Below are 49,363 nucleotides of genomic sequence, written 5' to 3'. Positions count from 1 at the left end.
GGCGGTCCCCCCCCCCCCCCCCCCCGCGCTCGCCCCCGCCCCCCCCGCCCACAACCCCCCCACCCCCCCCACGTCGCTACAGGAAGCTGACGTTCTGCGCCAGGGTCAGGCCCCCCGAGTAGTTCACCGTGTTGGTCGCCCGGCGCATGTACGCCCGCCAGGCGTCGGAGCCGGATTCGCGGCCACCGCCGGTTTCCTTCTCCCCGCCGAACGCCCCGCCGATCTCCGCGCCCGAGGTCCCGATGTTGACGTTCGCGATGCCGCAGTCGGAACCGTCCGAGGCGAGGAAACGCTCGGCCTCCTGCTGGTCCCGGGTGAAGATCGACGACGACAACCCCTGTGGGACGTCGTTGTGGAGCGCGATCGCCTCTTCGAACGTGTCGTAGGTCAGGACATACAGGATCGGCGCGAAGGTCTCCTCGCGGACGACGCTGGTCTGGCCGGGCACCCGCACGATCGCCGGTTCGACGTAGGCGGCGTCCGGCGCGACGTCCGCGAGCCGCCGCTTGCCTCCGGCGAGAACCTCGCCGTTTTCGGCCTGCGCCCGCGAAAGCGCGTCACGCATTTTCTCGTGCGCCTGGACGGAGATCAGCGGGCCGACGAGCGTGGTGTCGTCGAACGGGTTGCCGATGGGCAGCTTTTCGTACGCCGTGGCCAGCCGGGACACCAGCTCTTCGGCGACGTCGTGATGGACGATCAGCCGGCGCAGCGTGGTACACCGCTGTCCGGCGGTGCCCGCGGCGGCGAAGACGACACCGTGGGTCACGAGGTCGAGATCGGCCGATGGCGCGACGATCGTGGCGTTGTTCCCGCCGAGTTCCAGCAGCGACCGCCCGAACCGGGCCGCGACCCGCGGCCCGACCTCCCGGCCCATCCGCGTCGAACCGGTGGCGCTGACCAAGGCGACACGGGAATCGTCGACGAGACGCTCGCCGAGAGCGCGGTCGCCGAGCAGCAGCCGGTGCACGTCCCGCGGCGCACCGGTGTCCTCGGCGGCCCGCTCCAGCAGCCGGGACGACGCCAGCGAGATCAACGGGGTCAGCTCGGACGGCTTCCACACCACGGTGTCCCCGCACACCAGGGCGATCGCGGTGTTCCACGACCACACCGCCGCCGGGAAGTTGAACGCCGAGATCACGCCGACGACGCCCAGCGGATGCCACGTCTCGGTGAGCCGGTGTCCTGGCCGCTCCGACGCGATCGTGCGGCCGTAGAGCTGACGGGACAGGCCGAGCGCGAAGTCGCAGATGTCGATCATCTCCTGGACCTCGCCGAGCGCTTCGGACCGGATCTTGCCCGCCTCGATCGTGATCAGGTCGGCCAATTCTCTCTTGTGCTCGCGCAGCAGGTCACCCAGCCGCCGGACCAGCTCGCCGCGCGCCGGCGCGGGAGTGGTCCGCCAGGTCCGGAACGCCTCGGCCGCCGCGGCGACGGCGTCGTCGGTCTCCTCGGCGGTAGTCGCCTTCAGCCCGAACAGGTCCTCGCCGGTGATCGGCGTCCGCGCGGCGAAGCCGTCCCCTTCGACGAGAGTGACACCGACCCGCTCCAGTGCGGCGCGTGCCCGGTCCCGCAGTTCGGCGGTGCTCGGCAAAGTGGTGGCAGGCATGGGTTTCCCTTCCGGAGCGACGCTCCTCGTTCAGACGATATGGGCTTCGGGCCGGGTCCGCGCGCCCCCGGCGAAGCGGGACGCGCTCAGCGGGCCGACGTCCAGGAACGGCTCCCTGCCGAGGCACAGGTCGCGCAGCACCTCGCCGACAGCGGGTGCCTGGAGGAAGCCGTGCCCGGAAAACCCGGTGGCGTAAAGGAAGTTCGACGGGCTCGCGGCCCGGCCGATGAGCGCGTTGTGATCGGGGGTGACCTCGTACAGCCCTGCCCAGCCCGGCCGCAGCCCGACGTCGGCCAGCGCGGGCGCGCGGCGCGCCATGGCCGCGCCGAACCGCGGCAGCCAGTCGTCGGAGTAGCCGAGCCGGAACCCGGGCTCCTCTTCCGGATCGGACATCCCGAGCAGCAGACCGCGCCCCTCGCGGTGGAAGTAGAACGAGGACGCGAAGTCGATGGTAAACGGGACCGCTTCGGGCAGCTCCGGCATCGGCTCGCTGAACAGCACCTGCCGCCGTACCGGGGTCACCGGCAGTGCGACGCCCGCCAGTTCGCCGATCGCGGCCGACCACGCGCCCGCCGCGCAGATCACCGTGCCCGCCCGGATCCGCCCGCAGTCGGTGACCACCGTTCTCGCCTCGTCGCCCTCGGTTTCGATGTCGAGCACCGACGTCCCGGTCAGCAGTGTCGCGCCGAGCCGCCGCGCCGCCGTCGCGTACCCGAGTACCACCGACTCCGGCGTGCAGTGCCCGTCGTCCGGGGAGAACGCGGCGCCGAGCAGGCCGCCGGTGTCGATCAGCGGCGAGAGCCGCCGCGCCTCCTCGACGTCGATCATCCGGCTGGTGACGCCGAGTTCGTTCTGCAGCGCGACATCCCGTTCGAAGGCCGCGACATCGTCCGAAGTGGACAGAAGGAACAGATAGCCGACGCGGTGCAGGTCGATCTCCTGCCCCGGCCGCTGCCCGAACCTCGTGAAGGCCTCCAGGCTGCGGGCGCCGAGCTGGATGTTGAGCTCGTCGGAGAACTGCGCGCGCACCCCGCCGGCGGCCTTGCACGTCGAGCCCGAGCCCAGCTCGGCGCGTTCGAGGAGGACGACGTCGCCGGCTCCGGCTTCGGCGAGGTGGAAAGCGATGCTGGTGCCGATCACGCCCCCGCCGATGATCACGACGGAGGCGCTCGGCGGAACGGCTGGAACCGGCAACGGCGTCCCCCTTCCGATCGCGCTGTGGCCGATCGTGCCCGCCATCGACCGTTGACGTCTACTCACAGTTTCTGCGCTCGATCTATTAGCTTCGCTATATGGAGTGGACGAGTGTGCAGATGCGCTCGCTGGTGGAGCTGGCCCGCCGGGGCACCGTCACCGCGGTCGCGCAGGCACTCGGCTACACACCCGGTGGCGTGTCCCAGCAGCTCAGCGCGCTGGAGCGGGCGGCGGGCGTGCCGTTGCTGCGCCGGGTCGGCCGCCGGGTCGAGCTGACCGACGCCGGGGCCGCGTTCGCCGGGCACGCCGAACGCCTGCTCGCGGTCGAGGCCGAGGCCGTCGCGGCACTCGAACAGACCAGGGGCGTGATCGCCGGGGAACTGGAGATCGGCCTGTTCGCCACGGCGGCCGCGGAGATCCTGCCGGTCGCGCTGGCCGGGGTCGCCCGGCGCCATCCCGCGCTGACCGTGCGAAGCCGGGACATGGACGTGGACGAGGTCTACGACGCGGTCGCCTCCGGCGGCGTCGACCTCGCGCTCGGGCTCGACTACCCGGACACGCCGATCCCGCGTGATCCGGTGCTGCGCCTGGATCGCCTTTACCGCGAACGGTTTTCCCTCGCGGTCCCGCAAGGCACGCTCGCCGGGCGGGAGCGGATCGGTCTCGCCGACACCGGGTCACTGAGCTGGATCCTGCCCGGCGCGCACAGCCACTACGGCCGCGCGATCCGCACGGTCTGCCGCCGCGCCGGGGTGGAACCCGCGGTGCACCACGAGGTCACCGACACCGCCGCCTCCCTCGCACTGGTCGTGGCCGGGGTCGGGGTCTGCCCGGTCACCGAGCTGATGCTGCGGCTGCGGCCCTCCCGGATCGACGTCGTGCCGCTGACCGAGACGTTCGAGCGGCACATCGTGGTGATCGTGCGGGCCTCCGCGCAAAGCCGTCCCACGGTGGCCTCGCTGGTCGGAGTACTGCGCGAGCTGGCCGGCGGATCACCCTGACCGAGTGCGCACCCACCAAGCAAGCCGGCCCGCAGCGGCAGCGCTCAGGACAGCCGGCCGTCGTAGTCGGGCAGCTTGAACCCGCGCTCGTAGTTCTTGTACTCCAGGTCTCCCGGCCGGTTGCCGACATTCGCGATCAGCGTGTAGCCCTCGGAGACGAACTCCTTGCGGCACCGGATCTTCACGTCCACGGCGTGGCTTTCGTCCTGCTTCAGGCAGATTTCCGTGATGGCCGGGTACCCGGCCTTCTTCAGCTCGGAAAGGGCACCCGATTTGCCGCTTTCCTTGCGGGCGGTGGCGATCAGCACCGACACGCCCTTGTCCGCGGCGGCCTTGGCGAAGGCGAGCACCGGCTTGTTCGGCGCGCCCCGGTGGTATTCGGTCTCCAGCGACGTGTTGTCGATGTCCAGCACGATCGCGAGTTTCTTCCCGCCCTGGGCGACGCGGTCGTTCAGGTACGGGATCGCCGGGTCCATCACCTTCCGCACGTCCGCCTGCCACTGTTCGTAGCTCGGCAGCCCGCTTTCCCACGCCGCCGCCTCGTGCTCCCCCGCCACGGCCGTCGGTGCCGCGGCCAGCACACCGGACAACGCCATTCCCGCACCCACGACCCCGGACACGACCCTCTGGGAATTCATTTCCACACCTTTCACGAGCACCGGCGGCGAAATCGCCGCGAATACCGGCCGGCCCGGCAAGCGGTCTCTTTCCCCCGGACAAGATCCACGGTGCGCACCCTACGACTCCCCCGCCGCCCCTCGGAACCCTACGAACGACGGGAGGAGCCGATCCTCTTCAGAGCGTCACCGGCAGTGCCCCCAGCCGCCAGGTCCCCGGGTCCGGCGTACGGTGCGGCTCTCCCTCCGGTGCCAGCTTCGGAAAGCGCCGGAACAGCCCGGTGAGCGCCACCTCGGCCTGCACCCTGGCCAGCGCCGCGGCGAGACAGAAGTGCGGCCCGTACGCGAAGCCGAGGTGCGCAGCCGCGCCCGCCCTGGTGATGTCCAGCCGGTCGGGATCGGCGAACACCCGCGGATCCCGGTTCGCGGACACGATGGCCGCGGTCACCGCCGTGCCACGGGGAATCACCGTCCCGCCGAACTCGACGTCCTCGGCGGGAAACCGCGGCGTGGTCAGCAGTTGCGGGCCGCACCAGCGCATCAGTTCGTCGACCGCACCCGGCGCTAGGCCGTCGTCGGCCCGCAGCGCGGCGAGCTGCTCCGGGTGCTCGAAGAGCGCCACGACGCCGTTGGCGATGAGGTTCGCCGGGGTCTGTCCCGCGAGGACAAGGTGCCAGACCAGGGTGACCAGCTCGACGTCACTCAACCGGTCCCCATCCTCGGCCTGGACCCCGATCAGCTCCGACACCAGGTCGTCGGCCGGTTCCCTCCGCCGCTCCGCCACGACGGCCTTGGCGCCTGCCATGATCGCGGGGATCGCCTCGACGAATCCCTTGCCGAAGCCCGAGGCGACCATCGAACCGTATTCTCTCCACTGTGGACGGTCGGCGGCCGGGACGCCGACCAGCTCGCAGATCACGTCCATCGGCAACGGCTTCGCGAAGTCCCGCAGCAGATCCACCGGTCCGCTCACCGGCAGGGTGTCGAGCAGGGCCTCGACGATCCGCTCCATCTTCGGCCGGAAGGCGAGGGCACGGCGAGCCGTGAACGCCGGCGCCACCAGCCCGCGCAGCCGGGTGTGCTCCGGTCCGTCCTTCTCCTGCATCGTCCGCAGGTAGGCCTTGCAGTCCTCCGGGATGCCGGGCGGGGTCAGGTAGCTGCCGGAGTTCAGCTCGAACCGCGCGTCGCCGAGCATCGCCCTGGCCTCCTCGTGGCGGGTGACCGCCCACATCTCGCCCATGCCGGGGACCAGCAGCCGCGCCAGCGGCGCGCGTTCCCTGGCCTCCCGGTACGCGGCGAACGGGTCGAGCAGCACTTGCGCGTCGGACACGTCGATCTCGGGCAGCGCGGCGCCGGTCATGGCTCCTCCAGTTCGGATGTTCTCATCAGATGTTCCTAGCATCTCGATGGTCAAGGTATCTTGCTTCGGGACGGACGGCAAACGGCCCCGATCGAGGAGGACGATGAACCGGCTCAGCAGGGCGGAGCTGCAGGAGCGCAACCGCGCCAAGGTGCTCGCCGCGGCGCGCGACGAGTTCGCCGAACGCGGCTTCCGCGAGGCCAAGGTCGACCGCATCGCCGAACGAGCCGGGTTCACCCGCGGCGTCGTCTACTCCAACTTCCCCGGCAAGCGCGCGCTGTACTTCGCCGTCCTGGCCGAGGACGCCGAGCGGTCACCCGAACAGCCGCACGCCGAACGCGGCCGGACAGCCCACGACGCGCTCGGCGCGTTCGCACGGGCCTGGGTCGCCCGGCTGCCGCTCGCCGAGGCCCCGACGGCCCGCCTCGATGTCGACGTGCTCCCCGAGGTGCTCGCCGACGAGCAGACCCGGCGGCCGTTCACCCAGCTGATGAAGCTCGACGCGCTGCTGCTCAGCCTCGCGCTCGAACGCGTCCGCCCGCCGGAAGTGCCGCCCGGCGCCCCGCCCGCGCGTCTGGTGCGGGTCGCCGAGATGGTGCTGACGACGTTGCAGGGCGCGAGCCAGCTGTCCGCCGCCGCACCCGGATTTCTCGAACCCTTCGACGTGGTCAGCGCCTGCGAGCAGCTGGCGAACCTCGAACTGAGCGACTGGTGGGCTCCCCCGCCCGTCGTCCCCCCGGCGCAGCCGGCGAACGGCCCGTGGAGCCCGCCGTCCACTGTGGACGCCGTGCGCGGCGAGAGCGTCTCGCTCACCGACGACGGTGTGGTGGCGATTCTCGGGCTGCACCGGCTTTCCGCCGTCGAAGCGGCCGTGCGCGCCGCCCCGCCGGGGGCCGAGGTCACCGCGGTGCTGGTCTCCGGCGAGCCCGCCGAGCTGATGCCACTGGCCCGGCTCGCCCTCGCCGAACTGGTCGGCTGCCTGCGTCAGGCCTTCCTGCCCGCGCACTGGCCGCGGTTGCGCGTCGTGTACGACCCCACCGGCGCCATCGCCGCGGCGGCCGGAGTGCCCGCGGTCAGCGACGCGACCGAAGCCGCCGTCCGTGTCGAAGACGGCAGGATCGTCGCGCGGGCTGAAGGCCTCGGCGCCTGCCACGCCGCCGCGAGCACCGGGAAAACGCACGGAAAGGCCGCGCCGCGTACGCCGCGAATTTCGTGAAACGACGTCGTCCGCCTATTTGTCCATTTCGGCTTCCCGTTGCCCGGGTGCTGTATTCCTCACAGGCAACGGCATTCTTACCCGGCCGTATTTATCGTGGATTCCGTGATGCGTCGCCGGAGTACCGTGACTCTAGCCGGTTTGTGCGCTTTGGCCGGAGTGCTCGTCGCCGGCCTGCTGGCGCCCGTCGCGCTCGGCGCCGGGCTGCTGTCCAATCAGGTCAGTGACTCGGTCAGCGCGATTTCCGCGGATCTCGCCACCGGCAGCCCGCCGCTGACGACCACGGTGACCGACCGGGAGGGCACCCCGATCGCCACGCTCTACGACCAGTACCGGCTTCCGGTGACCGCGGCGGGGATCGCGGACACCATGAAGGCCGCGATCGTGGCCGTCGAGGATCGCCGGTTCTACACCGAGGGCGGCGTCGATCCGCAGGGCATGCTGCGAGCGGCCCTGCACGACAGCGCGGGCGGGAACCTCCAGGGCGCGTCGACGATCACCCAGCAGTACGTCAAGAACTACCTGATCAACGTCGTCGACCGCAACGACAAGGCGGCGCAGCTGGCCGATCAGGAGGATTCGATCGCCCGGAAACTGCGCGAGGCGAAAATCGCGGTCGAGCTGAGCCAGAAGATGTCGAAGGACGACATTCTCGCGGGCTACCTCAACGTCGTCGAATTCAGCGGCACCGTTTACGGCGTCGGCGCCGCCGCGAAAGCGTATTTCGGGACCACTCCGGACAAACTGACCGTTTCCCAGGCCGCGCTGCTGGCCGGGATGGTGAACAACCCGGGCATGTTCAACCCGTACACCCACCCCGCGGAGGCGACCCAGCGCCGCGATCTGGTCATCGACGACATGGTGTCCGGCGGCCTGCTGCCCGCGAACTACGGCGCCTCGGCGAAGAACGAGCCGCTCGGAGTGCTGCCGAACGGGCCGGTGACCCCGCCCGGCAGCTGCATGGGTGCCGCGCCGGACGCCGGATTCTTCTGCGCCTACGCCGAAAGCTATCTGGAGCAGGCCGGGTTCACCGCGGATCAGCTGGCCACCGGCGGCTATGTCATCAAGACCACGATGGACCCGAAGGTCAGCCGGGCGACGAAGGACGCGGTCGACGCGAACGTGCCCACCACACAGGACGGTGTCGCGAACACCTTCGCCGTCGTTCAACCGGGACAGAACGGGCACCAGGTGCTCGCGATGGTGGCGAACCGCGACTACGGCAACGATCCGGACAAGGGGCAGCGCTCGACGAACATCGTCGCCGACGCCGCCAACAAATTCGGCGCGGGTTCGTCGTTCAAGATCTTCACCGCGGCCGCGGCGATGGTCGCGGGCAAGGCCGGGCTGAACACCCCGCTGCCGAACCCGGCCAACGGCTGCTTCACCCCACCGGACGCGAACCGGTACACCGCCTGCTACCCGGTGAGCAACGACGGCACGAACTACCCGAACCCGATCTCCCTGGCCGACGGGCTCGCGACTTCCCCGAACGTGGCGTTCGTGGGCCTGGAGTCGCAGGTCGGCATGCCCGCGGTGCTCGACATGGCCCGCAAGCTCGGGCTGCGGACCACGTTGACCACCAACGACGCCGGGAACCCGCCGGTCACCGACCCGGCGAACCCCCTGTCGAAGAATCCGCAGTACAACCAGCCGCAGTCGCGGTATTTCCAGAACCTGCTCTCGTTCACCCTCGGCAACAGCCCGGTGAGCCCGCTGGAAATGGCCAACGTCTCCGCGACGATCATGAGCGGCGGCGTGTGGTGCCCGCCGGACCCGATCCTCTCGGTGACCGACCGGGCGGGCAAACCCGTGCCGGTCCGGCGCCAGCCGTGCGAACAGGTCATCCCCGCCGGCGTCGCGCACACGCTCATGGCGGGCCTGAGCCAGGACACCAAGCACGGCACCTCGGCGCTCGCCGCGCACGAGGCGGGCTGGACGCGGCCCGACATCGGCAAGACCGGGACCACCGAGCAGAGCGAGTCGGTCGCGTTCGTCGGCGGGGTGAACGACTACGCGGTCTCGTCCATGGTCTTCGCCGACGGTTCGCGTCCCCAGGAGATCTGCCCCGGCAACCCGGTCCACCTCGGCGACTGCGGTGCCGGTGCGTTCGGCGGCACGGTCGCGGCACCGCCGTACTTCCACGCGATGAACCAGTTGCTCGCCGGGCAGCCGGACAAACCCCTGCCCGAGCCCGACCCCGCCTACCTCGGCACCCACAGCTGACCGGCCGCGCGCATCCACCGATCGACGGACCCCGGATCCACTCCTGGACCGATCGACGTCCCCTCGCGCGCCTGGCACGGTGAAGAGGTCCTGGAATCGTCCAGCACCATCGGGGGGCTTGTCGTGATCTCCTTTTCCCGTGCCCGAAAACGCGTCCCGCTCGCCGTGGCCGCCGCTGTGGTCCTGTTCTCCGGCCTCACGAGCGGAGTGGCCGTCGCGAACCAGGAAACCGCGACGGGCGGCCGGTCCGGCGACTGGTCCACCTGGCAGAAGGACCCGCGCGGAACGCGGCACAACTCTGCCGAACGGGCCATCACCCCACGGACCGCCGGCAACCTGAAACTCAAGTGGGCGTTCGCCTATCCGCCGTCGCCCGGCCTGCCGACGCGCAGTGAGCCCGCGGTCGTCGGCGACACGATCTACTTCGGCGGCCCCGACGGCAAGTTCTACGCCCGTGATGCCCGCACCGGCGCCGAGAAGTGGACCTTCGACCTGAAGACCGTCGACCCTGGCGTCCCCCGTGCGGTCACCTGGGACGGCCCGGCGGTGTCGGGTGGAAAGGTCTACTTCGGCGACCTGCGCGGGTACTTCTACGCGCTCGACCAGCGCACCGGAGCCCTGCGCTGGGCGAAACGGATCGACGCGCACGTCGCGGCGACAGTCACGAGTTCGCCGATCGTCTCGGGCGGCCGCGTCTACGTCGGCGTGTCCAGCGCCGAGAACACGCTGCCGAGGGATTATCCGTGCTGCACCTTCCGCGGGCACCTCGACTCGCTCGACGCCGACACCGGCGAACTGGCCTGGCGCTACTACACCGTCCCCGAGCCGAAACAGAACGGGACCTGGCCGAACGGCGCCGCGAAGTTCGAACCGTCCGGCGCCGGGGTGTGGAGTTCGCCGGTCATCGATCCGGCCAGCGGCACGCTCTACGTCGGCACCGGCCAGAACTACACCGGGCACGGCGGTGACTTCGACACCCTGCTCGCCCTCGACGCCCGGTCCGGCGCGGTGCGATGGAAGAACCAGGTGACGAAGGCCGATACCTGGCGCAAGGCGTGCAACGATCCGGACCCCGAGGGCTACTGCCCCGGGCTGAAGGACGGTTCGGCACTCGACTACGACATCGGCGCCACCCCGAACATCTTCCGCGCGGACGGGCGCACGCTCGTCGGCGTCGGCCAGAAACTCGGCGTGTACCACGCGTTCGACGCACGCACCGGTGAGGTCGTCTGGCGCCGCCAGCTCGGCGTCCCGCTGCCCAGCGGCGGGATCTCCGGAATCCAGTGGGGCTCGAGCTTCGACGGCGAAAAACTTTACATCGCAACGTACTTCGCCGGCCCCGGCACCCTGTTCGCCGTCGACCCGGCCACCGGCAAGGTGCTGTGGAAGACCCCGAACCCCGCCGACGGCTGCACCACCGGCGGAGCCGCGCGATACCCGAAGATCTGTACCCTGGCCCACGGCCCGGCGGTGACCAGCAGCCCCGGCGTCGTCTACGAGGGCAGCAACGACGGCAAGCTGCGCGCGTACTCCGCCGCCGACGGCAAGATTCTGTGGACCTACGACACCATTCGCGATTTCACCGGCGTCAACGGTCTCGCCGGGCACGGAAGCTCGATCTCCGGCACCGGCGGCGGCGCCGTCGTTTCCCACGGAATGGTATACGTGCAATCCGGTTACGACCCGCAGTACCCCGGCACCGGCGGCAACGTCCTCCTCGCCTTCGGGTTGTAGGTACAGCAACGGCGAACTCGCGTACCCAGACGGTCGGTTGACGTACCTGGAGGGTCGGTTGATGAGCCGACTCCCTGGGTACGCCGTCCGACTGTCCAGGTACGCGAGCCGACGTTCTGAGTACGCGACGGCTACGGGAGCAGGCCGGTTTTGCGGGCTTCGGCGGTGAGGCGGTCCCGGTGCTCGGGGTGGGCGATGGCGATGAGCGACTCCGCGCGGCGCGCCAGGCTCTTGCCGCGTAGTTCCGCGACGCCGTATTCGGTGACGACGTGGTCGATGGTGTTCTTCAACGTCGTGACCGCGCTGCCCGGCGTCAGCTGCGCGTTGATGCGGCTCTTCCCGTCATGGGTGGCCGAGTGCAGTACCAGGAAAGCCTGCCCGCCCGGCGAGTACATCGCCCCGCGCGCGAAGTCGGCTTGCCCGCCGGAGGACGACCAGTACCGGCCCGCGATGGTTTCGCTCGCCGCCTGCCCCATCAGGTCGACCTCGCTGGTCGCGTTGATGGACACGAAGTGCGGCTCGCGGGCCACCACACGCGGGTCGTTCACCCAGTCGACCGGTTCCATCGTGACCGCGGTGTTGTTGTGCAGCCAGTCGAACAGCCGCTTCGTCCCCACCGCGAACGTCGCGACGTGCTTGTTGCGCTCCTGGTGTTTCCGCGTCCCGTCCAGCGCGCCCGAGGACACGAGATCCAGCACGCCGTCCGAGATCGCCTCGGTGTGCAGGCCGAGGTGCCGGTGCCCGCGCAACGACGACAGCAGCGCGTTCGGGATCCGGCCGACGCCGACCTGCAGGCAGGCGCCGTCCGGGATCCGGTCCGCGATGAATCCCGCGATCCGGTGGTCGCGCTCGTCGGGCCGGGCGGGCGGGGACTCGTGCAGCGGGCGGTCGGCGCGGCACCAGCCCGCGACCTGGCTGATGTGCACCTGGTTGTGCCCGAACGTCCTCGGCATGTGCTCGTTCACTTCGAGGAAGAACGGGACCTCGCCGATGAACGCCGCCGTGTAGTCGGCGTTGGTACCGAGGCTGAAGTAGCCGTGTTCGTCGGGCGGGCTGGCGGCGGCGAGCACGATGCTCAGCTTCGTCGACTTCCGCAGCAGCAGCGGCATTTCGCTGAAGTGGTTCGGCACGAGGTCACAGGTGCCCGCCCAGAACGCCTCCCGCGAGCCGGCACCGAGGAAGTAGTCGACATGCTCCAGCCTGCCCGGGAACGCGCCCTCGATGTAGCGGCGCTTCAGGTACGGGTCCATCCGGTGGATGTGCACGCCGGTAAGGGAATCCGCGTGCGCTTCGAGCGTGTCGAGCAGGGTGATCGGCTCGCCCAGCTGGATCGGCACGATCACGTCCGCGCCGGGCGGGATGTGCGCGAGCACGTCCTCCGGAGCGTTCGGGTGGTCCAGTGTGGCCTCGGTCATTGTCCGTTCTCTCCCAGCAGCCTGCGCGCCAGTTCCAGCCGCGGCTTGTCGATCATCTGCCCGTCCACCCGCACCGCCGCCCCACCGGACGCACCGGCGGCCTCGACGACCCGGCGCGCCCAGCGCAGCTCTGTCTCATCAGGACTGAACGCCGTGTTCACCGGTTCGACCTGCCTCGGGTGCAGGCAAAGTTTTCCACCGAAACCGAGGTCACGTCCCCGTCGCGCGGCGGCGCGGGTGAGGTCCGGATCGTCCAAAGTGGTCGTCACCCCGTCGACCGGTGCAGCGAGCCCGGCGGCCCGCGACGCGACCACCAGCCGGGAGCGAGCGTAGAGCAGCTCGCGCTCTTCCTCGTCCGACACCGTGATTCCCGCGTCCAGTCCGAAGTCGACGTTCCCGAACACGAGCCGCGTCACGCCGGGAACCTCGGCGAGCCGGTCGGCGTCCCGGATCCCCCTCGCGCTTTCCACCAACGCGTACAGCTCGACGCCTTCGTCCAAACGCGACACCGTGGCCCGCAGCGCGTCGACGTCCTCGGCCTTGGGCAGTACCACCGCGCGCAACCCGGACACCTCGCCCAACGCGGCCAGATCGTCCTCGTACCACGGGGTGCCGGCCGCGTTGATCCGCACCGCGGCGTGGTTCTGGCCCGCCCACGCGGCCACTTCGGCCCGTGCGCCGTCCTTGTCCTCCGGCGCGACGGCGTCCTCCAGATCGCACAACACCAGATCCGTCCCGCTCGCCGCCGCCTTGGGGAAGCGATCGGACCGGTTTCCCGGCACGAACAACAGCGAACGCGCGGTCATTTCGGCTCCTCGATCCCCGCCGCGCGGCGGGACCGCTCGTCCCACACCGGTTCGACGTCGGCGAAGCCGGGCCCGTGGCCGCGCCGGTACACCAGCAGCGTCCGTTCGAAGGTGATCACGATGACACCGTCCTGGTTGTACCCGATCGTGCGAACCCGAACGACGCCGACGTCGGGTCGGGACTTCGACTCGCGGGTGCTGAGCACCTCGGACTGCGAGTAGATCGTGTCGCCCTCGAACACCGGGTTCGGCAGCCGGACGCGGTCCCAGCCCAGGTTCGCCATCACGTGCTGGGAGACGTCGGTGACGCTCTGGCCGGTGACCAGTGCGAGGGTGAACGTCGAGTCGACCAGCGGCTTGCCCCACTGCGTCTGTCCCGCGTAGTGCCGGTCGAAGTGCAGGGGCGCGGTGTTCTGCGTCAGCAGCGTCAGCCAGGAGTTGTCCGTCTCGGTCACCGTGCGGCCGAGCGGGTGGCGATACACGTCGCCCACCACGAAATCCTCGAAATACCTGCCCTGCCAACCCATCTCGTCCTCCTTGCCGTTCTCTCACCCCCCACTCTGCCCTTCGACGGCCCCTACGTGAAATGACCAGTTTGCGCCTGGTTCATACCCGGGAGGCATGATCGACCGGCCAGGACCGGACGAACTCGTGGAAGCGGGCGATCGCGGGCGCCTGATGCCGCCCGCCCAGCGCGGCGACGCCGACCGTGCGCTGTGCCTGGAGATCGGACAGCCGCAGCCGGACCGGCGCGTCCGGGCTCGGTTCCCCGCGCGGCGTCGGCATGATCGCCACCCCCAGCCCGGCCGCGACCAGGCCCTGGATCGTGGCGAGCTCGGTACTCTCGAACGTGATCCGCGGGGTGAACCCGGCCCGGCGGCACAGCTGGTCGGTGATCTGCCGCAGGCCGAATTCCGGCTGCAGGGCGATGAAGTCCTCCTCGGCGAACTCGGCCAGCGAAACCTTCTTGCGCCGCGCGAGCCGATGTCCGGCGGGCACCGCGACGCAGAGCCGCTCGACACCGATCGGCGTCCAGTCCACATCGGACCCCGTGGGCTCCGGGCTGGTGACGATGAGATCGACGTGGCCGCGCCGCAGGTCCGCGAGGATCGAATCCGCCGCGTCGCCCCGCAGCAGGAAATGCGCCCTCGGGACGCTCTCGCGGTAGGTGCTGATCAGCTCCGGGATCAGCCAGGTGCCGAAGGAGTGCAGGAACGCGAGCGAGACCGTGCCCTGCTCCGGGTCGATGAGCGTGGCGATGCGGTGTTCGGCGGCGGACAGCTCGCCGAGCGCCTTGAGCGCGTGAGCGCGGAAGACCTGCCCGTACTGGTTGAGCCGCAGCCGGTGCCCGGTCCGGTCGAACAGCGGCGTGCCGAGACGGCGCTCCAGCCGCGCGACCGCACGGGACAACGTCGGCTGCGCGATGTTCAGCGCGGCCGCGGCGTCGGTCACGTGCTCGGTCTCGGCCAGGGTGGTGAACCAGGTCAGCTCGCGGACGTCCATCCCCGGATTATGCCGGTTACGCATGAGCCCGCCCGAGAACGGTAATTTCCGGTATCGCCGCCGGACGCTCATGCTGGAGCGGAACGCACGAGCAAGGAGGACCTCACATGCCGGGACCGTTGGCCGGGGTAGTGGTCGTTTCGCTGGAACAGGCGGTGGCGGCGCCGTTCGCGACCCGTCAGCTCGCCGACCTCGGCGCGCGGGTGATCAAGGTCGAACGGCCGGACACCGGGGATTTCGCCCGAGGCTACGACCGCACCGTGCACGGGCTGTCCAGTCATTTCGTCTGGCTGAACCGCGGCAAGGAGAGTGTCGTACTGGACGTCAAGAGCGAGGACGGCCTGCGGGTGCTGAGGCAGCTCATCGACCGGGCGGACGTGTTCGTGCAGAACCTCGCCCCCGGTGCCGCCGATCGCCTCGGGATCGGCTCGAAGGCGCTGGCGGAGAGCCACCCCGCGCTGATCACCTGCGACATCTCCGGCTACGGCAGCACCGGTGCGTATCGTGATCGCAAGGCCTACGACCTGCTGATCCAGTGCGAGGCGGGGCTGGTGTCGATCACCGGCACGCCCGATTCGCCCGCGAAGACCGGAGTGTCCACAGCGGACATCGCGGCGGGGATGTACGCCTACACCGGCATCCTCACCGCGCTCTACGAACGTCGCGACACCGGACGCGGGACGAACCTCGAGGTCTCGATGCTCGAAGCGCTCGGCGAGTGGATGGGCTATCCGTACTACTACACGACCTACGGCGGCGAATCGCCCGCGCGGACCGGGGTGAACCACGCGACGATCGCCCCGTACGGCGCGTTCACCGCGGGCGACGGCACCACGGTCCAGCTGGGCATCCAGAACGAGCGCGAATGGCGGGCGTTCTGCGAGTCGGTGCTGCGGCTCCCGGAAACGGCGGGCGATCCGCGGTTCACGTCCAACGCGGACCGGGTCGCGCATCGTCCCGAGCTGGCCGACGTCATCGGCAAGGTGTTCGCCGGGCTGACCGGCGATCAGCTGATCGAACGGCTCGACACCGCGCGGATCGCGTTCGCCCGGCAGCGGTCCATGGCCGAGTTCGCCACCCACCCGCAGCTCGCGGAACGCGACCGCTGGCGGCGGGTCGCGACACCGGCGGGCGAGGTCGACGCGCTCGTCCCGCCGGTGACCGTGCCCGGCCGCGAGCCGGCGATGGGGCCGGTGCCCGCGCTCGGCGAGCACACCGGCGACGTCCTGCGGTGGCTGGCCGAGGGCTGAACCGGTGTCAGCGGGGACCGGGCCGCAGCGGGTGCTCGGCGAAGAACCGCTCGATCACCGGTGTCGCGTCCATCGCGGTGGGTTTGTCGGAATCGAGATTCGGTTTCGTGCTCGGCCAGACGTGCCCCAGCCCTTCGAGCCGGTAGTGCTCGACCTTCGCGCCCCGTGCACAGCCCGGCCACGTGCTGACGCTGACGCCCTTGCCCAGATCGCGCACCACCGGGGTGGCCGCGCAGCCGTCGCGCCGGGCCCACGCGGCCATCCAGTCCGGAATGGACGGTAGCTTCCGCTCGGCGTTCCCGGCGTACGGGATGGTCTGGTCGGCGGTGCCGTGGAAGTCGAGAATCGGTGCCGGGCGCGTCGGGGAGCACCCGGCACCGACGTCGTAGAACGCCCCCGAGACCGGGGCGAAGGAGGCGATCCGGCCGCTCATGCGGCAGGCGAGGACGCCGGTGAACCCGCCGCCGTTCGACTTGCCCGCGGCGTGGATCCGCGCGGGGTCGACACACAGCTGCTGCTGCAGCTGGTTCAGCAGATCGCTGACGAACAGGACGTCGTCGGCGCGGTTCGAATACGGCGCGCCGGTCCACGCCGTCTCGCCGTCGGTGCCGGCGAGCCCCTGGGGGTACACCGCGATGCTGTCGCCGGAATCGAAGCCGGACAACGACTCCTGGTAGGCCGAGGTCCGTTTGTGGCCGTGGAAGGACAGGATCAGCGACGTCGGCCGGTGCGGCTGATAGCCCTGCGGGACGTGTAGCAGATAGGTCCGTTCGATCCCGCCGGAGACGACCTTGCCGGGCACGGTGGCCCCGGGCGTGACGGCGGGCGGCCGGAGGCAGCCCGCCGAAGGCAGGGCGAAATCGAGCACCCGATCCGGCGGTGAGGCCGTCGCGGCACTCGAACACGCCGCCAGCAGCCCGGCCGCCATCGCGGCGGCCACCGCCAGCCGTCCCACCACGCGTCGGCGTCCCGGCACCATCGCCATCACGGCCTCCCATCGGACCACGCGCCACCACAGCGCGCGACCTGCACACCTTCGGCAGCCACGTGACCGCTGTCACGGTTGTGTTCATTGAGTTCACCACGCCACCGCCCGGCGCGCAGCCCGGCCTTGAGCGATCGCTCAATGTCGCCTACCCTCCTGTTGAGCAGTCGCTCAAACAACGTCTTGGGGGACGTCATGACCGAAGAAGAGGCGGGCCGTTGATGCCCGACTGGACCTATCACCCGCTCCGTGGGTTCGCCGCCGCCGTCTTCGGCGAACGCCGCTCCCAGCGCGCCGCCCTGCGCGCGCTGGCCACCGTCGGATCCCTGCCCGGCGGCGGCCGCCTCATCGCCCGCGTACTCGGCCACCAAGCCCCCGCGCCGCGGCTGGCCGGTTCCGCCGCCGGGGTAGCCGTGCCGGTCCGGCTGGGCGCGCTGGTCCCGCCCGCCGTCGCACGGGACGCGATCCGCGCGCTCGCCCCGCTCGGCGCCGGGTTCGTCGTCGTGTCACCGGTGCGTCCCCAGGACGTCGGCACGGTTCGCGAAGCCGCCACCGGACGGCGGATCCCCTTGCTGGTGCACGTCCCAGGACCGGACGCGGCCGCAGTGGCCGAAGCACTCGACGTCGACGCGGCAGTGTCCGACCTGCACGGGTTCGCAGTGCCGGACTCCCCGTCGATCACCGAGGCGGCCGACGCGCTCGCCGATCCGGCCACTCCCGTGCTCGCCACTCCCCCGCTACTGGTGGCCGCGGGCCCCGGTTGGTTCGCCCGCGTCGTCGAGGCCGCCGACATCCCGGCGCCCTCGACGCCCGATCCACGCCGCCCGTCCGCGTGGTGGTGGGGACTGCTGGTCGGGCTCGGCATGATCGGCGCGGGACTCGGCGCGGCGGCGATCACGCTCGGCCCGGTCCTGCTCCCCTACGATCGCGCGTTCCTCGGCACCGGCGTCGACGGCCTGCACGCCGTCAACCACCATCTCGTGCACTTCCTCCAGCACGACCGGATCACCATGGCCGGGACGATGCTGGCCATCGGCGTGCTGTACACCGGGCTCGCGGCGGGCGGGATGCGACGGGGCGCGCCCGCGGCGCGAGAGGTCTACCTCGTCTCCGGCTGGGTGGGCTTCCCGACGGTGTTCTACCTGCTGGGCTTCGGTTTCCTCGAACCACTGCACATCGCGGTCACGCTGGTACTGCTCCCCCTGTTCCTCGCCGCGACACGCCGCTCGCACCGGCCACAGTGGACAGTCCGGCCCGAGGGGCCCGAACGGGAGCGCCGCCGCGCGCTGACCGGCCAGTTGCTGCTGGTGCTCACCGGGGTGGGTCTCGCACTCGGCGGAGTGGTGATCTCGGTCGTCGGCCTCACCGGCGTCTTCGTGCCCAGCGATCTGGACTTCCTGCACACGACCCCGGACGCGCTCACCGCGGCCCGTCCCCGGCTGCTGTCGTTCATCGCGCACGACCGAGCGGGTTTCGGCGGGACGCTGATGTCCGCGGGGACGGGGATCGCCTCGCTCAGCGCGTGGTGCTGGCGCCGCGGCGAATCGTGGGTGTGGTGGTCGACCACGTCGGCCGCGGCCTGCGGTTTCCTGCCCGCCGTCGCGGTGCACGGCTCGATCTCCTACACCGACTTCCTCCATCTCGCCCCGCTGTACGCGGGGATGGTCGTCACGGCCGTCGCGCTGGTGCTCGCCCGGCCGTACCTGTGCGCCCGGCCGGGAGCGTGCGAAACCGTCACATTTCGTCGCGATGCCGTCATCCGGCGGCGGACGACGTCGCACAGTCCCCGCCGAGAGTGGACGTCATGACCGAGACCGGTGCCCTGCCCGACCGCGCCCGTGACCGGGTGTTCCAGGCGATCACCCGATTCCTGGCCGTGCTCCTGCTGCCCGTGGCGTTTCTCCGCACACCTCGCCACGCCCGCCACCTCGCCTGCCAATGGGCGCTGGCGGTGCGTTTCCCGGCGGAGGACCTCACCGGGCTCACGCCGGCGACCTCGGAGGCGTTCACCACCGCGCGGACCGAGGCGTTCTGGCGGGACGGCACGCTCATCGGGCTGACCTCCGGCCATCGCGACGCCGCCGAGCAGCACCGGCTCTTCACCGAGGAGGTGCGCCGGACCGGCTCGGCCGCGGCGGCGCGGCGGAACGTGTTGCCGCCGCACGAGTCCCGGCACGTCGCCGGGACCGCGCTCGACGTGCGTCCCGTCGAAGGGGCGCGCTGGCTGGAACGCCACGGCGCCCGCTACGGCCTTTACCGCGTGTACGACAACGAGTGGTGGCATTTCGAACACCACGACCACGCGGTCGCCCGGATGCCCCATCCGGGCGCGACGATCACCAGCCGTTCGGCGTAGCCGGTGGTATACCGTTTCCCGTCACCCGCTCATGATCAGCGAGGAGGTCCCCTGGTGCCCCGGCTCCTGCTCGTCGAGGACGACGCCGTGCTCGCGGAGACGCTTTCCCGCGCGCTGCGTGGGCTCGGCCACGAGGTCGAGGTCGCCCCGACCGGCGAACAGGCTCTCGACACCCTCGCCGAGCGCCGCGCGTCCCTCGACCTCGTGCTGCTCGACGTGATGTTGCCCGGCATCGACGGCTTCGAGGTGTGCCGCCGGATCCGCGCCGGCGACACGATCCCGGTGGTCCTGCTGACCGCGCGCGGCGATCCGGTCGACATGGTGGTCGGCCTGGAAGGCGGCGCAGACGACTACGTGGTCAAGCCCGCCGAGCCGCGGGTGCTCGACGCGCGCATCAAGACCATCCTGCGCCGCGCGACCCCTGTCCCCGCGCCGACGTCGACTGTGCACGTCTTCGGCGATCTGGCGATCGACAGCGAAGCCATGCTGGTCACGAAGGGCGGCACCGAACTGCATCTGACGTCCACGGAGCTGCGGCTGCTGCTGGAGTTCGCCGAGCACGCGGGCCAGGTGCTCAGCCGGCAGACGCTGCTCAAACGGGTCTGGGACTACGGTTTCGCCGGCGACTCGCGGCTGGTGGACGCCGCGGTCGCGCGGCTGCGCTCGAAGATCGAGCCCGACACCGGCAATCCGACGCTGTTGCGTACCGTTCGCGGCCTCGGATACCGCCTGGTCAAGCCGTGAAGTGGCGGCCGGGGCTACGGGAGAGCATCGCGTTCACGGTCGTCCTGATGACGGTCGCCGCCACGGTCGCGATGGGTTTCGTCGCCTACGAGATCCAGGCCGGATCGGCGCGGCACCGGTTCGTGGAATCCGCGAGGGCGGGCATCCTCGCGGACGCCCAGCAGGCGTACGACCGGACCCGTGACTCCCGCGACCCCGCGTCGTCCAAAGTGGACGAAGTGGCGAAGTTCATGACGGGCCGGATCGGGCTCACCTGGGCCGTGGTCAACCTGCACGGGACCGCGGGCCCGGTCTCGCCCGCCGAGGGCGGCCAGTACGTCGCCGTCGCGAGCACGAACAGCCGCGCGTTCGGCCAGGATCTTCCGGTGGCCGTGATCGACAGCGTCCGGGGCACCCAGGCCGTGATCACCTACACCCCGGACACGCCGGACAGCCCGCAACTCGCGGTCGTCCGGGAGATCTCCACGGATCTCGTGCTGGCCGAGTTCTACGATTTGCGCCCGCTCGAAGACGAACTCTCCTTGCTGCGCAAGCGGCTCGCGCTGGTCGGCACCGGCGTCGCCGCGGTCGCGGCGTTGCTCGGCGTCCTCGCCGCCCGCGGCATCCAGCGTCCGGTGCGGGCCGCCGCCGACGCCGCCCAGCGGTTCGGCGCCGGCGAGCTCGGCACGCGGGTTCCGGTGCGGGGCAACGACGAACTCGCCGGCCTCGCGGGCGCGTTCAACGCCATGGCGCAGCGGCTCGGCGAGTCGATCGACCAGCTGCGGATGAAGGAACAGCAGCAGCGCCGGTTCGTTGCCGACGTCGCGCACGACCTGCGCACCCCGCTGGCCTCGATGATCGCGGCCACGGAAAGCCTGCACAGCACCGACGCCGGGGACCGCGAGCGTTCCGCCGAGCTGCTGGGCACCCAGGTCCGGCGGCTGAGCAGGCTCGTCGAGGATCTGCTGGAGATGTCCCGGTTCGACGCGGGCGCGGCGGACTTCCGGCCGGAGACCGTCGACCTCGAAGCGCTCGCCCACGACGCGATCGCGCTCAGCGCGCCGGACCTGGAGATCCCGGTGCGGGTTTCCGGCGACGCCGTGATCACCGGCGATCCCCGCCGCCTGCACACCATCGTGCGGAACCTGGTGACCAACGCGGTGCGGCACGGCGCACCACCCGTCGTCGTCACCGTCGACGGCACCGCACCCGGCCACGCGAGGGTGCTGGTGGCCGATTCCGGGCCGGGCCTGCCGCCCGACCTCGCGCCGTTCGTCTTCGACCGCTTCGTCAGGGGCGACCGTGCCCGAGGCGAGACCGAGGGCAGCGGGCTGGGACTGGCCATCGCCCACGAGAACGCCGTCCTGCACGGCGGTCGGCTCGAGGTCACCGGCCCGCCGGGCACCGTGTTCGTGCTCACCGTCCCGCGAGGAACGCCACCGGACGAGGTATGAGGTCGTCCGGTGTCGCGTGGCACCCCGACACCGTGTGACGGCAGGTTATGGTGGCCGGTTATGGCGCTGTTCGTCAGCGCCGGAGAGCAGTGCTACGGCGGAGTTTTCCTTAGCCCGGCCGCGTCGCCGAGTCGTTGTCAAGGGCGCCTTCGAGGTTTTCTGGGTGTTGTGGACGGTTACCTTGCGGTACGAATACCGGAGTGAACCGGTTGCCATATGTGGTCCATCCGCCGCGTCGGCGGGAGTTCCGGGCCGCCGATCGGACCACGAATAACCGACCACTGGCCTCTTGTTAATCTTCTGATAACCGCTGGAGACTGGTCGTTAACCTTAGGTTTACCAGAAACCGTGTGAGGGCGGCGGCGCGATGAAGGCTTGCTTCCTCGTTGAGGATCGCTATCGAAACGAACGAATGCCGCTCGCCGTGGCGAGGAAGCTGACCACCTGGGGGCACGAGGTCGATATCGTGGAACCGGGGAGAACGGTCTCGCGGGTCACGGAATTGTTGCGTGATGGCGGGCACGACGCGTGGGTCCTCAAGACCGTTTCGGGCGGCCCGGGACTGAGCCTGCTGGAAGCGGCCGCGGCGGCCGGTGTGATGACGATCAACGACGCTCGCGCGATCCGGCCGGTGCGGGACAAAGCGGTGGCCGCCGCGGTGGCCCGGAAACACGGTATTCCCTTTCCCGTGACGTATTTCGCGGCGGTTCCGGATTTGCTGCGCGATATTCCGGACGAGCTGTATCCGGTGGTCGTCAAACCGGCCACCGGCAGTTCTTGCCGTTCGGTTCATCTGGTACGCAGACCCGATGATCTGATCGACCTGCGGGACAGGCTGATCGGCGAGGGTTTTCTGCTTGCGCAGCCTTATGTGGTGAACCCGGGTGCCGATGTGAAGGTGTATTGCGTCGGCGACGAACTGTACGCCACGGAGCAGCCGTCGCCGTTGCACCCGCGGCAGGCCGTCGAGGGCCGGGCGATTCCGCTCGCGGCCGAGCTGGCGGCCCTGGTTTCCGGGGTCGGCGCGGTCTTCGGGCTGAGCCTTTACGGGGTGGACGTGCTCGAGGGGCCGGACGGCTGGGTGGTCGTGGACGTCAACGACTTTCCCAGCTACCACTGGGTTCCGGACGCCGTCACCAAGGTCGCGCGAGGCATCGTGCGGATGGTGGCCGGCGAGTTGCCCCGCCCGGGAGCGCTGGGGCGGGCGAGCTGAGTGAAGGTCTGCCTGCTGACCGACCGGCCGGGGCATCCCACCCTGTCCCGGTTCGCCGAACTGATGGATCCGGTCCACACCGTGGCGATGTTCGACCCGGACACGGAGGGCGCGTCGAGCGTGGGACCCGCGGATGTGTATCTGCTCAAGTCACATTCGCCCCGGTCGCTCGCGCTGGCGTCGACACTGCGCGGACGCGGTGAGCGCGTGGTCAACGACCCGGCCGCGGCCGCGCTCTGCCGGGACCGGGTCGCGATGGCGAGGCTGGCCCGCCGGCACGGGCTTCCGTTCGTGGACACGGCGAGCTTCGGCAGATTGTCGGGCCTGCTGGCTCATCTCGCTCATCTGTCCACGACGGTCGGTGTCCGGTTCCCGGTGGTGGTCAAGAGCCGCTACAGCCGCCGGGGCGATGTGGTGACCTCGGTCGGGGATCTGGCACGGCTGCGGGAGCTGACCGCGGGCTGGGCCCACGAGCCGGTGGTGCTGCAGCCGTTCGTCTCCCACGACGGCTGGGATCACAAGCTGTGGGTCATCGGCGGGCGGGCCTTCGCGACACGACGGGGAAGCCGGCTGGGCACCGCCCCCTCGCCGGGCGCGGGGCTCGTGCCGCACGGATGGCGAGGACTCGCCGTCGAAGTCGGCCGCGTGTTCGGCCTGCAGGTGTACGGCGTCGACGTACTCGCCACCAACCGAGGGCCGGTGATCGTCGACATCAACGCGTTCCCGGGCTTCCGTGACGTCCCGGCGGCGCCGGGGGCACTCGCGGCACTGGTCGAGGGGATGACCGCGGCGCCGGGGCCGGAGCGCACGGTGGCCGATGCGTTGCGCGCGGTCGTGCGCGAACTGGTCGCCGACAAGGATTCCCGCCGCCCCGATGACCGGCTCGGTGCGGTCTCGGCGCGTGAGCGCTATCTCCGCCGCAAGCCCGGAACCGGGTTGGTGGCGAGCTACCGTGTCCTGCGGGAGCCACGGGACCGGAGCCATGATCCGGGGATCGGCGGCCTGGTGACGGCACGCCTGACCGAAAAGGTGCTGACCGAGCCGTCCCGGCTGCCCGACCAGCTCGGTTCCCTCACCGCGGCAGACCTCGACGGCACCTGGCCCGGGGTGCTGCATTGCCGGCGGTTCGGCCTGACGGTGCAGCGTTTTCCCCTCGACGAGTACCTGCCCTCGCTCCCCACCGCGCTGTCGCCGCACGCAGGCGGCCAGCTCGCCAGGGAACTGCGGTCGGGCTTCCGGTTGCTCACCGGCAGGCCCGCACCGGGCATCGTCGCGGTGTACGCGACGCCGGTGCGCTACAAGCCGGGGGCACGTTGCGTGATCCGGTACCGGATCATCGAGGCCCCGGGCCCCGGGCCGCACCCGACGGTGTACGGCAAGATCTACCGGGAACCCGGCGACGCCGTGACAGCGCATCGGCTGCTCGAACAGCTCTGGCGGATAGGCCCCGGCGAACACGCCTTCGTGCCACGGCCGATCGCGCTCGTCGGCGGGCTGAACCTGGTACTGACAGCGGCCGCCGGTACCCCGGCCGTGGCCCGGATCGGCGAAACCGCCCTCACCGCTTCCGCAAGGGCACTGGCGTGGCTGCACACCCGTGGTGTCCACAGTGGACTTTCCGGGTCCACGTCCGGCGCGGCATACGCGAACCACGTCGCGGAGTGGACCACCGCGCTGACCACGGCCGCACCACTATCCACAATGGACCTGGGCGCGACCGTCCGCGGGCTGCCCTGCGCGTTGCGGGACACCGTGCCGGAGTCGCCCGGTCTGGTGCACGGCGCGTTCAAGCCCGCCCAGCTCGTCTTCCCCGCTCCCGATCGCCCGGTGATCACCGATTTCGACAAGGCCCGCATCGGGGACCCGGCACTCGACGTCGGCTACTTCCTCGCCTACCTGCGTCCGCCCGAGCTGTGGCGGGGCTGTCCCGAGGGGCATGACTGGTTCGCCGCGGCCGCCCGCCCGTTTCTCCGCGGCTACGCCGATGCCCGGCGCGCTCACGGCATGCCGCGCGCGGACGTCGAGAACCTGGTGCGACGCAGCAGCCTGTACGAAGCCGCGGCACTATTGAAGATCGTCTCGCGTCCCGTCCGGCGGCTGGGCACGCCGGGTGCCGCCGAGCTGGCCACCGCCGTCGCCGAAATCGGCCGGTGCGCACGGCGCTACGGCACGGGGAAGGACCGCTGGACGTGATCCGTTTCCTGTACCGGCACCTGGAAGGCAGGCGCCTGCTGGTCGCGGCGGCGATCGGGCTGACGTTCGTCACCGTGGCGAGCAACGTGTTCATGGCGTTCCCGCTCAAGTTCATCCTCGACAAGATCGTGCATCACCGGGATCCGGGACTCCCGGTCTTCGACCCGCTGATCGCCCGCCTCGACCGGCTGGGTGACCGGGCCGGGCTCGGCACCGCCGAAACCCACACCCAGCTCGGCGTGATCCTCTTCGCCGGCGGGCTGCTGCTCGCCCTCGGCCTGACCGACGCGGTGGTGTCGTACGCGCAGCTGTCCATCAGCACCTTCATCGGCCAGGACCTCGGTGCGCGGCTGCGCAACCGGGTGTTCGTACACCTCGAGCACGTCCCCCTGGCCTGGCACGGTCGCCAGCGGATCGGCGAGGTCGTCCAGCGGCTCAGCGGCAACGTCTCCGAAATCGAAAAGCTGGTCACCGACGGACTGGTGAACCTGCTGTCGGGGATCCTCACCCTGTTCGGGATCCTCGGCGTGCTGCTGCTGACCAACTGGCAGTTCACGCTGCTGTCGATGTGCGTCGTCCCACCGCTGTTCCTGATCGTCGCCTGCTACACCCGCTGGATCAAACGCGCCTCGCGGGAGACCGCGCGCGCCGCGGGCCAGGTCGCCGAGGTCGCGGCCGAGAACCTCAACGCCATCGCCGAGATCAAGGTGTTCACCGTGCAGGCCTGGGCGGCGGCCACCTTCGCCGGCCGGGTCGGCGACCAGCGGCGTTCGGGCCTGCGTGCCGGACGACGTCAGGCCGAGTTCGGCCCGATCGTCATCGTGCTCATCGCCGTGAGCACCGCGGTGATCATCATGCTCGGCGCGTGGATCGCCGCCGGGCACGCGGGGTTCGGCCTCGGCGTGCTCACCGTCCCGGCCGGCAGCGTCACCGTCGGGACCCTGACCGTGTTCCTGGCCTATTCCAAGCTGCTCTACCAGCCGATGCGGGACCTGTCCAAGCTCATGCTCCTGTCCTCCGCCGGAGCGGCGGCCACCCAGCGCATCCAGGATCTGCTGGACCAGCCTTGGGAGGAGCCGGAGCCCGCGGAGCACACCGAGCCGATCCGGGTACGCGGCGAGCTGGCCCTGCGCGATGTCGTGTTCGGCTACGAACCCGGCAGGCCGGTCCTGCACGGCATCGACCTGGAGGTACGGTCCGGGACCCGGATCGCCCTGGTGGGCTTGTCCGGCAGCGGGAAGACCACGCTGGTCAAGCTGCTGCCCCGGTTCCACGAGCCCTGGTCCGGGACGATCACGATCGACGGCGCCGACGTCCGCCATTACCCGCTCGACGTGCTGCGCGGCAACATCGGGATGGTGCTGCAGGATTCGGTGCTGTTCGAGGGCACGATCCGGGACAACATCCTCATCGGCCGCGCGGACGCCTCGCCGGACGAGATCGTCGCGGCGGCGCGGCAGGCCTCCGTGCACGAGACGATCATGGCGATCCCCGAAGGCTACGACGCGCAGGTCCGGGAGCAGGGCAGGAACTTCTCCAGCGGGCAACGGCAGCGTATCGCCATCGCGCGCGCCATCCTGCGCGACGCCCCGATCCTCATCCTCGACGAGCCCACCGCCAATCTGGACGTGGAAGCGGAGGTGGAGGTCATGCGCGCGATCGAGCGGCTCACCGCGGGCCGCACCGTCATCATGATCTCGCACCGGCTCAGCACGCTCGGCCATGTCGACGAGATCGTCGTCCTCGCCGCCGGCCGGATCGTCGAGCGCGGAACCTACGCGCAGCTCAAGCAGACGGGCGGTGCCTTCGCCCGCCTGCTCGCCGAACAGAACCGCTACGCCGCCGAACCGATCACGCTCGCACGGTGAGAAGCGGGCGCGGGCGCGTGGCTAAGATCGGCGACATGGTGTCAGAAATCGCGATCCGCCACGCCGAGCCCGCCGACTACGACCGTATCGTCGGGGTGGTCGACGACTGGTGGGGCCGCGCCGTGCACACCCTCCTGCCGAGGCTGTTCCTCGATCACTTCCACCGCACCAGTTTCGTGGCCGAGCGCGACGGTGTGCTGGCGGGTTTCGTGATCGGCCTGCTGTCACCGTCCATTTCGGACGCGGCGTACATCCACTTCGCCGGTGTGGCCCCGGAATTCCGCGGCAGCGGGCTGGCCCGCTCGCTGTACGAGCGGTTCTTCGCGCTCGCGCGGGCGGATCGGCGGAAGGTCGTCCGCGCGATCACCTCGCCGCAGAACGAGGGCTCGATCGCCTTCCACAGTGCACTGGGTTTCAGTGTCTCGGAACCCGTGACCGCCTACGACGGCGCCTCGGCCGACCGCGTGGTCTTCACCCGCGCACTCACCGACGCGGCGGGCTGACTCACTGCCGATTCACTTCTGCTTCGCCGCCTCCTTCGCGCGGTACCGGCGCGACCGGACGTGTCCTTCCTCGTGCATCCGCGCCACCATATGCGGATAGTGCAGTTCGAAGGCGGGCCGTTCCGAACGGATCCGCGGCAGCTCGAGGAAGTTGTGCCGGGGCGGCGGGGTCGTCGTGGCCCATTCGAGCGAGTTCCCGTAACCCCACGGGTCGTCGACCGTGACGACCTCGCCGAACCGGTAACTGCGCACCACGTTCCAGATGAACACGATCATCGACGCGCCGAGCACGAACGCGCCGATCGTCGAGATGGTGTTCAGCCACGTGAATCCGTCGGTGGGCAGGTAGTCGGCGTACCGGCGGGGCATGCCCTCCGCGCCGAGCCAGTGCTGGACGAGGAACGTGGTGTGGAACCCGAGGAACGTCGTCCAGAAATGCCATTTCCCGAGCGGCTCGTCGAGCATCCGGCCGGTGATCTTGGGGAACCAGAAGTAGATCCCGGCGAACGTCGCGAACACGATGGTGCCGAACAGCACGTAGTGGAAGTGCGCCACCACGAAATAGCTGTCGGTGATGTGGAAGTCCAGCGGCGGCGACGCGAGGATGACGCCGGTCAGCCCGCCGAACAGGAACGTCACCATGAACCCGATCGACCACAGCATCGGCGTCTGGAAACTCAGCTGTCCCTTCCACATCGTGCCGATCCAGTTGAAGAACTTGATCCCCGTCGGCACCGCGATCAGGAACGTCAGGAACGAGAAGAACGGCAGCAGCACCGACCCGGTGGCGAACATGTGGTGTGCCCACACCGCCACCGACAACGCCGTGATGCCGAGCGTCGCGAACACCATGAGCCGGTAGCCGTACAGCGGTTTCCGGCTGAACACCGGCACGATCTCGGTGATGATCCCGAAGTACGGCAGCGCCACGATGTAGACCTCGGGATGGCCGAAGAACCAGAACAGGTGCTGGAACATGATCGCCCCGCCGTTCGCCGGGTCGAACACGTGCGCGCCCAGCTGGCGGTCGGCCTCCAGCGCGAACAACGCGGCGGTGAGGATCGGGAACGCGAGCAGCACCAGGATCCCGGTGAACAGGATGTTCCAGGTGAACAGCGGCATCCGCCACATCGTCATCCCCGGCGCGCGCAGGCACAGGACCGTCGTGATCATGTTGACCGCGCCGAGGATCGTGCCGAGCCCGGACACGATCAGGCCCATGATCCACAGGTCGCCGCCGATGCCCGGCGAATGCGCCGCCTCCGACAGCGGGGTGTACGCCGTCCACCCGAAGTCCGGCGCGCCGCCCGGCGTCAGGAACGCGCTCAGCACGATCAGCCCGCCGAACAGGTACAGCCAGTAGGAAAAGGCGTTCAGCCGGGGGAACGCGACATCCGGAGAGCCGATCTGCAGCGGCAGCACGAAGTTCGCGAACCCGAACAGGTTCGGCGTCGCGTACAGCAGCAGCATGATCGTGCCGTGCATGGTGAACAGCTGGTTGAACTGCTCCTGGGAAAGAAACTGCAGTCCGGGACGCGCCAGCTCACCCCGCATCAGCAGGGCCATCGCGCCGCCCGCCATGAAGAACGCGAACGACGTCACCAGATAGAGCTGCCCGATCACCTTCGGGTCGGTGGTCCTGGCCAGTGACAGCAGCATGGCACCGCGCGGCCCGCGGGGGCGACCACCGAATCGGATCGCCTCCGGCCCCGGCGCCGTGGTCACCTCACCCACGACGTGCCCCGAGCGGACACCCATTCGTCCACGATACGCCGCCGGCGCAAGGGCCACACCGCTCGAATCGGTCCATCACTGATCCATCGGGTAGGTCGCGCCCCGCTCGAGATCCGGGCTGACCTGGGCGGGACGGCCGCGCTGCCCGGGTACCGGGTTCACCACCGGCTCATTCTGTGACCACGTCGCCGCTCCCTGCGTGACCTCGGCGTGACGTGCTTCCTGCTTGCGGGTCACCAGCGTCTCGTCCACCTGGTCCTCGCGGATCTTCGCCAGCACACTCAGCGTGACCCCGTGCGCGAGCGCCAGGATCAGCAGCACGATGCCCAGCCTGCCCACGATCGCGGTCGGCCCCGGTCCGTCGAACACCGGCACCGTCGAGATCAGCGCGACCACGCCCAGTACCGCGAAGTGGAACATCACGGTGATGAGCCGCGCCATCGCGATCCCCGCACCGGCGCCCCCATAGGAGTTCTCGAGGTACCTCCGCCCGCTGCGATAGATGATCTGACCGTCCAGCGCCACGAGCAGCACGGCGATGAGCAGGAACGTCAGGTATCCGTTCGTGTCCATGTCCGGCGGGTAACCCGGTGTGGTGGCAGGTAAACACGGACACCGGCGCCGATCACGAATGGGCAACGAGGTCCGTGGGTACCCCTCCCTCATGGACCACAGCAAGACCGCGAACGTGGACGGGGCGGTCCCAGCCGCCGTGTCGGCCGGGACCGTCGAACTCCGGGTGCCGCTCGATACGGGCCTGCTGTTCCTCGTCCGCATGGTGGCCGAGGGCATCGCCGTGCGCGCCAAGCTGGATCTGGACGAGATAGCCGATCTCCGCATGGCGGTCGACGAGGGGGCGGGCTGCCTGTTTCCGCGTGCCCGGCCGGGCACCCAGCTGTGGTGCCGGTTCGAGGAGTCCGGGCGGTCGGTCACGGTCCAGCTCACAGCCACGACGACATCCGCGACCACACCCGGCACGGGAGGTTTCGAATGGCACGTGCTGCGCACGCTCACCGACGCCCTCACGACGTGGATCGAGCCCGGCCCGGCCGACGAGGCCGTGGACACGTGGTTCCTGCACCTCCGGTTCACCAAACGGTCCTGGACAGGAGGACCATGACGACCTCCTATCGACGCCGTAGCGATGCCTATCGCCACTGCGCGGTGCTGTTCGACGAAATGCACGCGCTGCCCGACGGCGACGCGCAGCGGAAGCGCCTGCGCGAGAAGCTGATCGAGGAGCACCTGCCGATCGCCGAGCACATCGCCCGCCGCTTCTCCGGGCGCGGTGAGCCACGCGAAGACCTGGTCCAGGTTGCCCGGCTGGGCCTCATCAACGCGGTCGACCGCTTCGATCCCGCGCGGGAAAACGAGTTCCTCTCCTTCGCCATCCCGACGGTGATGGGCGAGGTCCGCCGCTACTTCCGGGACGCGTCCTGGTCACTGCGGGTGCCGCGGCGGCTGAAGGAACTGCACCTTTCACTGAGCCAGGCGACCACGACGCTGGCCCAGCGCTGGGGCCGCGCCCCCAACGCCACCGAACTCGCCGAGTACCTCGGCATCGGCGTCGAAGAGGTCACCGAGGCGCTGATCGCCGGGAACGCGTATCAGACCGCGTCGACCGACCGGCCCGTGCACGACGAGGCCGAACCGGTTTCCCTTGCCGACACGCTCGGTGAGGAGGACGCCGCGCTGGAAAAGGTGGAGAACTGCGAAGCGCTGCGGCCGTTGCTGCGGCGGCTTCCCGCCCGCGAGCGGTCCATCCTGGTCATGCGGTTCTTCGGGAACATGACCCAGTCGGCCATCGCGGCGCGGGTCGGGCTCTCCCAGATGCACGTGTCGCGGCTGCTTGCCCAGACCCTGCGGACACTGCGCGAGAAGATCCTCGAGGAGGAACCGGCCGACGAGCCGGAGTGACCACAAAGGACACAACGGTGGCGGGGAAAGTCTTCCCCGCCACCGTTGTGTCGTTCGCCTCCTTCAGGAACGGACCAGTTCGGGCAGCACGCCGCGGACGTCCAGCCCGCTGTCGGCGCCGGTGACCTTGAGCGCGCGGCGCACGGCGTGCCCGCTCGCGACGATCACCATTTCGGGATTGCGCTCCCCTGCCCGCAGCAGGGCGCGGATGCCCGCACAGCCCAGGAAATCGACCCGGGACAGGTCGACCACCAGACCCGTGCACCGCGCGTCGCAGCGGAGCAGCGCGGCCCGGAACTGGTCGGCCGTGGCGACATCGATGTCACCCACGACCGTCAGCACGGCCGTGTCGTCACCACGACGGGTGATGGTCAGGAAGAGTTCCCCGGTACCCCGCGGATCCGCGCCCGCGGACGACCTCGACATCGGTACTGGCATCGGCACTCCTTCTCGCAGCGAATTCACCGGAGCTGACCGGAGCACGTGTCTGAACAACAGTCAGTACACGAACGACCATACGCTTGTCGCGGTGACGGTCAAGTCGCGGCACCCCATCGAGTCCACAAAGGACGGTTTCAGCCCGCGACCCGGCGCTCGGCGGGACGCCGCGGTTGTTCCAGCAGCCGGAGCCCGGACTCGACCTGCGTGGGCACCACCGCGCGCTCCCGCAGTACCCACGGCAGGCCACGCAGCGCGTCGAGCAGGGCCCCGGCCGTGGTGCGGTCGGCGGGTGCCGTGGACAGCAGGGTGACGGTGCGCCAGAAGACCACCGGGAGCGGGCGCCGGAGCCAGAGCGTCCACAGGGTGTTGCGAAGCCGCATCCGGCGGCGGTGCCCGGGGTCGCGCAGCCGCGACGGGGCGTGGATCACCACGTCCTCCAGCCAGCACAGCCACCAGCCGCGGGCGGCCAGGTCGAGGGCGAGCAGCTCGTCCTCCTCGCCCAGCCACATCCGGGCCGAGAACCCGCCCGCGTCGGTGAACGCCGCCACCCGGAAGGCCGACAGGCCGGCCAGCAGGCTCAGCAGCGCGGGCCCCGGCAGCCACGCGGGTCCCGGCACCGGGGACGCGCGCAGTCCCGGGATGACCGGGTCCTCGGCCAGGTCCGGTTCCAGCAGGCAGCGGCCGATGACCGCGGCCAGTGCGGGATAGCGGTCGAGGGTGTCGGCGGCGACGGTCAGCGAACCGGGCTGCCAGCTCGTGTCGTCGTCACAGAACGCCACATACGGGGTCCGCACCTGGCGCACCGCCACGTTGCGCGCGACGGCGCCGATGTTCTCCTGGAGGTGGATCAGCCGGACGTCGGGGTGGGTGTCGGCCACCGCTTCCGCGGTGCCGTCGGTGGATCCGTTGTCCACCAGGATGATCGGCGCGGCGTCGGGCAGCGCCGTCATCCGCGCCAGTGTCGCCATCAGCTGCCGGCGCCGGTTGTGGGTGATGATCACGACCGTGATCCGCGGCGCCGTCATCCTCGGTTCCCCTCCACGCAGGCACCTCTCCGTGTTCCGGGTACCCCGGTACTCGTCCGGTCAAGCACCGTGACCCCGTTTGGAGCAACGCCGGTCGCCGGAGTTCGGGTGAACCGAATCGGGAGCGGGGCCGTATCCATGATCAGAGTCCGCGAAGCTGAGGAGGCCCGGCGCATGAGCCGACACCGTTATCGGCGGAAGGTAGTCATCCCGATCATCTGCACGGCGGCGGCCGTCACCGGCCTCGCGGCCGCCATCGCCGTTCCCGCGCTCGCCCGCCCGGCGCCGACGCCGGCCGTGGCCGCCGCCGCACGGGGCGACGTCCTCGACGCCCTGCAACGGGACCTCAGGCTGCCGCCGGACAAGGTGAAGCAGCGGCTCGCCGGCGAAACGTCGGCAGCACAACGGATCCGGGAGCTACGCCAGGGCCTCGGCGACAGCTACGCCGGCGCGTGGTTCGACGCGGCCACCGGGAAACCGGTCATCGGGGTGACCGACCCGCGGCAGGCCGCCCGGCTGCGGTCCACCGGCATCGAGTCCACAGTGGTCACTCATTCGATGACGACACTCGCCGCCACCAAGAACCGCATCGACCAGCTCGCGGCGAACGCACCAGACGCCGTCACCGGCTGGTACGTCGAACCGAAGTCCAACGCCGTCGTCGTCGAGGTCGACCCTGCCGGACAGGACGCGCGCACCACCCAGTTCCTCAAGGGGGCGAAGGCGAGCGATGCCGTCCGGGTCCAGCGCGCCACCGCCCGGCCCCGCCCGCTCGCCGACATCGTCGGTGGCGCGCCGTTCACCTTCGCCGCCGGCGGCGGCCAGGCCCGCTGCTCCATCGGCTTCGCCGCGACCGATTCCGGCGGCGGCAAGCATTTCCTCACCGCGGGACACTGCACCGAAGCGGGCGGTACCGCCGTCGGCGCGGACGGCGGCGAGATCGGGCCGATCACCCAGAGCACGTTCGGCCGCGACGGCGACTTCGGCCTCGTCGACGTGACAGATCCGGACGCCCGGCTCCAACCCGCCGTCCTGCGCAGCAGGCAGACCGTCATCCCGGTCACTGGCTCGTCCCCCGCCGACGTCGGTTCGACGGTCTGCCGTTCCGGCTCCACCAGCGGATTCCACTGTGGAGAGATCCAGGCGCTGAACCAGACCGTGAACTACGGCAACGGGAAGATCGTGCGTGGCCTGACCAGGACGACGGCGTGCGCGGAGGGCGGCGACTCCGGCGGGCCGTTCGTGTCCGGCGGTCAGGCCCAGGGCATGACCTCGGGCGGTTCGGGCGACTGCGCGTCCGGCGGCGTCACGTTCTTCCAGCCGGTCGGCGAGGCGCTCCAGCAGTTCGGCCTGACGCTGGTGACCAGCGGGCCGTGAAGGGGTCCTTACCGGCGCTGGGCGCTGGGAAGGACCCCTTCACGGCACGCGATGGCGGCGTGCGTCACGGGCGGGGAATGTTGCGCAGGTTGCTGCGCGCGAGTTCGACCATCTTGCCGACGCCGCCGGTGAGGACCGTCTTGCTCGCCGCGAGCGCGAAGCCCCGGACCATCTCGCCGGTGATCTTCGGCGGGATCGACATCGCGTTCGGATCGGTGACGAGTTCGACCAGCGCGGGACCGGGGTGGGCGAACGCCTCGGCCAGCGCGTCCCGCACGTCTCCCGGCTTCTCGACCCGGGTCGCGTGGATGCCGCAGGCGGCCGCGATGGCGCTGAAGTTCACCGGGGCGTGGTCGGTCTCGTAGTCGGGCAGGCCGTCGACCAGCATCTCCAGCTTCACCATGCCCAGCGAGGCGTTGTTGAACAACACCACCTTGACCGGGACGTCGTAGGTGGACAGCGTGAGCAGATCACCCATCAGCATCGCGAGACCGCCGTCGCCGGAGATCGACACCACCTGGCGGCCCGGATGCGAGAGCTGCGCGCCGATCGCGTGCGGGAGCGCGTTGGCCATGCTGCCGTGCCGGAACGAGCCGATCACCCGGCGGCGCCCGTTCGGGGTGAGGTAGCGGGCCGCCCACACGTTGCCCATACCGGTGTCCACGGTGAAGACCGCGTCGTCGGCGGCGAGGTCGTCGAGGATGTCGGCGGCGTACTCGGGGTGGATCGGGGTGTGGTGCTCGATCTTGTTCGTGTAGGCGTCGACGACCTTTTCCAGCCGCCGCGCGTGTTCGCGCAGCATCCTGTCCAAATAGGACCGGTCGGTACGCCGTTCCAGCAGCGGCAGCACGGCCTGGAGGGTTTCCTTGACGTCGCCGTGCACCGCGAGGTCCAGCGGCGTGCGCCTGCCCAGCCGTGACGTCTCGTGGTCGATCTGGACGGTGCGTGCCTGCGGCAGGAAGTTGTCGTAGGGGAAGTCCGTGCCCAGCAGCACGATCCGGTCGGCCTCGTGCATCGCGTCGTAGCAGGCGCCGTAGCCGAGCAGGCCGCTCATGCCGACGTCGTACGGGTTGTCGTACTGGATCCACTCCTTGCCGCCCAGCGAATGCCCGACCGGCGCGGCGAGCGTGTCGGCGAGCGCCATCACCTCGGCGTGCGCGCCCCGGGTGCCCGCACCGGCGAAGAGCATCACCTTCTCGCCGGAGTTCAGCACCTTCGCCAGTTCGGCGATCCGGTCGGCGGAGGGCACGACGGGCGACGGCGTCACCGGCGTGATCCGCTCGAACCCCGCCACCGCCGCCTTCCGCTCGGAGACGTCGCCGGGAATACTGAGCACCGACACCCCGCCCTTGCCGACCGCGGTCTGCATGGCGATCCGCAGCAGGCGCGGCATCTGCTCGGGCTGCGAGACCAGCTCGCTGTAGTGGCTGCACTCGGCGAACAGGCGGTCCGGGTGCGTCTCCTGGAAGAACCCGGTCCCGATCTGCGGCGACGGGATGTGCGAAGCGATCGCCAGCACCGGGGCGCCGCTGCGGTGCGCGTCGTAGAGCCCGTTGATCAGGTGCAGGTTGCCGGGCCCGCAGCTGCCCGCGCACACCGCGAGCTCGCCGGTCAGCTGTGCCTCGGCCGCCGCCGCGAACGCCGCGGTCTCCTCGTGCCGCACATGTACCCAATCGATACCTTCCGTGCGGCGCACGGCATCCACGATCGGGTTGAGACTGTCGCCGACGATCCCGTAGATCCGGCGCACCCCGGAATCCCGCAGGATCCGCACCAGTTGCTCGGCCACCGTGGCCATCGTCGTCCTCCCTTGCCCTCCGCTGACGTTCCGAGATCATCCTCGCGCGGTTTGCCGTATGCGTCCAATGCCTTATAGACGTCGAATCCATGTCCTGGAAGCATGAACCGTATGGACCTCCAGGTACTGCGTCTCTTCCAGGCGGTGGCACGCGGCGCGACCGTGACGGAGACCGCGGCCCAGGCGAACGTGACACAACCCGCGCTCTCCCGCGCGCTGGACAAGATCGAACGGGAGGCCGGCGCGGAGCTGTTCCAGCGCGTCGGCCGGGCGCTGCGGCTGACCCCGGTCGGGACCGTCTTCGCCGGGCACGTCGACGCGCTGCTCGAGGACTACGACCGCGGTCTGCGGGCGGTCCAGGACATGATCGACCCCGAGGCGGGCCTCGTCCCGCTGGCCTTCCTGCACACCCTCGGCACCTGGCTCGTCCCGCCGCTGCTGAGCGGTTTTCGCGACAGGTTCCCGAAAACCCGGTTCGAGCTGCACCAGCACGGCGAGGAGGGGCTCGTGCGCGAACTGCTCGACGGCGGCGTCGACCTCGTGCTGACCAGCGGCGACCCGGGCAATCCGGCCATCCGCTGGAAGCGCCTGCTCGTCGAGCCGCTACGGCTGGCCGTGCCCCCGCGCCACCGGCTCGCCGGGCGCAGGCGGATCCGCCTCGCCGAGGTCGCGGACGAGACGTTCGTGCTGCTGCGGCCCGGCTACGGCCTTCGCGACACCACGGAGCGGCTGTGTCGCGAAGCGGGCTTCGTACCCCGCGTCGGTTTCGAGGGTGAGGAAGTCGAGACGCTGCGCGGCCTCGTCACCGCCGGGCTCGGCGTCTCCCTGCTCCCCCTTCCCCAGACCGCGACGTTCCCGTCGTCCGGCACCGAGCCGCTGGCACCGCACCTCACCGTCACCGACGTCCAGAGCAGCCGCGACATCGGGCTGGCCTGGATCGCCGACCGCGCCCTCCCGCCCGCGTCGGCCGGTTTCCGCGAGCACGTCCTCAGGAGCGTCGATGGAGCTCCGGCGGGTCCAGCAGCCGGACGCCGTCCTTGACGAAACCGGAGCGCTTGACGTTGCGGATCAGCGGGCTCGTCTCGACCGTCCGCACCTCGGGCATGGCGCCCAGCGTGGTGGTCAGGTAGTCGTAGAAAGCGTCGGCGTCCCGGCAGACGAGCATGGCGACCAGGTTGGCCGGACCGGTGATCGCCGCGACGTAGCTGATTTCCGGGTGCCCGCTCATAGTCCGGCCGACGTGGTCGAGATCGGCGGGCGCCACCGAAAGCCACAGCACGGCCTCGGTCTCCATGCCGAGCAGCGACGGATCGATCTCCGGGGCGAAGGCCACCGCCCCCACGCCGATGAGCTGCTCCAACCTGCGCTTGACCGTGGTTTCGGAGCGCCCGGTCACCTCGGCCAGTTCGGTGTAGGTCGCGCGGCCGTCCCTGGCCAGCGCGCGCAGCAGCAGTTCGTCGTCCTCGTCGAGACGCGGCGAGGCCGCGCCCGGCGGAACCGGCGCGGGTTCCCGGAAGAAGTGGCGGAGCACCGACTGCGCCGACACCCCGACCACCCGGCCGCTGCGGGGAAGCTTCTCCAGCAGCAGATCGTTGCGTTCCCGCACCGAGCGGGCGTGCGGAAAACAGATGATCTCGGTGCCGCCGGCCAGCAGGTCGATCCACAGGATGTCCGGCCGCCCGGCCAGCGCCAGCGCGACCGCCGGTGCCGTGTTCGGCGTGCACTGGATGCGGAAGAGCCATTCGGAATAGCCGAGGCGCCTGCCGATCGGAATGCCGACGACCCGCAGCAGCCCGGCCGAGTGCAGCCGCCGGTACCGGCGCGCCACCGTCTGCTCCGAGACACCCAGCACGGCGGCGAGCTGGGTCCAGGAGGCACGGCCGTCGACGCGCAGCGCCGCGACCAGCGCCTGATCCGTGTCGTCGAGGATGTCGTAATCCACTGCTTCTGTGTTCTTCATGGAGGAATCCAGCATATCAGGCCGAAAATTGCGCAGTGAGCGGCGAGTGCACTGATATCCAGTTCCCGATCGAGGCCGTCGGTGGCCTCCGGAACTTTCCTGGGAGATAGGACAGATGCGCAACTGGTGGCCGTTGACGGCCGTCTGCCTCGGCACGTTCATGCTGTTACTGGACATCACCATCGTGAACGTCGCGCTCCCGGCGGTGGCCGTGGACCTGCACGCGGGCTTCGGCGATCTGCAGTGGGTCGTCGACGGCTACGTGCTCGGCCTGGTGGTACTGCTGCTCTCCGCCGGCTCGCTGGCCGACCTGCGGGGCAGGCGGCGGACCTACGTCGCCGGGCTCGCACTCTTCGCGGCCGCGTCGCTGGGCTGCGGACTCGCCGCGACACCGGCGATGCTCGTCGTGGCGCGCGGCTTGCAGGGCGTGGGCGGCGCACTGATGTTCGCGACCACGCTGGCCTTGCTGAGCAACAGCTATCGCGGGCGCGAGCGCGGGATCGCCTACGGCATCTGGGGCGCGGTGAACGGCGTGGCGACGTCGATCGGCCCCATCCTCGGCGGAGTGCTCACCGAGCACCTCGGCTGGCGGTGGATCTTCCTGGTGAACGTGCCGATCAGCGTGATTGCGATCCTGCTGGCGCTGCGGGTACTGGCCGAGTCGGCCGATCCGGGGGCACGGCGCATCGACTGGGCCGGGGTGCTGACCTTCTCGGTCGCGATGGCGGCGCTGCTGCTCGGCCTGACCGGCACCGCCTCGTGGTCGCCGTGGATGTACCCGCTGGCCGCGCTGGCGCTCGCCGCGTTCGTGGTCGTCGAATGGCGGCGCGCCGAGCCGATGCTGGACCTGAAACTGTTCACCCGGCCCGCGTTCCCGGCCATCTCGTTCGCGGCGATGACGATGCCGTTCGCGCTCTTTTCGCTGTTCCTGTTCCTCGCGCTGTGGCTGCAGTCGGTGCTCGGGTTCTCCCCGGTCGAGGTCGGGCTGACCTTCCTGCCGCTGAGCCTGGTGGCGCTGGTCGTCTCCCCGCTCGCTGGCAAGCACCTCACGCCCCGGCTCTCCGCGCGGGCGCAGATCGGCGCGGGACTCGTCATCGGCGGCATCGGCGTTCTGCTCTTCCTCGGACTGGACAAGGATTCCACCGGCACGGCGTTGCTGCCAGGGCTCCTGGTCGGCGGTCTCGGCGTCGGTATCGCGAGCCCCCGGCTGTCCTCGACCGCGATGAGCGTCGTGCCGCCGGAACGCGCGGGCATGGCGGCCGGCGCCAACTCCACGTTCGCTCAGCTCGGGAACGCGCTCGGCATCGCGATCCTCGGCGTCCTGTTCACCCGCCATGTCGCAACGAGCCTCGCCGTTTCCGGTGCGGGAGCGGGAAATCCGGGGTTCGCCGCGGCCGTGGCCGGGGGCGGCACGCCCGGCCTGCTCGCCGCGACGCCCGAGCCGCAACGAGCCGCGCTGGCCGAAGCCGTCGACACCGCCTTCACCACGGGCCTGAACCACGTCTTCCTCATCGCCGCCATCGTGGCCTTCGCCGGGGCGGCGGCCACCTGGTTCGTCACCGTGCCCGCCGAGTCACGGCAGGACGACCGGCCCGCGGACCTCGGCACTGTGGAAACCGTGGCCTGACAACACTTTCAGGGCAAGCCGAGGAACTCCGCCGCATTGCCCCCGAGCAGCATCCGGCGGTCCGCGTCGGCGAGGAAGGTCGCCTTGCGCACCACCTCGCCGACCGGCCGCTCCCCCAGCGGGTACGGGTAGTCGCTGCCCAGCAGGACGTGGTCCGCGCCCATCGTGTCGACCAGCAGCCGCAGCGCCCGCTCGTCGAACACGACCGAGTCCACGCTGAAGCGGTCGAGGTAGTGCGAGGGCGGGAACTCCGACGAGCCGAACACGTCGGGACGCTGGTGCCAGGCGTTGTCCATCCGGCCGACCCAGAACGGGAACGAGCCGCCGCCGTGCGCGAAACACAGCCGCAGCGAGCGGGGCAGCCGGTCGAACACCCCGCCCAGCACCAGCGCGAGGATCGACAGGTGGGTTTCGGCGGGCATCCCGGTGAGCCACTGCGACATCCAGCGGTCCAGCCTCGGCGAGCCCGGCATGTCCCACGGGTGCACGAACACCGGCGCCCCGACGGCGGCGCAGTGCTGGAGGAACGTGACGATCCCGGCGTCGTCGAGATCCCGGTCGCCCACGTGGTTCCCGATCTCGACGCCGCGGTGCCCGGCGGCGAGGCAGCGATCCAGCTCGGCGCACGCGGCGTCCGGATCCTGCAACGGGACCTGGCAGAACGGCAGCATCCGGTCCGGCGCGGGCGCGCAGATCTCCAGCGCCAGATCGTTGAAGATCCGCGCCGCCTTCGCCGCTTCGGCACCCGGCCGGAGGTAGGAGAAGAACACCGGCGTCGGCGACACGACCTGGACGTCCACGCCGTCGGCGTCCATGGCTTCGAGCCGCTCGCCGGCGTCCCAGCAGTCACTCCGGATCCGCCGGAACTCCTGGGACCGCAGCATGATCATGGCGTCCTTTTCGGACTCGACGCGCAGCCACGGCCAGCCGTCCCCGAGATCGGGCCAGCCCCGGGGGACGTAGTGCGTGTGCGCGTCGATGACCGGTACCCGTGCCAACCCCTGAAACCCTTCTCGTGAATCCTGCTGCCGGAATCCCGCTCAGCCCTTGCCCGGATGCAGCGCGCCGCACGCCCGGCAGGTCCTGGCCGCTTCGTCGTCGTAGAACCGCTGGAACACCGGGGGAAGATCGTCGACGATGTCCCGCACCTGGAGTTCGACCTCGTGCACCAGCGCGGCGCACTCCGGGCAGTACCACTGGAATTTCTCCAGCGTGCCCTCCTCGCGGATCCGCTCGATCACGATCCCGATCGAGTCCGGATCCGGCCGCTGCGGCGAATGCGGCACATTGCCGGGCAGCAGCCACATCGAGCCCGCGCCGATCTCCACGGTGCGCGGACCGTCGCCGGTCATCAGATCGACGTGCATGGCGCCCTCGAGCTGATAAAACCATTCCTCGTAGGGATCGACGTGGAAATCGGTGCGCCGGTTGGGACCGCCGACGACCATCACGATGAAGTCCCCCGTCCGCGTCCACAGCTGCTTGTTGTTGACCGGCGGCACGAGCAGGTGCCGGTTCTCCTCGACCCACGCCACGAAGTCGATCACCGGGGGAATCTCGGACAAGTCGCCTCCTTTGCCGAACTCTGTTCCGCTCCGATGCTCGCGCATCCGGGCCATGCCTGACCAATAGCATTGCGCGTCATGGATATGCTCGGATCGTCATAGCGAGGAAGGGCGGTGCGATGGATCCGGACAAGCTGCTCGACGGACGGCTCAAACTGCGGCATCTCGTGCTCGTCACGACCATCGCGGAGCACGGCAGCGTGCTGCGCGCGGCCCGGCAGCTGCACGTCACCCAGCCGGTGGTGACCCGCGGCCTGCGCGAACTGGAGACGATCCTCAGCGCCGAGCTGTTCGAACGCGGACCGCGCGGGGTCACCCCGACCATCTACGGCACCGCGTTCATCGACCACGCCCAGACCATCCTCGCCCAGGTCCGCACGGCGGGGCAGCATCTCGGCGAGCTCGCCTCCGCGCAGGTCGGCACCGTCACCGTCGGCACCCACCTCGCCGGGTCGAACGTGCTGCTGCCGCGCGCGATCGCGCGGCTCAAGCGCGAACGGCCGCAGGTCACCGTCGTCGTCCGCGAAGCGACTCCGGACACCCTGCACACTGAACTGCTCACCGGCCGGATCGACCTGATGGTGGGCAGGCTGACCACGTCGAACGACCGCGAGCACGTCACCCAGCAGCGGCTGTACCACGAGCCGGTCCGGCTGGTGACCCGCGCCGGTCACCCCGCGCAGGAACTGTCCTCGCCCGGCTGGGCCGATCTGCTCGGCTATCCGTGGATCGTCCCGGTGCGGGAAACGGCGCTGCGCGAAGAACTCGAGCAGGTCTTCTTCGCCGAGGGCATCCCGATTCCGGAGAACCGCGTCGAATGCACCTGCATGATGACGTTGCAGACCCTGCTCGTCGAGACCGACGCTATCGCGGCGCTGCCGATGCTCGTGGCGACCGGCTCCGGCGAACTCGCGCTGCTTCCGCCGCTGCTGCCCTCGGTGAGCAGGCTCGTCGGGGTCACCCTCCCCCGCAACCGGTCCGCGAGCCCGACCACGAGCCTGCTGCTGGGCTGCCTGCGCGCGGTGGCCGCCGAGATCCGGGAACGGCTATGACTCCGGGAGCAGCGCCACCGCCTGGATTTCGATGAGCAGGTGCGGATGCGGCAGCTGATGCACCGCGACGGTCGTCCTCGCCGGGCCGGTTTCGTCGAAGAAGCTCCCGTAGACCTCGTTATATCCGGCGAAATCGTTCATGTTCACCAGATACGCGGTCACCTGGACGACGTCGGCGAGGCTCGCCCCGGCGTCCGCGAGGATCTCCCCGATGTTCTCGATCACCGCGGTGGTCTGCGCCCGGATGTCGAGCCGGGTCGTGCCCATCGCGTCTGCCTCGGCGCCCGCGATCGTGTTGTCCGGACGGCGGCTGCTCGTCCCGGACACGAACGCGAACCCGCCCGCCAGCCGCACGTGCGGGAACCTGCCGCGGGGTTTCGCCTTGCCCGCCACCACTCGCGCGTCCGCCCCGCTCACAGCTGCACGCACACATTCGTCGGCTCGCTGTAGAACGCGAGCGAGTGCGCGCCGCCTTCGCGGCCGATGCCGGAGAGCCCGGAACCGCCGAACGGGGACCGCAGGTCGCGCAGGTACCACGTGTTCACCCAGGACATCCCGGCCCGCATCCGCTGGGCGACCCGGTGGCCGCGTTCCAGATCGGTCGTCCACACGGCGGCGGCCAGCCCGTAGTCGGTGTCGTTGGCCAAGGCGACGGCCTCTTCCTCGGTGTCGAACGGCATCAGCGCGGCGACCGGGCCGAACACCTCCTCGCGCAGCACCCGGGAGCCGTGATCGAGCCCGGTCCACAGAGTCGGCTCGATCCAGGCGCCCCCGGTGAGGTCGTCACCGAGTTCCGGCACGCCGCCACCGGTCACCACCTCGGCGCCGTCGATCCTCGCCTGATCCACATAGGACAGTACCTTTTCCCGGTGTGCCACCGAGATCAGTGGCCCCGTGGTGGTCATCGGATCCTCGGGCCTGCCGAGCCGCAGCCGTTTCGCGGCGCCCGCGAGTCCGGCGACCACTTCGTCGAAGACGCCACGCTGGACGTAGATCCGTTCGGTGCACAGGCACACCTGCCCGGTGTTGGTGAACACCGAGCGCGCGAGGCCGTCGACGGTCCGTTCGAGGTCGGCGTCGTCGAACACCACCGCCGCGTTCTTGCCGCCCAGTTCGAACGAAACCGGCCGCACGCGGGCGGACGCGGCCCGCATGATCGCCGCGCCGGTGGCGGATTCGCCGGTGAACGTGATGCCGTCCACGCTGGGGTGAGTGGTGAGCAGTTCCCCGGCGGAGCCCGCTCCGAAGCCGTGCACGACGTTATACACCCCGTCCGGGACACCGGCTTCGGCGAGGATCTCGGCGAGCAGGGCCGCGCTCGACGGCGTCTCCTCCGACGGTTTGACGACCACGGTGTTCCCGCAGGCCAGTGCCGGGGCGACCTTCCAGGTCAGCAACAGCAGCGGCAGGTTCCACGGCACGATCACCGCGACCACGCCGAGGGGTTTGCGTACCGCGTAGTTCAGCGCGCGCCGCCCGCCGGGCAACTCGGTGAGGTACGAGTCGAGTCCCGTCGCCGCGATGACGTCCGCGAACGCGGCGAAGTTCGCCGCGGCTCGGCCGACCTCGAAATCCCTTGCCTGCGCCCAAGGTTTGCCGGTGTCCTCGACCTCGGCCCACGCGAGGTCGTCCGCCCGCTCTTCGATCCGCCGGGCTATCCGGCGCAGCAGCTCCGCCCGCTCCGGGACTCCCATCGCGCCCCACGTGCCGTCGAACGCCTTACGCGCCGCGGCGACGGCCCGGTCGACCAGCGGGCGGCCCGCCGCGGCGACCTGGGAAACGGGCCCGCCGTCGACCGGGCTCACGTTCGGGAAGCAGGTATCCGCCTCCTCGACGTAATCCCCATCGATGAAACACCAACTCGTGCGCACTGCCGTCACGGCCACCTCCGGTCCTGGTGCCCGCATCGTGGCCCCGCGCAGCCATGCCCGTCCAATGCCCAATCAGGCTGGTGTTATAGCGAGATCGTCATAACGTGAGCGCGCGGTCAGAACCAGTGCAGGCAATGCGGAGCACGCTCGGTGCGGAAGAGAGCGTCGGCGAGAGCGGCCGCGCCCGGGCGGTGGGCCCGGATGTGCCCGGCCCGCACGAGCGTGCTCGGGGCGGTTCCGCCGAGGTAGACCGAGCCCAGGTCGCGCACGTCCAGGGACAGGTCCGGCTCCCGGTCCGTCGGGACGCAACCGGCGTGGGTGTTCCGGACGGTCAGCAGGTAGCGACCGCGCTCGCCGAGGAACGGGTCGTCGACGTCGAGCACGAGTTCGCCGTCGGTGAACCAGCCACGCGCGGTCAGCGCACGGGGGACGTCCACCAGCCGCACCCAGAGCCAGTCGGTGTCGTCACTCACCTGGCCGGCCCGGAAGTCCGCGAGCTGCCACCGCAGCGGATGCTCGGGCGGGAACTGCTTGAACACGACCCGCGTGCCGAGGTCGTGTTCGAGCACGAATCGCGCCAGTTCCGTGAAGACGGCGTCGGCGGTGGTGATGATCTCGTCGACCGTCAAGGTGCCCGACTCGGCGAGCAGGTAGCTGGCGTACCCGTCCGCGGCGCCACCCGCGTCCCGGTGAACGGCGATGTACCGCGGAGCGAACGAGATCGGGGGCTGCCCCGCGCCCGAGGCCCACCAACGGTGCGGCCGGGACAGCGCGCCGGGCTGCGCGCGGCGGTACCGGTCGTAGACCTCCTCCAGGATTTCGCCGCACTCGGCACGTCGCAGCACCTCGATGGAGCCGGGCGCCGGACCATCGGCCGTGCCACGGGGCTGTGCAAAGGCTGCCTGGTGGCGCTGCACCGTCAGCCGCCGTGTGTAGGTCGCCGGTCCGTAGCCGAACCTGCCGTAGATCGGGGCTTCGGAGGCCAGCAGCACGGAGAGGAGTTCCCCTCGGGCCCGCAACTCGGTGAGCTGATGCCGCATCATCGCGCTGAGCACACCCTGGCGCCGGTACGACGGCAGGACACCGACGGCGGTCAGCCCGGCGGCCGGAACGGTGGTCTCCCCGGGCAGTGTCAGCTCGAAGGCGTAATCGGCCGCGGTGCCGATCGGGCGGCCGTCGGCCGACATGGCGAGCAGGCCACGCTCCATTTCGAGCGCCGACCAGATCCCGCCGCCCCCGGCCGGGTTTTCCGGGAACCGCCCGAACGCGGCATGAAGGGTGTCGTTGAAGACGTCGAAGTCCTGATCGGTCGTGGAACGGATCTTCACCGCTGCGCTGCCTCCCCCTGATCGCCGGGCACCACGGCTCGTGATGCCCGGCGACAGTCCAGCGCCAACCCGTGGCGACCTCAAGCGAATTACGGACCGCTGACGGCGTCCAGCAGTTCGACCGCGATCGGGTCGACCTCCTTGGCGATGTTCGTCAGGACGGCGACACCCGTTCCGCTGCCCGGGCAGAACCCGGCGAAACTCCGGAATCCCCCGGTACCACCGTTGTGCCACACCAGCTGCTTACCGCTGCGCGGCAGCGGCTGCAGGATCCAGTTCACGCCGATGTTCCGCGCCGGATCGACGGCGACCCGCGGCTGCCGCACGAGCCGCATCGCCTCGCCGAGCGGGCCCCGTGCCGGGGCGAGGTAGGCGCGGACGTAGCGCAGCAGGTCGTCCACCGTCCCGTACAGGGCACCGGCGGCGGCACAGGTCCGGACGTGCCAGTCCGGCGTGCTCGCCCCGGTTTCGTCGTGCCCGGTGGCCTTGCGGCGGCATTGCTCGCCGGTGAGCGCCGTGCTGGTGTCCCGCAGGCCGAGCGGACCGGTGATGCGCGGCCGGACGACCGACTCGTACGCCGCCTCCTCCCCGATCGCGAGTGACTGGCCTTGCAGTCCCGTGGCCAGGTTCGAGTAGTCGAAGACCTTGCCCGGTTCCCTGGGCAAGGTGGTCTCCCGCAGGGCCGTGGCCACGTCTTTCAGCGTGAAGATCGCGTACGGGTCGCGCCAATCGATGTCCGGCCGTTTCGCCCAGCTCTCCGGGAAGGACGGGATACCGGACGTGTGCGTCGCGACGTCGCCGATCGTGATCTCCTTGCCCTGCCAGGTGGGCAGGCGCAGCCGGCCCGGCAGGTAACGCTGGAGCGGGTCCTCGAAACGACGCCGTCCGTGGACGACCTCCAGCGCGACGGCGAGCCCGGTGAACGTCTTGGTGATGGACCCGATCTGGTAGATCGTCCGCCCGCCGGGCCTGCCGCCGTCGGGCTGACCGCTGTCCCCGGTGCCCGCGACGTACTGCCCGTGCCGGTCGAACAGGCCGATCACCAGGCTGGGATACCCTTTCCCGGCAGCGTCGGCCAGCTGACTGTCCACAAGGGACTTGAGTCTGTCCGTGGTGCCCGCGTTCGCGATCCCCGGTGCCACCGCGCCGAGTGCCGCGATCCCCGCTCCCGCGAGGAATGTCCGGCGGTTCGTCATGATTCTCCCCTTCCCGTGCTCATCCCGGATCCGCCCCGATGGCGAGCAGCACGAGCAACGGCACCACCCGCGTCCCCGGCACGGTGTACTGACCGCGCCCGCCCGCGTGCAGCCAGCCGGCGGCGACCAGCTGCCGGAGATGGTGATAGAGCTGCCCCGTCGTCCCCAGCGATTCGTGCTCCCGCAGCTCGGCGACCGTGCGCGCGCCGCCGAGCACCTGCCGCAGCAGCAACAGCCGCACCGGATGCCCGAGCGCGGCGAACGCGCCGCTCAGCTCCGACCAGTCCCGCGTCAGCAGGTCCGCCGCAGGCGCGCCGCGCTGCCATTCGTAGAACTCCCCGGTCGGCAGCCGCACCGACCCGGTGAACAGCACGCCCCCGTCGGGATCCCGCAACCGTTCCTGAAACCCGCGCAGAGCCCAGAACGCCTCCGGATCGGGCCCCGCCGGACGCTCCCGTGCTCCCTCCAGCAACGCCATCCGCTCCTCCAAGGCGGTGACGCGCTCGGCCAGTTCCTCGTGCTCACTCATGAGCGATGATATTACGTAACTACGTAATTCCGCAACGCCCGACCCCGGCACGAGGGCCACCGGCGTGGTGCTTCAGCACCACGTTCCCCGGGAATTCCGTTATCGTGTCCGAGCGACGGACCGGAAACGAAATCGCATATTCCGGCCACCGGAGCATTTTCACGGCGCCGCGTCCGGAATTCCGGAAACAACGGGGAGAATGGTGTGAACACGACATCACGTCGGCGGGTACTCGGAATTTTCGGCGCCGCCGTCGCGGCGGGCCCGGTCCTCGCGGCCTGCGGAAAAGCGACCGCCACCGCGGCAGTCCCGGCCGAGAGTCCCCAGCAGGGCGCGGACACGATCATGATCATCCGGCACGCGGAGAAACCCGACGGCTCCTCTCCCGCCCAGGGCGTCACCGCGGACGGCGAGCAAAGTGACGGCTCGCTGACCGTGCGCGGCTGGACGCGAGCGGGCGCGCTGGTCGAACTGTTCGCCCCGGCGAGCGGCGCGATCCGGGCAGGGCTGGCACGTCCCGCCGCCGTCTACGCGGCCGCGCCCAACGGCGACAAGAGCCAGCGCCCTTCGCAGACGGTGACACCGGTCGCGGCGCGGCTCGGCGTCCAGTTGCAGACGCCATTCGCCAAGGGCGACGAGAAGGCGCTGGCCGCGAAGCTCACCAGTCTCCACGGTGCGACACTGGTTTCCTGGCAGCACGAGGAAATCCCGGACATCGTCCAGCACCTCGGCGCCGTCACCCCCGCTCCGCCCGCGAAGTGGCCGGACGAGCGCTTCGACGTCGTCTGGGTGTTCACCCGGACCGCCGGCGGCTGGGCGTTCAGCCAGGTCCCGCAACTGCTCCTGGACGGGGACCTCGACAAGGTCATCACCTAGTTTCGCTAGGCTCGCGGATGTGAAGGTGGTCCGGTGGGTGCTCGTGTCGGCCGCGCTCCTGGTAGCGGGATGCGACGGGACGCCCCCGAAGGCGGCCCCGCCACCGGCCACCACGAGCACACCCGCCTCGTCCTCGGCCGCGCCCACCAGCACGAACCAGGATCCGGCCCGCTTCGCGAAGCAGGTCGTCGCCCGCGCCCGCGAAGCCGGCGTCGAGGCGCAGCTCGTCATGGCGATTCTGTACAACGAGTCCTACAAACCGCATGATCCGGACCTGGAACGCGCCTGGCAGAAAATGAAACCGGACGCCGCGTTCGGAATCGCCAATATGCACAAAGCCGCCTACGACGAGACCAAAAAGGGCAGGCCGTTCGCGAACCGGGAATGGCAGGAATTGCCGGACGACCCGGACCTGGCGATCCAGGCCGCCGCCTGGTACCTGCACGACCTCGCCGCCCAGCTCCCCTCGGCACACCAGGGCCAGAGCACCACCGACCTGCTCGCGGTGGGCTACAACGCCGGGCCGGGGACCATGAAGACGATCGCCCGCGGCACCAAACCGGGCCCGCAGGTGCAGACCTATCTCGACACACTGCACGGCAACTGGGCCAAGGCGGGCCAGGCCGTCGCCCCCTGACCCCGGCGGGTGCACCAGGTCACACCAGCGGAGCGTAGTCACGTCTTGAACATATAGAGATATGCGCATATATTCGCAGATGGATCGAGGCGATCGGGAGGACGAAGACGTGAGCAGCGGACACGGCCACAGCGGCCACGGGCACGGCGTGCAGGCCAACGCCGATCAGCGCTGGCTGCTGGGCGCGCTGGGCCTGATCGTGGCGTTCATGGCCGCCGAGGTCGGGATCGGGATCGCGGCGGGCTCGCTGGCCCTGCTGTCCGACGCGGCGCACATGCTGACCGACGCCGCCGCCATCGCGCTCGCCGTCTGGGCGATCCGGCTCGCCGCGTTACCGGCCAAGGGCCGGATGACCTACGGCTGGAAGCGCGCCGAGATCCTCTCCGCGCTGGCCAACGGCCTCACCCTGCTCCTGCTGGCCGCGTGGCTGGCCTACGAGGCGATCGAGCGGCTGATCACACCGCCGGAGGTCACCGGCGGTCTGGTGCTGGTGACCGCGCTCGCCGGTGTCGTGGTCAACGTCGCCGCGACGTGGATGATCAGCAAGGCCAACCGCTCCAGCCTCAACGTCGAGGGCGCGTTCCAGCACATCCTCAACGATCTGTTCGCGTTCATCGCCACCGCGGTCGCGGGACTGGTGATGCTGCTGACCGGATTCGCCCGCGCGGACGCCATCGCGTCACTCGTCGTCGTCGCGCTGATGATCAAGGCCGGGGTCTCGCTCGTCCGCGAGTCAAGCCGGATCATCCTCGAAGCGGCACCCGCGGGGCTCGACCCGGTCGCGATCGGGCAGGTCATGGCGGGCAGGCCGGACGTGTCCGAGGTGCACGACCTGCACATCTGGGAGATCACGTCCGGTCAGCCCGCGCTGTCGGCGCACGTCCTGGTGCGGCCGGGCCGTGACTGCCACGCCGTGCGCACCGACCTGGCCACGCTGCTGGCGGCCAAGCACGACATCGAGCACACGACACTGCAGGTCGACCACGCCACGCCGGGACCGCGCCGCCCCGGGGAGCACTGCGACACCGCGCACGGCCCCGTGCACCGGGCCACCGCCACACCCTGACGCCACACTGTCCTCTGTGGACTCCAGGTCCGTGGGGGCCTCCTTGAGGGACTGGGGGCGCCGGGGGGGCGCCCCCCACACCAGGAGCGCCCCGCGACCGCGCGGGGGGGGGGGGGGCCGGGGCCGGGGAGTTCACAACCC

At 70.3% G+C, this 49,363-nt stretch carries 44 protein-coding genes; 22 read left to right on the top strand and 22 right to left on the bottom strand.

The window, feature by feature from the left end; genetic code table 11:
- Positions 1 to 76: 76 nt before the first annotated feature.
- Together ACFWX1_RS04035 and ACFWX1_RS04030 are read right to left on the bottom strand one after the other, a co-directional pair.
- Positions 77 to 1,606: an aldehyde dehydrogenase family protein gene (locus tag ACFWX1_RS04035; RefSeq protein WP_378383580.1), complete on the bottom strand. Its 1,530-nt coding sequence runs from the start codon at positions 1,604 to 1,606 to the stop codon at positions 77 to 79.
- Positions 1,607 to 1,636: 30 nt separating this feature from the next.
- Positions 1,637 to 2,800 carry an NAD(P)/FAD-dependent oxidoreductase gene (locus ACFWX1_RS04030; RefSeq protein WP_378383578.1) on the bottom strand — a complete coding sequence of 388 codons (1,164 nt, stop codon included), beginning with the start codon at positions 2,798 to 2,800 and terminating at the stop codon, positions 1,637 to 1,639.
- Between the two features lie 98 nt (positions 2,801 to 2,898).
- Between ACFWX1_RS04030 and ACFWX1_RS04025 the strand changes: the two genes are divergently transcribed.
- The gene (locus ACFWX1_RS04025; protein ID WP_378383576.1) at positions 2,899 to 3,801 is read left to right on the top strand and encodes a LysR family transcriptional regulator; all 903 of its coding nucleotides are present in this window, start codon (positions 2,899 to 2,901) and stop codon (positions 3,799 to 3,801) included.
- Between the two features lie 44 nt (positions 3,802 to 3,845).
- On the opposite strand, the gene ACFWX1_RS04020 is transcribed toward ACFWX1_RS04025, so the two are convergent.
- Together ACFWX1_RS04020 and ACFWX1_RS04015 are read right to left on the bottom strand one after the other, a co-directional pair.
- Positions 3,846 to 4,439, bottom strand: a complete 594-nt coding sequence (locus ACFWX1_RS04020) for an HAD family acid phosphatase (RefSeq protein ID WP_378383574.1) — start codon at positions 4,437 to 4,439, stop codon at positions 3,846 to 3,848.
- A gap of 157 nt (positions 4,440 to 4,596) precedes the next feature.
- Positions 4,597 to 5,778: a cytochrome P450 gene (locus ACFWX1_RS04015; RefSeq protein ID WP_378383572.1), complete on the bottom strand. Its 1,182-nt coding sequence runs from the start codon at positions 5,776 to 5,778 to the stop codon at positions 4,597 to 4,599.
- Between the two features lie 103 nt (positions 5,779 to 5,881).
- Here ACFWX1_RS04015 and ACFWX1_RS04010 point away from each other — a divergent pair, with 103 nt between their 5' ends.
- The 3 genes from ACFWX1_RS04010 (at position 5,882) to ACFWX1_RS04000 (ending at position 10,954) form a co-directional block, all read left to right on the top strand.
- Positions 5,882 to 6,994: a TetR/AcrR family transcriptional regulator gene (locus ACFWX1_RS04010; RefSeq protein ID WP_378383570.1), complete on the top strand. Its 1,113-nt coding sequence runs from the start codon at positions 5,882 to 5,884 to the stop codon at positions 6,992 to 6,994.
- Between the two features lie 108 nt (positions 6,995 to 7,102).
- Positions 7,103 to 9,220 carry a transglycosylase domain-containing protein gene (locus ACFWX1_RS04005; RefSeq protein WP_378383814.1) on the top strand — a complete coding sequence of 706 codons (2,118 nt, stop codon included), beginning with the start codon at positions 7,103 to 7,105 and terminating at the stop codon, positions 9,218 to 9,220.
- Between the two features lie 123 nt (positions 9,221 to 9,343).
- Positions 9,344 to 10,954 carry a PQQ-binding-like beta-propeller repeat protein gene (locus tag ACFWX1_RS04000; protein ID WP_378383568.1) on the top strand — a complete coding sequence of 537 codons (1,611 nt, stop codon included), beginning with the start codon at positions 9,344 to 9,346 and terminating at the stop codon, positions 10,952 to 10,954.
- 131 nt (positions 10,955 to 11,085) lie between these two features.
- Here ACFWX1_RS04000 and ACFWX1_RS03995 read toward each other — a convergent pair whose 3' ends face one another.
- The 4 genes from ACFWX1_RS03995 to ACFWX1_RS03980 form a co-directional block, all read right to left on the bottom strand.
- A complete protein-coding gene (locus ACFWX1_RS03995) occupies positions 11,086 to 12,369 on the bottom strand; it encodes an acetyl-CoA hydrolase/transferase family protein (protein ID WP_378383566.1) in 1,284 nt (427 codons plus the stop codon).
- Complete coding sequence (locus ACFWX1_RS03990) at positions 12,366 to 13,175, bottom strand: HpcH/HpaI aldolase/citrate lyase family protein (protein WP_378383564.1); 810 nt, start codon at positions 13,173 to 13,175, stop codon at positions 12,366 to 12,368. Before ACFWX1_RS03990 ends, ACFWX1_RS03995 begins: the two co-directional genes overlap by 4 nt.
- The gene (locus tag ACFWX1_RS03985; RefSeq protein WP_378383562.1) at positions 13,172 to 13,702 is read right to left on the bottom strand and encodes a MaoC family dehydratase; all 531 of its coding nucleotides are present in this window, start codon (positions 13,700 to 13,702) and stop codon (positions 13,172 to 13,174) included. The genes ACFWX1_RS03990 and ACFWX1_RS03985 overlap by 4 nt, the downstream gene beginning before the upstream one ends.
- A 79-nt stretch (positions 13,703 to 13,781) precedes the next feature.
- Entirely contained in the window at positions 13,782 to 14,678 is an 897-nt protein-coding gene (locus ACFWX1_RS03980) for a LysR family transcriptional regulator (protein ID WP_378383560.1), read from the bottom strand.
- 107 nt (positions 14,679 to 14,785) lie between these two features.
- Here ACFWX1_RS03980 and ACFWX1_RS03975 point away from each other — a divergent pair, with 107 nt between their 5' ends.
- Entirely contained in the window at positions 14,786 to 15,928 is a 1,143-nt protein-coding gene (locus ACFWX1_RS03975; RefSeq protein WP_378383558.1) for a CaiB/BaiF CoA transferase family protein, read from the top strand.
- A 7-nt stretch (positions 15,929 to 15,935) separates the two neighbouring features.
- On the opposite strand, the gene ACFWX1_RS03970 is transcribed toward ACFWX1_RS03975, so the two are convergent.
- A complete protein-coding gene (locus ACFWX1_RS03970) occupies positions 15,936 to 16,904 on the bottom strand; it encodes an alpha/beta hydrolase family esterase (RefSeq protein ID WP_378383812.1) in 969 nt (322 codons plus the stop codon).
- Positions 16,905 to 17,134: 230 nt separating this feature from the next.
- Here ACFWX1_RS03970 and ACFWX1_RS03965 point away from each other — a divergent pair, with 230 nt between their 5' ends.
- The 8 genes from ACFWX1_RS03965 (at position 17,135) to ACFWX1_RS03930 (ending at position 27,223) form a co-directional block, all read left to right on the top strand.
- Positions 17,135 to 18,721 (top strand): hypothetical protein, encoded by a 1,587-nt coding sequence (locus tag ACFWX1_RS03965; RefSeq protein ID WP_378383556.1) that lies wholly within the window; start codon positions 17,135 to 17,137, stop codon positions 18,719 to 18,721.
- Positions 18,718 to 19,269 (top strand): D,D-peptidase/D,D-carboxypeptidase VanY-N, encoded by a 552-nt coding sequence (vanY-N, locus tag ACFWX1_RS03960; protein ID WP_378383554.1) that lies wholly within the window; start codon positions 18,718 to 18,720, stop codon positions 19,267 to 19,269. The genes ACFWX1_RS03965 and vanY-N overlap by 4 nt, the downstream gene beginning before the upstream one ends.
- 54 nt (positions 19,270 to 19,323) lie before the next feature.
- Positions 19,324 to 20,013: a response regulator gene (locus ACFWX1_RS03955; RefSeq protein ID WP_378383552.1), complete on the top strand. Its 690-nt coding sequence runs from the start codon at positions 19,324 to 19,326 to the stop codon at positions 20,011 to 20,013.
- Entirely contained in the window at positions 20,010 to 21,446 is a 1,437-nt protein-coding gene (locus ACFWX1_RS03950; RefSeq protein WP_378383550.1) for a sensor histidine kinase, read from the top strand. Before ACFWX1_RS03955 ends, ACFWX1_RS03950 begins: the two co-directional genes overlap by 4 nt.
- A 412-nt stretch (positions 21,447 to 21,858) precedes the next feature.
- On the top strand, positions 21,859 to 22,659 hold the full coding sequence (locus ACFWX1_RS03945) for a RimK family alpha-L-glutamate ligase (RefSeq protein ID WP_378383548.1): 801 nt from the start codon (positions 21,859 to 21,861) through the stop codon (positions 22,657 to 22,659).
- A complete protein-coding gene (locus ACFWX1_RS03940; RefSeq protein ID WP_378383546.1) occupies positions 22,660 to 24,852 on the top strand; it encodes a phosphotransferase in 2,193 nt (730 codons plus the stop codon).
- The gene (locus ACFWX1_RS03935; RefSeq protein ID WP_378383544.1) at positions 24,849 to 26,720 is read left to right on the top strand and encodes an ABC transporter ATP-binding protein; all 1,872 of its coding nucleotides are present in this window, start codon (positions 24,849 to 24,851) and stop codon (positions 26,718 to 26,720) included. Before ACFWX1_RS03940 ends, ACFWX1_RS03935 begins: the two co-directional genes overlap by 4 nt.
- A 35-nt stretch (positions 26,721 to 26,755) precedes the next feature.
- Positions 26,756 to 27,223, top strand: a complete 468-nt coding sequence (locus tag ACFWX1_RS03930) for a GNAT family N-acetyltransferase (protein WP_378383542.1) — start codon at positions 26,756 to 26,758, stop codon at positions 27,221 to 27,223.
- A gap of 12 nt (positions 27,224 to 27,235) precedes the next feature.
- Here ACFWX1_RS03930 and ctaD read toward each other — a convergent pair whose 3' ends face one another.
- Both ctaD and ACFWX1_RS03920 read right to left on the bottom strand, forming a co-directional pair.
- Complete coding sequence (ctaD, locus tag ACFWX1_RS03925; protein WP_378383810.1) at positions 27,236 to 28,882, bottom strand: cytochrome c oxidase subunit I; 1,647 nt, start codon at positions 28,880 to 28,882, stop codon at positions 27,236 to 27,238.
- A gap of 150 nt (positions 28,883 to 29,032) precedes the next feature.
- On the bottom strand, positions 29,033 to 29,530 hold the full coding sequence (locus tag ACFWX1_RS03920) for a hypothetical protein (protein ID WP_378383540.1): 498 nt from the start codon (positions 29,528 to 29,530) through the stop codon (positions 29,033 to 29,035).
- A gap of 91 nt (positions 29,531 to 29,621) precedes the next feature.
- Between ACFWX1_RS03920 and ACFWX1_RS03915 the strand changes: the two genes are divergently transcribed.
- Positions 29,622 to 30,077, top strand: coding sequence for an anti-sigma factor (locus ACFWX1_RS03915; RefSeq protein ID WP_378383538.1), 456 nt, complete (start codon positions 29,622 to 29,624; stop codon positions 30,075 to 30,077).
- Positions 30,074 to 30,874, top strand: a complete 801-nt coding sequence (locus ACFWX1_RS03910; RefSeq protein ID WP_378383536.1) for a SigB/SigF/SigG family RNA polymerase sigma factor — start codon at positions 30,074 to 30,076, stop codon at positions 30,872 to 30,874. The genes ACFWX1_RS03915 and ACFWX1_RS03910 overlap by 4 nt, the downstream gene beginning before the upstream one ends.
- 63 nt (positions 30,875 to 30,937) lie before the next feature.
- Here the strand turns inward: ACFWX1_RS03910 and ACFWX1_RS03905 are convergent, their stop codons facing one another.
- Both ACFWX1_RS03905 and ACFWX1_RS03900 read right to left on the bottom strand, forming a co-directional pair.
- Positions 30,938 to 31,312 (bottom strand): STAS domain-containing protein, encoded by a 375-nt coding sequence (locus ACFWX1_RS03905; RefSeq protein WP_378383534.1) that lies wholly within the window; start codon positions 31,310 to 31,312, stop codon positions 30,938 to 30,940.
- Positions 31,313 to 31,449: 137 nt separating this feature from the next.
- Positions 31,450 to 32,340, bottom strand: coding sequence for a glycosyltransferase family 2 protein (locus ACFWX1_RS03900; RefSeq protein WP_378383532.1), 891 nt, complete (start codon positions 32,338 to 32,340; stop codon positions 31,450 to 31,452).
- Between the two features lie 174 nt (positions 32,341 to 32,514).
- Between ACFWX1_RS03900 and ACFWX1_RS03895 the strand changes: the two genes are divergently transcribed.
- Positions 32,515 to 33,717 carry a S1 family peptidase gene (locus ACFWX1_RS03895; RefSeq protein ID WP_378383530.1) on the top strand — a complete coding sequence of 401 codons (1,203 nt, stop codon included), beginning with the start codon at positions 32,515 to 32,517 and terminating at the stop codon, positions 33,715 to 33,717.
- A gap of 64 nt (positions 33,718 to 33,781) precedes the next feature.
- Here the strand turns inward: ACFWX1_RS03895 and ACFWX1_RS03890 are convergent, their stop codons facing one another.
- Positions 33,782 to 35,515, bottom strand: a complete 1,734-nt coding sequence (locus tag ACFWX1_RS03890) for a pyruvate dehydrogenase (RefSeq protein ID WP_378383528.1) — start codon at positions 35,513 to 35,515, stop codon at positions 33,782 to 33,784.
- Positions 35,516 to 35,617: 102 nt separating this feature from the next.
- Between ACFWX1_RS03890 and ACFWX1_RS03885 the strand changes: the two genes are divergently transcribed.
- Entirely contained in the window at positions 35,618 to 36,556 is a 939-nt protein-coding gene (locus tag ACFWX1_RS03885) for a LysR family transcriptional regulator (protein WP_378383526.1), read from the top strand.
- Here ACFWX1_RS03885 and ACFWX1_RS03880 read toward each other — a convergent pair.
- Positions 36,504 to 37,475: an Lrp/AsnC family transcriptional regulator gene (locus ACFWX1_RS03880; RefSeq protein WP_378383524.1), complete on the bottom strand. Its 972-nt coding sequence runs from the start codon at positions 37,473 to 37,475 to the stop codon at positions 36,504 to 36,506. The genes ACFWX1_RS03885 and ACFWX1_RS03880 overlap by 53 nt on opposite strands.
- Positions 37,476 to 37,590: 115 nt before the next feature.
- Here ACFWX1_RS03880 and ACFWX1_RS03875 point away from each other — a divergent pair, with 115 nt between their 5' ends.
- A complete protein-coding gene (locus ACFWX1_RS03875; RefSeq protein ID WP_378383522.1) occupies positions 37,591 to 39,102 on the top strand; it encodes an MFS transporter in 1,512 nt (503 codons plus the stop codon).
- Between the two features lie 8 nt (positions 39,103 to 39,110).
- On the opposite strand, the gene ACFWX1_RS03870 is transcribed toward ACFWX1_RS03875, so the two are convergent.
- Entirely contained in the window at positions 39,111 to 40,100 is a 990-nt protein-coding gene (locus ACFWX1_RS03870) for an amidohydrolase family protein (RefSeq protein WP_378383520.1), read from the bottom strand.
- 42 nt (positions 40,101 to 40,142) lie between these two features.
- On the bottom strand, positions 40,143 to 40,667 hold the full coding sequence (locus tag ACFWX1_RS03865) for a 3-hydroxyanthranilate 3,4-dioxygenase (protein ID WP_378383518.1): 525 nt from the start codon (positions 40,665 to 40,667) through the stop codon (positions 40,143 to 40,145).
- 119 nt (positions 40,668 to 40,786) lie between these two features.
- Between ACFWX1_RS03865 and ACFWX1_RS03860 the strand changes: the two genes are divergently transcribed.
- Positions 40,787 to 41,719, top strand: coding sequence for a LysR substrate-binding domain-containing protein (locus ACFWX1_RS03860; protein ID WP_378383516.1), 933 nt, complete (start codon positions 40,787 to 40,789; stop codon positions 41,717 to 41,719).
- Here ACFWX1_RS03860 and ACFWX1_RS03855 read toward each other — a convergent pair.
- The 5 genes from ACFWX1_RS03855 to ACFWX1_RS03835 form a co-directional block, all read right to left on the bottom strand.
- Positions 41,714 to 42,136, bottom strand: coding sequence for a RidA family protein (locus ACFWX1_RS03855; protein WP_378383514.1), 423 nt, complete (start codon positions 42,134 to 42,136; stop codon positions 41,714 to 41,716). The genes ACFWX1_RS03860 and ACFWX1_RS03855 overlap by 6 nt on opposite strands.
- A complete protein-coding gene (locus tag ACFWX1_RS03850; RefSeq protein WP_378383512.1) occupies positions 42,133 to 43,599 on the bottom strand; it encodes a 2-hydroxymuconic semialdehyde dehydrogenase in 1,467 nt (488 codons plus the stop codon). Before ACFWX1_RS03850 ends, ACFWX1_RS03855 begins: the two co-directional genes overlap by 4 nt.
- Positions 43,600 to 43,706: 107 nt before the next feature.
- The gene (locus tag ACFWX1_RS03845; RefSeq protein ID WP_378383510.1) at positions 43,707 to 44,918 is read right to left on the bottom strand and encodes a GNAT family N-acetyltransferase; all 1,212 of its coding nucleotides are present in this window, start codon (positions 44,916 to 44,918) and stop codon (positions 43,707 to 43,709) included.
- An 89-nt stretch (positions 44,919 to 45,007) separates the two neighbouring features.
- Positions 45,008 to 46,114 carry a serine hydrolase domain-containing protein gene (locus ACFWX1_RS03840; RefSeq protein WP_378383508.1) on the bottom strand — a complete coding sequence of 369 codons (1,107 nt, stop codon included), beginning with the start codon at positions 46,112 to 46,114 and terminating at the stop codon, positions 45,008 to 45,010.
- Positions 46,115 to 46,133: 19 nt separating this feature from the next.
- A complete protein-coding gene (locus tag ACFWX1_RS03835) occupies positions 46,134 to 46,643 on the bottom strand; it encodes an ArsR family transcriptional regulator (protein WP_378383506.1) in 510 nt (169 codons plus the stop codon).
- A 204-nt stretch (positions 46,644 to 46,847) separates the two neighbouring features.
- On the opposite strand from ACFWX1_RS03835, the gene ACFWX1_RS03830 reads away from it, so the two are divergent.
- From ACFWX1_RS03830 to ACFWX1_RS03820, 3 genes are all read left to right on the top strand, one after another.
- Positions 46,848 to 47,519 carry a hypothetical protein gene (locus tag ACFWX1_RS03830; protein WP_378383504.1) on the top strand — a complete coding sequence of 224 codons (672 nt, stop codon included), beginning with the start codon at positions 46,848 to 46,850 and terminating at the stop codon, positions 47,517 to 47,519.
- Between the two features lie 19 nt (positions 47,520 to 47,538).
- Positions 47,539 to 48,156 carry a transglycosylase SLT domain-containing protein gene (locus ACFWX1_RS03825; RefSeq protein WP_378383502.1) on the top strand — a complete coding sequence of 206 codons (618 nt, stop codon included), beginning with the start codon at positions 47,539 to 47,541 and terminating at the stop codon, positions 48,154 to 48,156.
- A 109-nt stretch (positions 48,157 to 48,265) separates the two neighbouring features.
- Positions 48,266 to 49,222: a cation diffusion facilitator family transporter gene (locus ACFWX1_RS03820; RefSeq protein WP_378383500.1), complete on the top strand. Its 957-nt coding sequence runs from the start codon at positions 48,266 to 48,268 to the stop codon at positions 49,220 to 49,222.
- Positions 49,223 to 49,363: the final 141 nt, after the last annotated feature.

This window comes from Amycolatopsis sp. NPDC059021, from assembly GCF_042739895.1.
Lineage (GTDB): Bacteria > Actinomycetota > Actinomycetes > Mycobacteriales > Pseudonocardiaceae > Amycolatopsis.
Note: the sequence above shows the minus strand (reverse complement) of the source record. Positions and strands in the feature narration are given on the sequence as shown.

Coding starts and splice junctions, on each gene's coding strand:
- ACFWX1_RS04035 (WP_378383580.1), bottom strand. CDS start 1,606: ATGCCTGCCACCACTTTGCCGAGCACCGCCGAACTGCGGGACCGGGCA.
- ACFWX1_RS04025 (WP_378383576.1), top strand. CDS start 2,899: ATGGAGTGGACGAGTGTGCAGATGCGCTCGCTGGTGGAGCTGGCCCGC.
- ACFWX1_RS04020 (WP_378383574.1), bottom strand. CDS start 4,439: ATGAATTCCCAGAGGGTCGTGTCCGGGGTCGTGGGTGCGGGAATGGCG.
- ACFWX1_RS04015 (WP_378383572.1), bottom strand. CDS start 5,778: ATGACCGGCGCCGCGCTGCCCGAGATCGACGTGTCCGACGCGCAAGTG.
- ACFWX1_RS04010 (WP_378383570.1), top strand. CDS start 5,882: ATGAACCGGCTCAGCAGGGCGGAGCTGCAGGAGCGCAACCGCGCCAAG.
- ACFWX1_RS04005 (WP_378383814.1), top strand. CDS start 7,103: ATGCGTCGCCGGAGTACCGTGACTCTAGCCGGTTTGTGCGCTTTGGCC.
- ACFWX1_RS03995 (WP_378383566.1), bottom strand. CDS start 12,369: ATGACCGAGGCCACACTGGACCACCCGAACGCTCCGGAGGACGTGCTC.
- ACFWX1_RS03990 (WP_378383564.1), bottom strand. CDS start 13,175: ATGACCGCGCGTTCGCTGTTGTTCGTGCCGGGAAACCGGTCCGATCGC.
- ACFWX1_RS03985 (WP_378383562.1), bottom strand. CDS start 13,702: ATGGGTTGGCAGGGCAGGTATTTCGAGGATTTCGTGGTGGGCGACGTG.
- ACFWX1_RS03980 (WP_378383560.1), bottom strand. CDS start 14,678: ATGGACGTCCGCGAGCTGACCTGGTTCACCACCCTGGCCGAGACCGAG.
- ACFWX1_RS03975 (WP_378383558.1), top strand. CDS start 14,786: ATGCCGGGACCGTTGGCCGGGGTAGTGGTCGTTTCGCTGGAACAGGCG.
- ACFWX1_RS03965 (WP_378383556.1), top strand. CDS start 17,135: ATGCCCGACTGGACCTATCACCCGCTCCGTGGGTTCGCCGCCGCCGTC.
- vanY-N (WP_378383554.1), top strand. CDS start 18,718: ATGACCGAGACCGGTGCCCTGCCCGACCGCGCCCGTGACCGGGTGTTC.
- ACFWX1_RS03945 (WP_378383548.1), top strand. CDS start 21,859: ATGCCGCTCGCCGTGGCGAGGAAGCTGACCACCTGGGGGCACGAGGTC.
- ACFWX1_RS03930 (WP_378383542.1), top strand. CDS start 26,756: ATGGTGTCAGAAATCGCGATCCGCCACGCCGAGCCCGCCGACTACGAC.
- ctaD (WP_378383810.1), bottom strand. CDS start 28,882: ATGCTGCTGTCACTGGCCAGGACCACCGACCCGAAGGTGATCGGGCAG.
- ACFWX1_RS03920 (WP_378383540.1), bottom strand. CDS start 29,530: ATGGACACGAACGGATACCTGACGTTCCTGCTCATCGCCGTGCTGCTC.
- ACFWX1_RS03915 (WP_378383538.1), top strand. CDS start 29,622: ATGGACCACAGCAAGACCGCGAACGTGGACGGGGCGGTCCCAGCCGCC.
- ACFWX1_RS03910 (WP_378383536.1), top strand. CDS start 30,074: ATGACGACCTCCTATCGACGCCGTAGCGATGCCTATCGCCACTGCGCG.
- ACFWX1_RS03905 (WP_378383534.1), bottom strand. CDS start 31,312: ATGCCAGTACCGATGTCGAGGTCGTCCGCGGGCGCGGATCCGCGGGGT.
- ACFWX1_RS03900 (WP_378383532.1), bottom strand. CDS start 32,340: ATGACGGCGCCGCGGATCACGGTCGTGATCATCACCCACAACCGGCGC.
- ACFWX1_RS03895 (WP_378383530.1), top strand. CDS start 32,515: ATGAGCCGACACCGTTATCGGCGGAAGGTAGTCATCCCGATCATCTGC.
- ACFWX1_RS03890 (WP_378383528.1), bottom strand. CDS start 35,515: ATGGCCACGGTGGCCGAGCAACTGGTGCGGATCCTGCGGGATTCCGGG.
- ACFWX1_RS03885 (WP_378383526.1), top strand. CDS start 35,618: ATGAACCGTATGGACCTCCAGGTACTGCGTCTCTTCCAGGCGGTGGCA.
- ACFWX1_RS03880 (WP_378383524.1), bottom strand. CDS start 37,475: ATGAAGAACACAGAAGCAGTGGATTACGACATCCTCGACGACACGGAT.
- ACFWX1_RS03875 (WP_378383522.1), top strand. CDS start 37,591: ATGCGCAACTGGTGGCCGTTGACGGCCGTCTGCCTCGGCACGTTCATG.
- ACFWX1_RS03860 (WP_378383516.1), top strand. CDS start 40,787: ATGGATCCGGACAAGCTGCTCGACGGACGGCTCAAACTGCGGCATCTC.
- ACFWX1_RS03840 (WP_378383508.1), bottom strand. CDS start 46,114: ATGACGAACCGCCGGACATTCCTCGCGGGAGCGGGGATCGCGGCACTC.
- ACFWX1_RS03835 (WP_378383506.1), bottom strand. CDS start 46,643: ATGAGTGAGCACGAGGAACTGGCCGAGCGCGTCACCGCCTTGGAGGAG.